Source organism: Mycolicibacterium wolinskyi str. Jessa 2025, from assembly GCF_049241375.1.
Classification (GTDB): Bacteria; Actinomycetota; Actinomycetes; order Mycobacteriales; family Mycobacteriaceae; genus Mycobacterium; species Mycobacterium wolinskyi.
This window is the reverse complement of the sequence record NZ_CP185960.1, coordinates 6,395,706-6,452,069: the sequence shown is the minus strand read 5'-3', so window position 1 is coordinate 6,452,069 and position 56,364 is coordinate 6,395,706. Positions and strand designations below refer to the sequence as shown.

General features: G+C 67.6%; 57 protein-coding genes (2 of these 57 running past the window's edge). 33 read left to right on the top strand and 24 right to left on the bottom strand.

Annotated features, from left to right (window positions below; translation table 11 throughout):
* The 12 genes from fgd to ACOI2T_RS32005 all read left to right on the top strand — a co-directional run.
* A protein-coding gene (gene fgd / locus ACOI2T_RS32060; RefSeq protein WP_409504354.1) for a glucose-6-phosphate dehydrogenase (coenzyme-F420) crosses the window boundary here: on the top strand, positions 1–109 show its end. The gene continues 902 nt to the left of window position 1, outside the view; the window shows 109 of its 1,011 coding nt (coding positions 903–1,011); its start codon lies off the left edge, out of view; its stop codon occupies positions 107–109.
* Complete coding sequence (locus ACOI2T_RS32055; RefSeq protein ID WP_409504355.1) at positions 109–1,065, top strand: endonuclease/exonuclease/phosphatase family protein; 957 nt, start codon at positions 109–111, stop codon at positions 1,063–1,065. The genes fgd and ACOI2T_RS32055 overlap by 1 nt, the downstream gene beginning before the upstream one ends.
* A 245-nt stretch (positions 1,066–1,310) precedes the next feature.
* Entirely contained in the window at positions 1,311–2,084 is a 774-nt protein-coding gene (locus ACOI2T_RS32050; protein ID WP_067849527.1) for an NAD(P)-binding domain-containing protein, read from the top strand.
* Positions 2,085–2,105: 21 nt separating this feature from the next.
* On the top strand, positions 2,106–2,831 hold the full coding sequence (locus tag ACOI2T_RS32045) for a PIG-L deacetylase family protein (RefSeq protein WP_067849525.1): 726 nt from the start codon (positions 2,106–2,108) through the stop codon (positions 2,829–2,831).
* Entirely contained in the window at positions 2,828–3,472 is a 645-nt protein-coding gene (locus tag ACOI2T_RS32040) for an RraA family protein (RefSeq protein WP_409504356.1), read from the top strand. Before ACOI2T_RS32045 ends, ACOI2T_RS32040 begins: the two co-directional genes overlap by 4 nt.
* A gap of 1 nt (position 3,473) precedes the next feature.
* The gene (locus tag ACOI2T_RS32035) at positions 3,474–4,598 is read left to right on the top strand and encodes an ABC transporter ATP-binding protein (RefSeq protein ID WP_409504357.1); all 1,125 of its coding nucleotides are present in this window, start codon (positions 3,474–3,476) and stop codon (positions 4,596–4,598) included.
* Positions 4,595–6,346: an ABC transporter permease gene (locus tag ACOI2T_RS32030; protein WP_409504358.1), complete on the top strand. Its 1,752-nt coding sequence runs from the start codon at positions 4,595–4,597 to the stop codon at positions 6,344–6,346. The genes ACOI2T_RS32035 and ACOI2T_RS32030 overlap by 4 nt, the downstream gene beginning before the upstream one ends.
* A 25-nt stretch (positions 6,347–6,371) precedes the next feature.
* Complete coding sequence (locus tag ACOI2T_RS32025) at positions 6,372–7,481, top strand: ABC transporter substrate-binding protein (protein WP_409504359.1); 1,110 nt, start codon at positions 6,372–6,374, stop codon at positions 7,479–7,481.
* Between the two features lies 1 nt (position 7,482).
* Complete coding sequence (locus ACOI2T_RS32020; protein ID WP_409504360.1) at positions 7,483–8,121, top strand: GntR family transcriptional regulator; 639 nt, start codon at positions 7,483–7,485, stop codon at positions 8,119–8,121.
* A complete protein-coding gene (locus tag ACOI2T_RS32015) occupies positions 8,118–9,164 on the top strand; it encodes a 4-oxalomesaconate tautomerase (protein ID WP_409504361.1) in 1,047 nt (348 codons plus the stop codon). Before ACOI2T_RS32020 ends, ACOI2T_RS32015 begins: the two co-directional genes overlap by 4 nt.
* Positions 9,161–10,369 (top strand): MFS transporter, encoded by a 1,209-nt coding sequence (locus ACOI2T_RS32010; RefSeq protein WP_409504362.1) that lies wholly within the window; start codon positions 9,161–9,163, stop codon positions 10,367–10,369. Before ACOI2T_RS32015 ends, ACOI2T_RS32010 begins: the two co-directional genes overlap by 4 nt.
* A 64-nt stretch (positions 10,370–10,433) precedes the next feature.
* Positions 10,434–11,102, top strand: coding sequence for a GntR family transcriptional regulator (locus tag ACOI2T_RS32005; RefSeq protein WP_409504452.1), 669 nt, complete (start codon positions 10,434–10,436; stop codon positions 11,100–11,102).
* Positions 11,103–11,105: 3 nt separating this feature from the next.
* On the opposite strand, the gene ACOI2T_RS32000 is transcribed toward ACOI2T_RS32005, so the two are convergent.
* Genes ACOI2T_RS32000 through ACOI2T_RS31990 form a run of 3 tightly spaced genes read right to left on the bottom strand, consistent with a single transcriptional unit; the run spans position 11,106 to position 13,664 of the window.
* A complete protein-coding gene (locus ACOI2T_RS32000) occupies positions 11,106–11,867 on the bottom strand; it encodes a GntR family transcriptional regulator (protein ID WP_409504363.1) in 762 nt (253 codons plus the stop codon).
* Between the two features lies 1 nt (position 11,868).
* A complete protein-coding gene (gene fabG, locus ACOI2T_RS31995) occupies positions 11,869–12,645 on the bottom strand; it encodes a 3-oxoacyl-ACP reductase FabG (protein ID WP_409504364.1) in 777 nt (258 codons plus the stop codon).
* An 8-nt stretch (positions 12,646–12,653) separates the two neighbouring features.
* Positions 12,654–13,664 carry a phosphotransferase enzyme family protein gene (locus tag ACOI2T_RS31990; RefSeq protein WP_409504365.1) on the bottom strand — a complete coding sequence of 337 codons (1,011 nt, stop codon included), beginning with the start codon at positions 13,662–13,664 and terminating at the stop codon, positions 12,654–12,656.
* 219 nt (positions 13,665–13,883) lie between these two features.
* Here ACOI2T_RS31990 and ACOI2T_RS31985 point away from each other — a divergent pair, with 219 nt between their 5' ends.
* From ACOI2T_RS31985 to ACOI2T_RS31970, 4 genes are read left to right on the top strand one after another with little or no spacing between them, the layout of a single operon-like run.
* Positions 13,884–15,449 (top strand): APC family permease, encoded by a 1,566-nt coding sequence (locus tag ACOI2T_RS31985; protein WP_409504366.1) that lies wholly within the window; start codon positions 13,884–13,886, stop codon positions 15,447–15,449.
* 17 nt (positions 15,450–15,466) lie between these two features.
* Complete coding sequence (locus tag ACOI2T_RS31980; protein ID WP_409504367.1) at positions 15,467–16,801, top strand: aspartate aminotransferase family protein; 1,335 nt, start codon at positions 15,467–15,469, stop codon at positions 16,799–16,801.
* Between the two features lie 19 nt (positions 16,802–16,820).
* Positions 16,821–18,899: a phosphate acetyltransferase gene (gene pta / locus ACOI2T_RS31975; protein ID WP_409504368.1), complete on the top strand. Its 2,079-nt coding sequence runs from the start codon at positions 16,821–16,823 to the stop codon at positions 18,897–18,899.
* A complete protein-coding gene (locus ACOI2T_RS31970; RefSeq protein ID WP_409504369.1) occupies positions 18,896–20,026 on the top strand; it encodes an acetate kinase in 1,131 nt (376 codons plus the stop codon). The genes pta and ACOI2T_RS31970 overlap by 4 nt, the downstream gene beginning before the upstream one ends.
* A gap of 54 nt (positions 20,027–20,080) precedes the next feature.
* Here the strand turns inward: ACOI2T_RS31970 and ACOI2T_RS31965 are convergent, their stop codons facing one another.
* From ACOI2T_RS31965 to glnX, 4 genes are all read right to left on the bottom strand, one after another.
* Positions 20,081–20,956, bottom strand: coding sequence for a putative endonuclease domain-containing protein (locus ACOI2T_RS31965; protein WP_409504370.1), 876 nt, complete (start codon positions 20,954–20,956; stop codon positions 20,081–20,083).
* 126 nt (positions 20,957–21,082) lie between these two features.
* Positions 21,083–23,359: a serine/threonine-protein kinase PknG gene (locus ACOI2T_RS31960; protein ID WP_409504371.1), complete on the bottom strand. Its 2,277-nt coding sequence runs from the start codon at positions 23,357–23,359 to the stop codon at positions 21,083–21,085.
* The gene (locus tag ACOI2T_RS31955) at positions 23,359–24,318 is read right to left on the bottom strand and encodes a glutamate ABC transporter substrate-binding protein (protein ID WP_409504372.1); all 960 of its coding nucleotides are present in this window, start codon (positions 24,316–24,318) and stop codon (positions 23,359–23,361) included. The genes ACOI2T_RS31960 and ACOI2T_RS31955 overlap by 1 nt, the downstream gene beginning before the upstream one ends.
* 5 nt (positions 24,319–24,323) lie before the next feature.
* Positions 24,324–25,643, bottom strand: coding sequence for a protein kinase G-activating protein GlnX (gene glnX, locus ACOI2T_RS31950; protein ID WP_067849493.1), 1,320 nt, complete (start codon positions 25,641–25,643; stop codon positions 24,324–24,326).
* 155 nt (positions 25,644–25,798) lie between these two features.
* Between glnX and ACOI2T_RS31945 the strand changes: the two genes are divergently transcribed.
* Positions 25,799–26,305 (top strand): NUDIX hydrolase, encoded by a 507-nt coding sequence (locus ACOI2T_RS31945; protein WP_067849491.1) that lies wholly within the window; start codon positions 25,799–25,801, stop codon positions 26,303–26,305.
* On the opposite strand, the gene thiE is transcribed toward ACOI2T_RS31945, so the two are convergent.
* Positions 26,289–26,960 (bottom strand): thiamine phosphate synthase, encoded by a 672-nt coding sequence (thiE, locus tag ACOI2T_RS31940; RefSeq protein WP_409504374.1) that lies wholly within the window; start codon positions 26,958–26,960, stop codon positions 26,289–26,291. The genes ACOI2T_RS31945 and thiE overlap by 17 nt on opposite strands.
* Positions 26,961–27,112: 152 nt before the next feature.
* Here thiE and thiO point away from each other — a divergent pair, with 152 nt between their 5' ends.
* From thiO to ACOI2T_RS31910, 6 genes are all read left to right on the top strand, one after another.
* Entirely contained in the window at positions 27,113–28,117 is a 1,005-nt protein-coding gene (gene thiO, locus ACOI2T_RS31935; protein WP_067849487.1) for a glycine oxidase ThiO, read from the top strand.
* On the top strand, positions 28,114–28,314 hold the full coding sequence (gene thiS, locus ACOI2T_RS31930) for a sulfur carrier protein ThiS (protein WP_409504375.1): 201 nt from the start codon (positions 28,114–28,116) through the stop codon (positions 28,312–28,314). The genes thiO and thiS overlap by 4 nt, the downstream gene beginning before the upstream one ends.
* A gap of 79 nt (positions 28,315–28,393) precedes the next feature.
* Positions 28,394–29,098, top strand: coding sequence for a thiazole synthase (thiG, locus tag ACOI2T_RS31925; RefSeq protein WP_067849485.1), 705 nt, complete (start codon positions 28,394–28,396; stop codon positions 29,096–29,098).
* Positions 29,099–29,200: 102 nt separating this feature from the next.
* A complete protein-coding gene (locus tag ACOI2T_RS31920) occupies positions 29,201–29,929 on the top strand; it encodes an SGNH/GDSL hydrolase family protein (protein WP_421877455.1) in 729 nt (242 codons plus the stop codon).
* Between the two features lie 13 nt (positions 29,930–29,942).
* Complete coding sequence (locus tag ACOI2T_RS31915) at positions 29,943–30,854, top strand: ABC transporter ATP-binding protein (protein ID WP_409504377.1); 912 nt, start codon at positions 29,943–29,945, stop codon at positions 30,852–30,854.
* On the top strand, positions 30,851–31,603 hold the full coding sequence (locus tag ACOI2T_RS31910) for an ABC transporter permease (RefSeq protein ID WP_409504378.1): 753 nt from the start codon (positions 30,851–30,853) through the stop codon (positions 31,601–31,603). The genes ACOI2T_RS31915 and ACOI2T_RS31910 overlap by 4 nt, the downstream gene beginning before the upstream one ends.
* A gap of 7 nt (positions 31,604–31,610) precedes the next feature.
* Here the strand turns inward: ACOI2T_RS31910 and ACOI2T_RS31905 are convergent, their stop codons facing one another.
* Complete coding sequence (locus ACOI2T_RS31905; protein WP_409504379.1) at positions 31,611–32,291, bottom strand: SPFH domain-containing protein; 681 nt, start codon at positions 32,289–32,291, stop codon at positions 31,611–31,613.
* Positions 32,292–32,625: 334 nt separating this feature from the next.
* Here ACOI2T_RS31905 and ACOI2T_RS31900 point away from each other — a divergent pair, with 334 nt between their 5' ends.
* From ACOI2T_RS31900 to ACOI2T_RS31875, 6 genes are read left to right on the top strand one after another with little or no spacing between them, the layout of a single operon-like run.
* Positions 32,626–34,137, top strand: coding sequence for a M28 family metallopeptidase (locus ACOI2T_RS31900; RefSeq protein WP_409504380.1), 1,512 nt, complete (start codon positions 32,626–32,628; stop codon positions 34,135–34,137).
* Positions 34,134–35,573 carry a M28 family peptidase gene (locus ACOI2T_RS31895; protein ID WP_409504381.1) on the top strand — a complete coding sequence of 480 codons (1,440 nt, stop codon included), beginning with the start codon at positions 34,134–34,136 and terminating at the stop codon, positions 35,571–35,573. Before ACOI2T_RS31900 ends, ACOI2T_RS31895 begins: the two co-directional genes overlap by 4 nt.
* A 23-nt stretch (positions 35,574–35,596) precedes the next feature.
* On the top strand, positions 35,597–37,804 hold the full coding sequence (locus ACOI2T_RS31890; RefSeq protein WP_409504382.1) for an MMPL family transporter: 2,208 nt from the start codon (positions 35,597–35,599) through the stop codon (positions 37,802–37,804).
* A gap of 38 nt (positions 37,805–37,842) precedes the next feature.
* Entirely contained in the window at positions 37,843–38,910 is a 1,068-nt protein-coding gene (locus ACOI2T_RS31885) for a type III polyketide synthase (RefSeq protein ID WP_409504383.1), read from the top strand.
* Positions 38,910–39,419, top strand: a complete 510-nt coding sequence (locus ACOI2T_RS31880) for an isoprenylcysteine carboxyl methyltransferase family protein (RefSeq protein ID WP_409504384.1) — start codon at positions 38,910–38,912, stop codon at positions 39,417–39,419. The genes ACOI2T_RS31885 and ACOI2T_RS31880 overlap by 1 nt, the downstream gene beginning before the upstream one ends.
* Complete coding sequence (locus tag ACOI2T_RS31875; protein WP_409504385.1) at positions 39,416–40,432, top strand: NAD(P)/FAD-dependent oxidoreductase; 1,017 nt, start codon at positions 39,416–39,418, stop codon at positions 40,430–40,432. The genes ACOI2T_RS31880 and ACOI2T_RS31875 overlap by 4 nt, the downstream gene beginning before the upstream one ends.
* Here the strand turns inward: ACOI2T_RS31875 and ACOI2T_RS31870 are convergent.
* Positions 40,394–41,695 (bottom strand): uracil-xanthine permease family protein, encoded by a 1,302-nt coding sequence (locus ACOI2T_RS31870; protein ID WP_409504386.1) that lies wholly within the window; start codon positions 41,693–41,695, stop codon positions 40,394–40,396. The two genes, ACOI2T_RS31875 and ACOI2T_RS31870, sit on opposite strands and share 39 nt — an antisense overlap.
* Before the next feature lie 63 nt (positions 41,696–41,758).
* Here ACOI2T_RS31870 and ACOI2T_RS31865 point away from each other — a divergent pair, with 63 nt between their 5' ends.
* Entirely contained in the window at positions 41,759–43,438 is a 1,680-nt protein-coding gene (locus ACOI2T_RS31865) for a SulP family inorganic anion transporter (RefSeq protein ID WP_409504387.1), read from the top strand.
* A gap of 76 nt (positions 43,439–43,514) precedes the next feature.
* Here ACOI2T_RS31865 and ACOI2T_RS31860 read toward each other — a convergent pair whose 3' ends face one another.
* The gene (locus ACOI2T_RS31860; protein ID WP_409504388.1) at positions 43,515–44,288 is read right to left on the bottom strand and encodes an SDR family NAD(P)-dependent oxidoreductase; all 774 of its coding nucleotides are present in this window, start codon (positions 44,286–44,288) and stop codon (positions 43,515–43,517) included.
* A gap of 10 nt (positions 44,289–44,298) precedes the next feature.
* Positions 44,299–45,138 (bottom strand): sugar phosphate isomerase/epimerase family protein, encoded by an 840-nt coding sequence (locus ACOI2T_RS31855; protein ID WP_409504389.1) that lies wholly within the window; start codon positions 45,136–45,138, stop codon positions 44,299–44,301.
* A 189-nt stretch (positions 45,139–45,327) separates the two neighbouring features.
* Here ACOI2T_RS31855 and ACOI2T_RS31850 point away from each other — a divergent pair, with 189 nt between their 5' ends.
* Positions 45,328–46,662, top strand: coding sequence for an MFS transporter (locus tag ACOI2T_RS31850; RefSeq protein WP_409504390.1), 1,335 nt, complete (start codon positions 45,328–45,330; stop codon positions 46,660–46,662).
* Positions 46,663–46,732: 70 nt separating this feature from the next.
* Positions 46,733–47,401 (top strand): GntR family transcriptional regulator, encoded by a 669-nt coding sequence (locus tag ACOI2T_RS31845; protein ID WP_409504453.1) that lies wholly within the window; start codon positions 46,733–46,735, stop codon positions 47,399–47,401.
* 1 nt (position 47,402) lies between these two features.
* Here ACOI2T_RS31845 and ACOI2T_RS31840 read toward each other — a convergent pair whose 3' ends face one another.
* From ACOI2T_RS31840 to ACOI2T_RS31830, 3 genes are read right to left on the bottom strand one after another with little or no spacing between them, the layout of a single operon-like run.
* Positions 47,403–48,623, bottom strand: a complete 1,221-nt coding sequence (locus tag ACOI2T_RS31840; protein WP_409504391.1) for an APC family permease — start codon at positions 48,621–48,623, stop codon at positions 47,403–47,405.
* 15 nt (positions 48,624–48,638) lie between these two features.
* A complete protein-coding gene (locus ACOI2T_RS31835; protein WP_409504392.1) occupies positions 48,639–48,965 on the bottom strand; it encodes a hypothetical protein in 327 nt (108 codons plus the stop codon).
* A gap of 9 nt (positions 48,966–48,974) precedes the next feature.
* Positions 48,975–49,199 (bottom strand): hypothetical protein, encoded by a 225-nt coding sequence (locus tag ACOI2T_RS31830; RefSeq protein ID WP_409504393.1) that lies wholly within the window; start codon positions 49,197–49,199, stop codon positions 48,975–48,977.
* A 97-nt stretch (positions 49,200–49,296) separates the two neighbouring features.
* Here ACOI2T_RS31830 and ACOI2T_RS31825 point away from each other — a divergent pair, with 97 nt between their 5' ends.
* Positions 49,297–50,559, top strand: a complete 1,263-nt coding sequence (locus ACOI2T_RS31825) for a TetR/AcrR family transcriptional regulator (RefSeq protein WP_409504394.1) — start codon at positions 49,297–49,299, stop codon at positions 50,557–50,559.
* Here ACOI2T_RS31825 and ACOI2T_RS31820 read toward each other — a convergent pair.
* From ACOI2T_RS31820 to thiC, 9 genes are all read right to left on the bottom strand, one after another.
* The gene (locus ACOI2T_RS31820) at positions 50,526–50,795 is read right to left on the bottom strand and encodes a DoxX-related protein (RefSeq protein ID WP_085147738.1); all 270 of its coding nucleotides are present in this window, start codon (positions 50,793–50,795) and stop codon (positions 50,526–50,528) included. The two genes, ACOI2T_RS31825 and ACOI2T_RS31820, sit on opposite strands and share 34 nt — an antisense overlap.
* A gap of 16 nt (positions 50,796–50,811) precedes the next feature.
* The gene (locus tag ACOI2T_RS31815) at positions 50,812–52,296 is read right to left on the bottom strand and encodes a flavin-containing monooxygenase (protein WP_409504395.1); all 1,485 of its coding nucleotides are present in this window, start codon (positions 52,294–52,296) and stop codon (positions 50,812–50,814) included.
* Between the two features lie 46 nt (positions 52,297–52,342).
* Positions 52,343–52,639: a DUF3303 domain-containing protein gene (locus ACOI2T_RS31810; RefSeq protein WP_409504396.1), complete on the bottom strand. Its 297-nt coding sequence runs from the start codon at positions 52,637–52,639 to the stop codon at positions 52,343–52,345.
* A 133-nt stretch (positions 52,640–52,772) separates the two neighbouring features.
* A complete protein-coding gene (locus ACOI2T_RS31805) occupies positions 52,773–53,135 on the bottom strand; it encodes a nuclear transport factor 2 family protein (protein ID WP_409504397.1) in 363 nt (120 codons plus the stop codon).
* A complete protein-coding gene (locus tag ACOI2T_RS31800) occupies positions 53,128–54,063 on the bottom strand; it encodes a DUF5996 family protein (RefSeq protein ID WP_409504398.1) in 936 nt (311 codons plus the stop codon). The genes ACOI2T_RS31805 and ACOI2T_RS31800 overlap by 8 nt, the downstream gene beginning before the upstream one ends.
* Before the next feature lie 57 nt (positions 54,064–54,120).
* The gene (locus ACOI2T_RS31795; RefSeq protein WP_409504399.1) at positions 54,121–54,675 is read right to left on the bottom strand and encodes a septum formation family protein; all 555 of its coding nucleotides are present in this window, start codon (positions 54,673–54,675) and stop codon (positions 54,121–54,123) included.
* The gene (locus ACOI2T_RS31790; RefSeq protein WP_067849444.1) at positions 54,672–55,301 is read right to left on the bottom strand and encodes an alpha/beta hydrolase family protein; all 630 of its coding nucleotides are present in this window, start codon (positions 55,299–55,301) and stop codon (positions 54,672–54,674) included. The genes ACOI2T_RS31795 and ACOI2T_RS31790 overlap by 4 nt, the downstream gene beginning before the upstream one ends.
* Complete coding sequence (thiD, locus tag ACOI2T_RS31785) at positions 55,298–56,134, bottom strand: bifunctional hydroxymethylpyrimidine kinase/phosphomethylpyrimidine kinase (RefSeq protein WP_067849442.1); 837 nt, start codon at positions 56,132–56,134, stop codon at positions 55,298–55,300. The genes ACOI2T_RS31790 and thiD overlap by 4 nt, the downstream gene beginning before the upstream one ends.
* Positions 56,131–56,364, bottom strand: partial view of a phosphomethylpyrimidine synthase ThiC gene (thiC, locus tag ACOI2T_RS31780; RefSeq protein ID WP_409504400.1) — the final stretch only. It continues 1,371 nt past the right edge of the window; 234 of the gene's 1,605 nt are visible here — the last part of the coding sequence; its start codon lies beyond the right edge, outside the window — the gene reads right to left on this strand; it ends in the stop codon at positions 56,131–56,133. Before thiC ends, thiD begins: the two co-directional genes overlap by 4 nt.

Genomic DNA, 56,364 nt, shown 5'->3' with positions numbered 1-56,364 from the left:
CACGTGGGGTCTCAACCACCTGGTGTTCCACGCACCCGGACATGATCAGCGCCGCTTCCTCGACCTGTTCAAGAACGACCTGGAGCCGCGGCTGCGCAAGCTCGGCTGATGATCCGGCTGATCGCGACCCTCTTCGGAGTGGTCGCGTTCGGAATCGCTGCTGTCGGCCTGGCGGTGCGCTATCTGCCGCTGGGCCGCCACAGCGTCTTGCTCGCGGCGACCGCTTCGACGTACCTTATGCTGGCGGCCCCGATGGCCGTGCTGCTGCTCGCGTTGAGCCGCCGATGGGTGCTGACGGCGCTCGCGGTGCTGCTGGCACTGGCGTTCGTCGGTATTCAGACGCCGCAATATCTCGGCCCAGAACCGGCCGCGGCGCCGTCCGCGTCGGTGCGGGTACTCACGTCGAATCTCGGTATGGGACTGGGTGATCCGGCGGCCGTGGTCGCGTCGGCGCGGAAGTCGGCCGATGTCGTCGTGTTGCAGGAGCTGACACAGGAGGCGGCCGACGGGCTGGCCGCAGCCGGCCTCGACGACACCTTCCCGCACCGGATCAGCAATCCGGAACCGTTGGCAGGCGGCATCGGCATCTGGAGCCGATTCCCCCTGGTCGACACGGCTCACGTGCCCGGCTATTCCCTGGCGATGGTGCGGGCGCGGCTGCAGGTGCCCGACGTGGCCGTGAACCCGATCGTGCTGGGCATACATTTCGCCGCACCGTGGCCTGCCCCGATCGGCCCGTGGGCCCAGGACATGGAGAAGTTCCCGACGCTGCTGCGCGAACTTTCGCACGAAGCCGGCAGCGGCGCGGTGATCGTCGCGGGCGACTTCAACGCCACCCACGACATGCTTCCGTTCCGCAAGCTCCTCGATACGGGCTATCGCGACGCCGGTGAACAGGCCGGCGCCGGGATGGCGCGTACGTTTCCGGTCGGCCCGCGGCGGGTGCCCGCCATCGGCATCGACCACGTGCTGTTGCGCAACGCCAACGCCACCGCCGTACGGCGTGAATTCATACCGGGCGCCGACCACATGGCGTTGATCGCCGACGTGGAGATCCCGAACTAACGCGGCGCGGCGCCGAGTGTGCGGGTTCGTACGCGCACCTCGGCGAGTCGCGGATGAACTCGCACGATCGTCGACCCGTCGGCCTGAGGCGGCAAACCACACGAACCTCGCGTGGCCTGCTACGGGCCTCTATATCGACGTGCCCGCGTCTTTCACAATATCGTCAGCAAAGTCGTTGACTAAATTGGCGACAATCTTGTACGGTGGCTCCCATCACACTTCCTGCTCACTCGAAGCGAGGTCACATGCCGAAAGTCGCTGTCGTCGGACTCGGGGAAGCCGGTGCGCTCTATGCGCGCGGCCTGCGTGATTCCGGATTCGAGGTCAGCGGCTATGACCCGTACACCAAGCTCGACGAGGCAGGTATCGCCCAGCATGAGCGGCTCGAACATGCGCTCGCCGATGTCGAACTCGTCATCACGCTCGTGGGAGCGACTGCGGCGCAAGGTGTTACCGAGGCGGTCCTCGCGCATCTGAAGCCCGGTGCGATGATCGCCGACCTGAACACCGGTGGGCCAGAACTCAAGCGGCGGCTCGGTGCGGCCGCGGCCGAGCGTGGTGTGCGCTTCGTCGACGTCGCGGTGCTCGCCCCGGTGCCCCGCGCCGGTGTCCGTACTCCGCTCATGGCGAGCGGCGCCGGGGCCGACGAATTCGCCGACCTCTTCGCGGCCACCGGAGCGCCGGTCGAATCCATCGGCGGAGAACCGGGAGATGCGGCCGCGCGCAAGCTGATTCGCAGCGTATTCATGAAAGGGCTGGCCGCCGCGGTCCTGGAGAGCTTCGGGGCGGCCGAGGTCGCGGGCTGTGCCTCATGGCTGCGCGAACAGGTCGCCGCCGAACTCGCCGGTGACCCACACGCTCTCATCGACCGGCTCATCGACGGTTCCCGCGCCCACGCCGCGCGCCGGGTGCACGAGGTGACCGACGCCCGCGACTACCTGGAAAGCATCGACCAACCGACCTGGACCATGCAGGCCGCCCGCTCCTGGCTCTCCAGCCTGGACCGCGCGAACGTTTAACGACAAGGAGATAACCCACCCGTGAGTGAAGTAGAACCCAAGCGGCTCTTGGTGGTCGGAGCGCACAGCGCCGATTTCGTCTGGCGTTCGGCCGGTGCGATCGCCAAGCACACTGCTGCCGGCGGCGAGGCCAGGGTGGTCGCGCTGTCGTACGGCGAACGCGGTGAATCGGGTGAGCTGTGGAAGGAGCCCGGTCAGACGGTCGACAACGTCAAGCGGCACCGGCATGCCGAGGCCACCGAGGCCGCCGAGACGGTCGGCGCCACGTTCGAGTGCTTCGACCTCGGGGACTACCCGCTGGAAGTGGGACCGGACGCGATCGATCGGCTTGCCGAACTCATGCGCGATTTTGCCCCGCATGTCGTGCTCACCCATCCTGACAAAGACCCGTTCAACCCGGACCATCCCGTCGCGAATGTGGCTGTCTCCAAGGCGCGTCTGCTCACCGCGGGCGCGGTGGTCGAGGCCGGTTTCCGTACCGCGCCGCCGAGCGAGTTCCTTGTGTTCGAGCCGCACCAGCCCGAGCTGTGCGGCTTCACGCCGAGTGTTTTCGTCGACATCACCGACGTGTTCGAGTTGAAGCGGAAAGCGATGGCGGCGATGCGGGCACAGTCCTACCTGCAGCAGTATTACGCCGAACGTGCCGATCACCGTGGCAACCACGCACGAAAGGTGACCGGACGCAAGCAGATCCGACAGGCCGAGGCGTTCCAGCGGCTGGTGCCGAACGTGGTGGCGGCGCTGTGACCGACCTCGCGATCGACGCCGACACCATCGCGGAACTGCGCCGGGCCGGAGTGGCGACGGTGTACGAGGCCCGCGGCAGGCAAGGCCTCGTCGACGCCGACTTCATCCAGCTCATCCCGGGCAGCCGTGCCGCAGGGCCGGCCCGCACCGTCCGGTGTGCCCAGAACGACAACCGCGGCGTGCACGAACTCGTCGCGCGTCTGCAGCCCGGTGAGATCGCGGTGCTCACCATGCCCGAGCCCGCGCCGGTGGCGCTCATCGGGGATCTGCTCGTCACCCAGATCCGAGAGCGCGGTGCGGCGGGAATCCTCGTCGACGCGTCGGTGCGTGACGCCGAAGAGCTGCGAAAGATGGGGCTGCCCATCTGGACTCGATGGATCCGGGTGCGTGGCGCGTCCAAAGACACGCGCGGCGAGGTCGACGCGAGCGTCGTAGTCGGCGGTGCCACGATCCGCACGGGCGACATCGTGATCCTCGACTCCGACGGTGCCGCCGTCGTGCCGGCCGCCGAGGCTGAACGCGCCGTCGAACTGGCACGTGCTCGGGAGGACAAGGAGGCCGCATCGCGGGCCGAATACCTCGCCGGGCACATCTCCTACGACCTGTACGGCTTCCGTGCCGAGGACGAAGGGAACACCTGAGATGGACATCCGTGTCGAAGGCCTGACCCTGCGTTACGGGGAGGCGGTCGCCGTACGCAACCTCGATCTCACCGTCGGTGACGGCGAATCGCTGGTCCTGCTGGGCGAATCCGGTTGCGGAAAGACCAGCACGATGCGCTGTATCGCCGGTTTGGAGCGGCCCAGCGCGGGCCGCATCACGATCGGTGGGGACGTGCTCTTCGACGGGGAACGGAACATCGACCGCCCGCCGCACAAGCGCAACATCGGCATGGTTTTCCAGTCGTATGCGATCTGGCCGCACATGACGGTGTTCGAGAACGTGGCGTTCCCGCTCACGATGCAGCGCGTGGGCAAGGCCGACATCGCGCGGCGGGTGCGCGAAACACTCGAACTGGTCGGCTTGGCGGAGTTCGCCGACCGCGGCGCGAGCATGCTGTCGGGCGGCCAGATGCAGCGCGTCGCCCTCGCGCGCAGCGTGGTCATGCAGCCGTCGGTGATGCTGCTCGACGAGCCGCTGTCGAACCTCGACGCCCGGCTGCGGCACCGGTTGCGCGGCGACCTCCGTGAACTGCAGACGCGGCTGGGCCTCACGTCGGTGTACGTCACCCACGATCAGGAAGAGGCGTTGGCCCTGGCGGACCGGATCGCGATGATGCAACACGGCCGCATCGTGCAGATCGGCAGGCCGAACGAGATCTACGCCAAACCCTTGAGCGCCTCGATCGCCGATTTTCTCGGGGTGGGCAACATACTGCCCGTCCAGGCGCTGGATTCCACGGGCGTGCGCATCGCCGACAGCGCGGTCACGCTCAGTGTGGCGCCGTACGACGGCGCCGGTGAACTCAAAGCCTGCATCCGCGGTGAGGACATCGCCGTCGGCGACGACGTCGAACCGGGCATGAATGTGCTTGAGGGAAAGCTCCTTACGAAGGAGTTCCTGGGTGCGAGCGCGACCTATCGCGTTGCGATCGCCGATACCGCCGAGCTCGAGATCATCGGCGGCAAGCACCGGCAGCTGACCGCCGCGCCCGGCGACACCGTGCGCATCGGCATACCCGCCGACGCCGTGCAGGTGCTGCCCCACGAGGTGGGGCAGTCCACGGGGCAACCGCAGGCCGCGACGCCAGTTCAGGCCGCGTCATGACTGCGACGATTCAAGCCCCGGTGGCACCGCCGCCGGACCCGGGTGTGGCCCGCAGCGCCCCGAGGCTGCGGCGGTCGCTGTTGCCGATCGCGCTGTACGCGATCCTGGCGATACTCATCGTGCTACCGGTTGCCCTGGTTGTGCTGTCCGCCTTCACCACAACCACGCCGAGGCCCGGCAACATCGACCTGTCGTCGCTGACGTTCGACAACTTCGCGGCCGTGTTCGGCCCGGGTGCACGCCAGGCCGCGCTGAATTCGCTGTTGATCGGAATCGGGGCGTCGGTGCTCGCGCTCGCGATCGGCGGGTTCCTCGCGTTCGTCTCCGCGCGCACGAATGTGCGGGGCGCGCGGTTCCTGTACTTCGTCGGTCTGGTGCCGATGTTCCTGCCCTCGTACGTCGGGGCGCTGGCCTGGTCGCTGCTCGGCGGCCCGAATGCAGGCCTGCTCAACGTCTTTGCTCGCGACATAAGCCTTCCCGACGTCGTCAACATCTACAACATCGGCGGGCTCATCTTCGTGCTCGCCCTGTACTACGCCCCCTACGCATTCCTGCTCACCCACTCGGCGTTCAGCCTGATGAACCCCGACCTCGAGGAAGCCGCACGCACCCATGGCGCCAAGCCGCTGACGGTGTTGCGTACGGTGACGGTGCCGCTGGCGACACCGGCCCTGCTCGGTTCGGCGATCCTCATCTTCGTCCTCACGGTCGAGAACTTCCCGGTCGCCCAGATCACGAGCGGCGGGCGGCTCGACACGCTGCCCACCTACATCTTCCGGCTCATGAACTCTGCGCCCGCGCGGGGCAATGAGGCTGCGGCGGTGGCGATCACGCTGGTCGTCATCGTGCTCGCGGTGACCGCGCTGCAGCGGCGGGTAGTCGCCCGGCGGTCGTTCACCACGGTCGCGGGCAAGGGCATGAAGCTCGGCAAGTTCGATCTCGGGAAGTTCCGCACACCCGCTCTGGTGATCGGAATCGGCTACTTCACGCTCTCCACGGTGCTGCCGCTGCTCGCGCTCGCGTTCGTCGCCTTGCACGAATCGCCTTATGTGAACAGCGTTATCGGCGCATTCACCAACGGGCGCATGGGTCTGGACGCCATCACCGAGGCGATCACGAGCGATGTCGTGATCAAGGCGACCGGCAACTCGGTGGTCGTGGCGGTCGCGGCGGCCGTCGTCGGCACCGTGCTGGCGTTCATCGTGTCGTACGTGGTGAACCGGACGACACTGCCCGGCCGCGAAGGCCTCGGCTACCTCAGCATGCTGCCCCTGGCAGTGCCCGCGATCGTGCTGGGTCTCGGCTTGCTGTGGACGTGGCTCATGCTGCCGGTGCCCGTGTACGGCACGTTGCTCGTCATGGTGATCGCGTTCGTGGCCGCGCAGATGCCGCAGGGCTACCAGGGCGCGTCATCGTCGATCCTGCAGATCCACCGGGACCTCGAGGACAGCGCGGTCATGCACGGCGCCAACCGGCCGCGTGCGGTGTGGCGGGTGACGGCGCCACTGTTGCGCGTCCCGCTGACCTCGACATTCCTACTGCTGCTCATGCTTTCGATGCGCGAGCTCACGGTGCCGCTGTTCCTCTTCACCACCGACACCCGGCTGCTGTCGATCGTCATCTTCGACGACTTCGAGAACGGAATCATGCAGCGCAGCGCCGCCACAAGCCTGGTGTACTGCGTCGTCATCTTCGCGCTGGCCTATCTGGCGCGGCGATTCGGCGCCGACGCCAAACAATCCCACTGAACCACGTACACGAAGGAGAAGGACCATGCGCATCAAAGTGAGGCGCCTCGCGGTCGCCGCGGTCGCGTCCGTCGGGCTCGTTCTGACGGGTTGCTCGAGCGGCGGCGGAAGCGGCTCGGCGGAGACCAACGAGAACGGCGATCTGGTGATCGAGGGCGAGGTGATCGCCACTGCCGACGTGTATCAGAAGGCGCAGCAGGAAGGCAGCCTGGTCTTCTACACCGGCGGCAGTGAGCAATCGGAGAAACAGGCCGCCGACGCCTTCACCGAGGCGACCGGTATCAACGTCGAGATCGTGCGGCTTGCCCCGAACCGGCTCAGCGAGCGGATCCTCAGCGAGCAGGCCGCGGGCAAGCTCGGTGCCGACGTCATCCGGATCTCGGGTGAGGACCTCATCGTGGCGATCGCCGACTCCGGGGCATTCCAGCCGACGCAGATCAGCCAGGGCATCGCGGACGCACTCGACCCGGCCGCCACGTATGAGAACGGGCTGTACTTCAACAGCTACGACCGGGTCTACAGCTTCGGTTACAACAACCAGGTCGTGTCCGAGCAGGACGCCCCGAAGAACTGGTCGGACCTGCTGGACCCCAAGTGGAACGGAAAACTCGGCATCGTTCAGGTCGGCGCCGGCGGGTCGACGACCGCGCTGACCCGTTTCCAGCTCGGTGAGCTGGGCACCGACTACCTCAAGGGTTACGCCGCGAACCATCCGCGCATCTTCGATTCGTCCGCCGCACTGACCGATTCGCTGGCCCGCGGCGAGATCGCGGTGGGTCCGGTGCCGATCGCGACCGCGTACGCGTCGACGTTGGAGGGTGCGCCGATCACCATCGCGACGCCCGAAGAAGGTGCCGCGGCTTATCCGTTCTACCTCGGCCAGGCCGCCAAGACCGAGCATTCCAATGCCGCAACGGTATTCATCAACTGGCTGCTGTCGTCCTCCGGGCAGAAGCTGGCCGCCTCGATCGGCGACTACCCCGTGCACAAGAACATGCCGAGCCCGACGATCGGCGAGATCGAGCTGCCCGCGGCCGATGCCGGATTCCTGCATCGCGCCACGATCGACGAATCGCTGAAGAACCTCGAACCCGATGCGGGCACGTGGCGGCAGATCTTCGGTTACACGGGCTGACATGGCTGTCGCAGAAGAGATTCGCACGCTGATCCTCAGAGGGGAGCTCGTGCCCAATCAACGGCTGGTCGAGGCCGATCTCGCCGAGCAGTTCGGCGCGTCGCGGGCCGCGGTGCGCACCGCGCTCGGCGAGCTCGCGGTGCAGGGGCTCGTCGAACGCGAACAGAACCGGGGTGCGCGGGTGCGCGTCATCTCGTTCGACGAGGCGATCGAGATCGCCGAGGTGCGCCGTGCGCTCGAAAGCCTCTGCGCGGGTAAGGCGGCGGCGGTGGTCACCGACGACGAGATAGCCGAACTCAAAGCAATCGGAGAGGCAATGGAACAGGCTGTCGCCGGCGGAGACCTCGGCGGGTACTCGGCGAAGAACCGCGAACTGCACGCACGCATCCATCAGATCAGCGGGCAGCGTACTGCGCTGTCGCTGATCGAGCGCCTGCGTGCGCAGAGTGTGCGCCAGCAGTTCGCGCTCGCGATGAAACCGGGCAGGCCCAGCGTCTCGCTCGGAGAGCATCTGGCGATCATCGACGCGATCGCGCACCGCGATCCGGCCGCCGCCGAGCATGCGATGACCGTGCACCTCAACAGCGTCGTGGCGGCGATGCGCGAAGTGCACGCCCAGCAACCCACGTCAGTCGCATGAGCGCACCCGGAGTGACGTGCATGCTGATGCGCGGCGGAACGTCGAAGGGGACGTACTTCCTCGCCGACGATCTTCCGCGGGATCCCGGCGAACGCGACGATCTGCTGCTGCGGATCATGGGGTCGCCCGATCCGCGCCAGATCGACGGGGTCGGCGGCGGTCATCCACTGACCAGCAAGGTCGCGGTGGTCAGCCGCAATGGTGCCGGCGTCGATTACCTGTTTCTGCAGGTGAGCGTCGACCAGGCGCTGGTGTCGGACCGGCAGAACTGCGGGAACCTGCTCGCCGGGGTCGGCCCGTTCGCGATCGAACGAGGACTGGTCGCAGCCGCCGACGGCCAGACCGCGGTGCCGATCCGGATGACGAACACCGGTGGCCGCGCGATCGCCCACGTGCCGACGCCCGCAGGCGTGGTCGAGTACGCGGGCACGACGTCGATCGACGGGGTTCCGGGTACCGCCGCCGCGATCGTGCTGGATTTCGAGGACACCGCGGGGTCGAGCTGCGGCGCGCTGTTGCCGACCGGACAGGTCAGGGACGTGATCGCCGAGGTCCCGGTCACGTGCGTCGACAACGGGATGCCGACGGTCGTGCTGCGGGCCGCGGATCTCGGTGTGCGGGGCGACGAATCGCCGACCGAACTGGAATCCGATCAGCGGCTGCGCGAACTGCTGGAGCGTATCCGACTGGAAGCCGGCAAACGGATGAATCTCGGTGATGTCAGCGATCTCACCGTTCCGAAGCTGACGATCGTGTCGCCACCCCGCTCCGGGGGCGTGATCGCGACGCGCACGTTCATACCGCATCGGGTGCACGCATCCATCGGCGTGCTCGGGGCCGCGAGCGTCGCAGTGGCTGCCGCGCTTCCGGACAGCGTCGCGGCCGGGATTGCGGATCCTTCCGGCGGCCCACGAATGCGCATCGAGCACCCGACCGGTGCGTTGGAGGTCGAGGTGGAACTCGACGGCGAGCGCGTCCGCCGGACGGCGATCGTGCGGACGGCCCGAAAGTTGTTCGACGGCACCGTCTTTCCTCGATCTTGACGCCGCCATCGACACCTCGGCCCGGCAACCTCGCGCTGGGGCTGCTGCTCGTGCATGCGGTCGGGGTCCAGATCGTCTCATATGCGCTGCGCCCGGCGATTTCGTACGCGATCCTCGACCTCGGGCACGGCCCGGCCTGGCTCGGTGTCGCGACGGCCGCCTTCGCGGTTCCGCCGCTGTTGCTCGCCGTGCCGGCAGGAAGATTCGTCGACCGCGTCGGTGAGCGAGCGAGCATGGTGCTCGGCGCGCTCGCGTTCGTCGGTGCGGCGGCCGTCCTGGTGTCCGTCGGGGCCACCCTGGCCGGGCTGTTGGCCGCGACGGTCCTGCTCGGCCTCGGCGTGCTGTTTTCCGTTGTGGCCGAACAGGCCTGGGTCATGCGCGATGCGGCCGCCGGACGCCTCGACTTCGTGTTCGGCGTCTACACCTTCGCGACCTCGGGTGGACAGATGCTGGGGCCCGCACTACTGCTCTTGCCGTCCGCGGAGGCACACTCGCCGGCATTCACCACGATCGCGTGGGCAACGCTAGGGATTGCCCTTGTGGGACTGGTGCTTTCGCTGGTGATTCCGTCGACGGCGCGTCCTGACGCGACGACGGACAAGCCCACGGCCATGTGGCCGGTCGCGTCGCGTCTGCTGCGGACCAAGGGCGTGGTGCCCGCCCTGGTCACCAGCAGCCTGGTGTTGTCCTCGCTGGATATCGTGCTCGCCTACCTGCCGTTACTCGCACGGGAACGCGGCCTCAGCCCGGCCTGGTTGACGGCGCTTCTGGTGACGCGCGGGGTCGCCACGATGGCTTCGCGCCTGACCCTCGGGCGGATGACGAACGCGTTCGGCCGGCGACGCGTCCTCGTGGTCGCGGGTGCCGTCGCGGCCGTGTCGCTTATCGCGCTGGTGCTACCGGTGCCTGCTGTGGTGCTCGTGGTCTGCATGGCGTGTTACGGCCTGGCGGCCGGGACGGTCCAACCCCTCACGATGTCGTGGATGACGCTCGTGACGCCGCGGCCCGATCGCGGCGTCGCGGCCTCGCTGCGTCTGGTCGGAAATCGCGCCGGGCAAACGGGGATACCGCTTGCCGTGGCCGGGATCTCGGCGTTGGGCGGTGCATCGGTGGTGTTCGCGGCCACGGGAGCGACCCTGTTGGTGTCGGCGCGGCTGTCCCGGTGGGCGCCGGACGGCGACGACGCGGGAGGTTCCGCCAGGTAGGCGCGTCGCCCCGGGGGCGACGGTAGAATCTCGTCGACGATCTTGGCGACGATCTGGGGTGGGGATGCTGGTTGACGAGCGGGGGCGCGGCAGCGAGTCGGCCGATGTAGCCGGCCGGATCCGCGCGGCCATCCTCGACGGGGAGTTCGCGCCGAATCAGCGACTGGTCGAGGCCGATCTGTGCGAGCAGTTCGCCGTCAGCCGCAGCGCGGTGCGCGGTGCGCTGCAAGAACTCGCCACCCAGGGCCTCATCGAACGTATCCAGAACCGCGGTGCGCGGGTGCGCTCCGTCTCGCTGGAAGAAGCCGTCGAGATCACCGAGGTCCGGATGGTGGTGGAGGGGCTCTGTGCGGCCAAGGCAGCACAGCACATCACCGATGAGCAGATCGCTGAACTGGCCGAGCTGCGCGCCGAGCTCACCGCTTCGGTCGAGTCCGGCGACGTCATGGGCTATTCGAAGCTGAATCAATTGCTGCACAAGCGGGTTCGCGAGATCGGAGCCCAGCACACCGCGGCCGACATCCTGGAACGCCTGCGCGGGCAGCTGGTACGCCACCAGTTCCGGTTGGCGATGCATCCGGGCCGGATCACCGTGTCACTGGCCGAGCACGTCGCGATCATCGACACGGTGTGCGCGAAGGATCCTGAGCGGGCCGAGGCCGCGATGCGCGACCACCTCAAGAGCGTGATCGTCGCGTTGAAGGACGTCGCCGCGGCTCAGCAGGGAAGCTGAGCGTCAGGCGCTGCTCACCGACCGTTCGACCGCGCCGACGGTGCCGTGACTCGTTGCCGTCAGCCGGACCCGGTCGGCGCGGAAGAGGTCATACGCGTATTCGAACGGCGTGCCCGTGTTGTCGCGGGTCACGCGCGTGATCGCGAGGAGCGGTTTGCGGTGCGCGATCTCCAGCCATTGGGCTTCGCGCTGGCTTGCACTGACGACCTCGATGGTCTCGGTCGTGGTGGCGGGCACGAGCCCGTACCGCACGCGTAGCAATTCGTAGAGCGAGCCGCCGAGCGGTTGTTCGAGCAGGTCCTCCATATGGTCGGCGACGAAGCAGGCCAGGTCGACCGACAACGGCACGCCGTCGGCGAAGCGCAGCCGACGGATCGTGAAAATGTCTGTGGTCTCGCTGATTTCGAGTGCGTGGGCCTCGACCGGGGTGGCCGGGCGGCGATCGGTCCCCAGCACGCGGCTCGTGCTGGTGTGCCCGCCGCTGTGCAGGCGCGCGGGCAGCCCGGCCAGTTCGGCGGCGTTGCGCTCGACGATGTCGGCGCGCACGAACGTGCCGCCGGTTCTGCCGGTACGACGTTCCAGCACGCCGGCCTGACTCAACGGCAGCAGCGCGCTGCGCAGCGTCGACCGCGACACCGCGAAGGTGTCGGCCATCTCGCGTTCGGTGCCGAGGCGCGAGCCCGGCCGCAGCGTGCCCTGGGCCAGCATGGACAGGATGCGGCGGCGCACGTCTTCGGCCACCGGCCCCCCGGACGACTCCTCCATGTCAGGTGACGATCGCGTCCAGGGACTCGGGCAACACCTGTCCGCCGTCGACGGCGATGGCCTGCCCGGTGATGTAGCCGGCCTCCTTTGTGGCCAGGAACGCCGCGAGGTGGCCGATGTCTTCCGGCGTGCCGAGTGCGCCCGCGGGAATGGACTTGGCCATGCTCGCGATGTACTCCTCGCCGTTCTCGATCATGCCCTCGGACATGATGTTGCCGGGCAGGATCGCGTTCACGGTGATCTTGTGCGGGGCCAACTCGATTGCGGCCGTCCGCATGAACCCGAGCTGGGCGGATTTGGTCGCACCGTAATGCGACCAGCCGGGGTATCCGGTGATGGGTCCGGTGATCGACGACGTCAGGATGACCCGGCCGGAGCCCGACGCGATGAGCGCGTCCAGGCAGGCCTGGACTGCGAAGAACGTCCCGTTGACATTGACGGCGAAGATCTCGGTGAGCTGCTCGGGGGTCATGGTGGCCAGCGGTGCGTCGGGGAAGATGCCGGCGTTGGCGCAGACCACGTCGAGCCCGCCGAACGCCTCGAGTGCCGCCGCGGCGAGCTCGTCGCACGCCTTGCGGTCACTGACATCGGTCACCACGCCGATGACTTTGCCCGAGCCGAGGCTGTCGAGGTCTGCGACGCACTCGTCGAGATGGGTCGACGATCGCGCCGCCACCGCGACGTTCGCCCCGGCACGTGCGAACACCGTCGCGATGCCGCGGCCGATGCCCTTGCTGCCTCCGGTGACCAGCACCGAGCGGTTCTCCAGATCAAACATTGTCGCTCCTAAGCGGTTGTGAAAACGGCGTCCTGCAGCCAGGTTTGATCGCCAAGGTAGCGGTCGGCCAGCCGCGCGGTGCCGCGGGCATAGTCGGCGCCGACGGCGATCGCCGCGTCGGCATCGGCATGCGACGCGATCCACGCCGTCAACTGCACCCGGCGCAACATCACGAACGTCGGCACGAGCGCCAGGTGATCGTCGGGTAGATGGCGCACCGACCGGTAGCCGCGCAGCCACTCGGTGACGATGGCGTCGGCCTGCGGTGCGTCCTCGATCCATGACAGGACGGCGGCGAGATCGGCCAGATGCCACGACCACCCGCAGTCGTCGAAGTCGATCACCGTGATGTCGGTGCCCGGTGCGGCGGGGTCCACCATGAGGTTCGACAGCCGCAGGTCGGCGTGAATCAGCCCGAAGCGATCCGGGCCCGTGCCGAACTCGTCGAGCCGCTCGGTGATCTCGGTCACCGCGGCTTGGATCGAGGCGCGGTCCTCGGTGGTGAGAGCCGGAGCGGCGCGCCAGTTCCCCCAGCGGGCGTGCGGCCCCAGAATCGCGTCGAGGTCCCAGCTGAAGCGCGTGAAACCGGCCGGTGGGGTCCAGCGCTGCGTGTGTTCGTGCATGATCGCGGTCAGTTCGCCGAGTTTGGCGAACCCGACGGCGTCGGGGGCTTCCTCGGCCGTGCACCCGGGCACGAAGCTCACCGCATCGACGTGTAGTTCGCGATCGCCGACAGCGGCCGTCACCGCGTGCGCGCCGGTCGACGAGCACACGAGTTGTGGTGTCCTCACCGGTGTTTCACGCCGGAGCGCGGCCATCCAGTCGAGTTCGGAGCCGATGCCGGCCAGTGAGTGGTAGCCCGGCCGGTGCACCCGCAACACGATCGGGTCGTCGTCGGCGACGAGATAGGTGGCGTTCTCGGACAGGCTCAGCAGGCGCAGCGGCGTCTCGGGGTCGCGCCGGTACGACGGCAGGGCGGCCCTGGCGAACAGTTCGTGATCAGCAGGCAGTCCCGGCATGCGTCGAGTGTGGACCAAATGAGCAGCACGAGCAGACCAAATGAGCCGGTTTAACCTCGCTGTTGCATGATTGCCAGGTTCGAAACATGGCCGCAACAAAAGCCTTGTCAGCCAGGGATTTCCAAGTTGACCAAGCGTTCTGCGAACGGTAGAAATGGCCTCCGTCGCACCACAACGCTGTCGTCGACGCGTTGAAACCAGACCAAAAGTGGGTCCACAATGAGCGAGATCATCGATCCTCCATCTCCATCTCAAACGCCGTCCAGCGGCATCCAACGTCTCAAGCCAAACGCGGTGGGTTTGGTCGGCGTGTTGTTCATGGCGGTGGCCACCGCCGCACCCATCACCGCCATGGTCGGCAACGTCCCGATCTCGGTCGGATTCGGCAACGGCGCCTACGCGCCCGCGGGCTACTTCGTGGCCACGATCGTGTTGACGCTCTTCGCGATCGGCTATGCCGCGATGAGCAAGCACATCACCGCGACCGGTGCGTTCTACGGGTACATCTCCCACGGGCTCGGCCGCATCGTCGGGTTGGGTGCCGGTTTCCTGACAGCGTTGGCGTACATGGTGTTCGAGGCCTCGCTCATCGGCATCTTCTCGTTCTTCGGCAACGATCTGTTCAAATCGTTCTTCGGCATCGACGTGGCGTGGATCGTGTTCGCGGTCGTCATGCTCGCCGTCAACGCGGTGCTGACGTACTTCGACATCAATCTCGCGGCCAAGGTGCTGGGTGTTTTCCTCATCACCGAGATCGTGATGCTTGCGATGATGGCGCTCTCGGTCGTCTTCACCGGCGGTGGCCCGCAGGGTTGGTCTCTCGGATCACTCAACCCGCTCAACGGATTTCACAGTCTGTCCGGTGAGGTTGCCGGCGCCGACGGAAGCATGATCGCGGTCGCCGGATCAGCAGGCGTCGGCCTGTTCTTCGCCTTCTGGTCCTGGGTCGGCTTCGAGTCGAGCGCCATGTACGGCGAGGAATCACGTAACCCCAAGAAGATCATCCCGATCGCGGTGATCAGCTCGGTGGTCGGCATCGGCGTGTTCTACGTGCTCGTCTCATGGCTGGCGATCGTCGGCACCGGACCGCAGAATGCTGTTGCGCTGGCGCAGGATTCGTCGACCGCGGGCAACATCTTCTTCAATCCCGTACACGAGCATCTCGGGCAGTGGGCCGTCGATCTGTTCAAGATCCTGTTGATGACCGGATCGTTCGCCTGCGGCATGGCGTTCCACAACTGCGCTGCGCGTTACCTCTATGCACTCGGGCGCGAGAACATCATCCCCGGCATGCGCAAGACGATCGGCGCGACCCATCCGGTGCACGGCTCACCACACATCGCCGGATTCGTGCAGACCGGCTTCGCGACCCTGGTGGTGTTGTTCTTCGACCTCACCGGGCGTGACCCCTACACCGGGCTGTACGGCTTGATGGCGCTCCTCGGCACCACGGCCATCATGATCGTGCAGGCGCTGGCGGCGTTCTCGGTGATCTCGTACTTCCATGTGCAAAAACGCCACCCGGAGACCGCCAACTGGTTCACCACGTTCCTGGCTCCGCTGCTCGGCGGAACCGGCATGCTCTATGTGATCTACCTGCTGGCCAAGAACGCGTCGTTCGCCGCGGGCGCTGCCGCATCCGACTGGGTCTTCACCGCGATCCCGTATGTTGTTGGCATCGTCGGAATCGGTGGTGTGCTGTTGGCGCTGTTCCTGAAATACCGGGATCCGCAGCGGTATTCCGACCTGGGCCGCACGGTGTTGGAGGAAGCACACGAACGCTGAGTAAGGGGGATGCGGGCATGAGTTTTTCCAACATCATGGATTCGAACAGCTACACGGGTGGTCTGGCGACCGATCCCGGTACCGAACAACTGATCTCAGCCCGCACCCGCCTGCTCGGACCGGCGTACCGGCTGTTCTATGAACGGCCGGTGCACCTGGTCCGTGGCCGGGGCAGCCACATGTTCGACGCGGACGGCGTGCGGTATCTCGACGCCTACAACAACGTCGTCAGCGTCGGGCACTGCCATCCGCACGTCGTAGCCGCGGTCACCCGACAGCTCGAAACCCTCAACACCCACACCCGCTATCTGCACGAGGGCATCGTCGACTACTCGGCCCGGCTGCTGGGCACTTTCGCCGATTCCGGCGCCGACGACATCGATCAGGTGATGTACGCGTGCACCGGTTCGGAGGCCAACGACCTCGCCCTGCGAGTCGCCCAGATGTACACCGGAGCAACGGGTGTCATCGTGACCCGTGACGCCTATCACGGCAATACCGAAGCCGTGACGGCGATTTCACCGTCGCTCGGCGGTGACACAACCGTCGGCCCGCATGTCCGCACGGTGCCTGCCCCCGACAGCTATCGCACCGGCACGGCCGTGGCCGCGAAGTTCCGTGCCGACGTCCAAGCGGCGATCACCGACCTGCAGGCGGCCGGTCAAGGGGTGCGCTGCCTCATCGTCGACACCATCTTCTCGTCGGACGGCATCTATCCGGATCCGTCGGTGCTCGGTCCCGCGGTCGAGGCCGTCCGCGCCGCGGGTGGGGTGTTCATCGCCGACGAGGTACAGCCCGGTTTCGGCCGGACCGGCGACTCGATGTGGGGGTTCAGCCGCCACGGCGTCGTCCCCGACCTGGTCACGATGGGCAAGCCGATGGCCAACGGGCTTCCCGTCGCGGCGATGGCGGCCCGCAGCGAGGTGCTTGAGGCGTTTGCCCGCGGCGTGCCCTACTTCAACACGTTCGGCGGCAACCCGGTGTCGATGGCGGCTGCGGCCGCGGTCCTCGACGTCATCGAGGACGAGCAGTTGATCGCCAACGCTGACCGGGTGGGGGCGGCACTGCGGGATGAACTCGCCCGCATCACCGCAGGCCATCCCCGTATCGGTGACGTCCGTGGGTGCGGGCTATATGTCGGGGTCGAGACTGTCACCGATCCCGAAACCGCGCTGCCGGACCGGGCCGCAGCCCACGATCTGGTCAACGCGATGCGCGACCGCCGGGTCCTCATCTCGGTGTGCGGATCGGACGGCAACGTGCTCAAGATCCGGCCGCCGCTCGTGTTCACCATGGCCGACGTCGACTGGTTGTGCACCGAGTTCGGGGCTGCGCTGGCGGAGCTGCCCTGATCTAGGGAATGCTGTAGTCGTGCCGGATGGAAACATCGCGACCGCGATCTACATAGCCTCACCCGAAGGCGACACCGGTAAGTCGACCATTGCGCTGGGCATTCTGCACCGGCTCGCGGCGACGGTGCCCAAGGTGGGGGTCTTCCGGCCCATCACGCGGTTGGGCGAGGACCGCGACTACATCCTCGAACTGTTGCTCGCCGGGACAACAGCCGGATTGGCCTACGAGGAGTGCGTCGGCGTCGGCTATCAGCAGGTGCACGAGGACCCCGACGCCGCGATCACCGAGATTGTCGACCGGTTCCACCGCGTCGCCGACCAGTGCGATGCGGTGCTGATCGTCGGGAGCGACTACACCGACGTGGCCACGCCCAGCGAGCTGAGCATGAACGCGCGCATCGCGGTGAACCTCGGTGCACCCGTCGTGCTCGCGGTGAAGGCCGCCGACCGAACCCCCGACGAGGTCGCGCACGTCGTCGAGGTGTGCCTGGCCGAACTCGCCGGACAGCACGCGCATGCCGCGGCCGTGGTCGCCAATCGGTGCGACCCGGCTCAGCTGACCGCGATGGCCAACGCCCTCAAACCGCTCGGCCCACCGGCGTACGTGCTGCCCGAGGAGCCGCTGTTGGTCGCGCCGTCGGTGGCCGAACTGCAGAAGGCCGTCGACGGCACCGTGATCGCCGGAGACCCGGCACTGCTGTCCCGTGAGGCGATGGGCGTGCTGGTGGCCGGCATGACCGCCGAGCACGTGCTGGAACGCCTCACCGAAGGCGTCGCGGTGATCACGCCGGGTGATCGCTCCGATGTGGTGCTCGCGGTGGTGAGCGCCCATGCCGCCGAAGGGTTTCCGTCGCTGTCGGGCATCATCCTCAACGGTGGGCTCGAACTGCACCCGGCCATCGCGTCGCTGGTGTCGGGGCTGGGGCTCCGGTTGCCGATCGTCGCGACCAAATACGGCACGTTCGAGACCGCGAGCCGCGTGGCGGGCACGCGCGGACGCGTCACCGCGGCGTCGCAACGCAAGATCGACACCGCGCTGGCGTTGATGGACGACCATGTCGACGTCAATGACCTTCTCGCACAGCTGAGCATCTCGATTCCCACGGTCACGACGCCGCAGATGTTCACCTACCAGCTGCTGGATCGGGCACGCTCGGACGTCCGGCGCATCGTGCTGCCCGAAGGCGAGGACGACCGCATCCTCAAGGCGGCCGGGCGGCTGCTGCAGCGCAGCGTCGCCGATCTCACGATCCTCGGCGACGAGAGCCAGATCCGTTCCCGGGCAGCCGAACTCGGTGTCGACCTGGCGGCCGCCACGGTGCTCAACCCACGTACCAGCGAGCTGTGCGACCAGTTCGCCGACCAGTACGCCGAACTGCGCAAGCACAAGGGCGTGACCGTCGAGCAGGCCCGCGAGATCATCCACGACGTGTCGTACTTCGGCACCATGCTGGTGCACAACGACATGGTCGACGGCATGGTGTCCGGGGCCATGCACACCACGGCGCACACCGTCCGGCCTGCGTTCGAGATCATCAAGACCCTGCCCGATGTCTCGACCGTGTCGAGCATCTTCCTGATGTGCCTCGAGGATCGCGTGCTGGCCTACGGCGACTGCGCGATCGTGCCCGACCCGACGTCCGAACAGCTCGCCGATATCGCGATCTCCTCGGCCCGCACGGCCGCGCAGTTCGGCATCGACCCGCGCGTCGCGATGCTGTCCTATTCGACCGGAACCTCAGGTACCGGTGCCGATGTCGACAAGGTCAGGGCGGCAACCGAATTGGTGCGTCAGCGGGAACCGTCGCTTCTCGTCGAGGGGCCGATCCAGTACGACGCGGCGGTGGAACCGTCGGTGGCCAAGACGAAGATGCCGGATTCGGAGGTGGCCGGGCGGGCCACGGTGCTGATCTTCCCCGACCTCAACACAGGCAACAACACGTACAAGGCCGTGCAGCGCAGTGCGGGTGCGATCGCGATCGGCCCGGTGCTGCAAGGGCTCAACAAACCGGTCAACGATCTGTCGCGCGGCGCACTCGTCGAAGACATCGTCAACACCGTGGCGATCACGGCGATTCAGGCGCAGGGGCAGCCGTGACCGTTCTCGTTGTCAATTCCGGTTCGTCGTCGCTCAAATACGCCGTGGTGCAGCCGGGTTCGCGAGAATTCCTGGCGGACGGGATCATCGAGGAGATCGGTTCGGGTTCGGTACCCGATCACGACGCCGCGCTGCGGGCCGCGTTCGACGAACTCGCCGCCGGCGGGCTCGACCTCGACGCCCTCGGACTCGTCGCGGTGGGCCATCGTGTCGTACACGGCGGCAAGATGTTCTACCGCCCGACCATCATCGACGACGCCCTGATCGCCAAGGTCGAGGAGCTCGCGCCGTTGGCGCCGTTGCACAATCCGCCTGCCGTGCTCGGTATCAAGGTGGCCCGCAAGCTGCTGCCCGACCTGCCCCACGTGGCGGTGTTCGACACCGCGTTCTTCCATGATCTGCCTGCCGCCGCCGCGACATACGCGATCGACGACGAGTTGGCCGAGGAGTGGAAGATCCGCCGATACGGCTTCCACGGCACGTCGCACGAGTACGTCAGCCAGCAAGCCGCGGCGTTCCTGGACCGACCGTACGAATCGCTGAATCAGATTGTGCTGCATCTCGGTAACGGCGCGTCCGCGTCGGCGATCGCCGTTGGCAGGCCCGTCGACACCTCCATGGGCCTGACTCCGATGGAGGGTTTGGTGATGGGCACCCGCAGCGGTGACATCGACCCCGGCATCATCATGTACCTGTGGCGCACGGCCGGGATGGGCGTCGAGGACATCGAGTCGATGCTCAACCGCCGCTCGGGTGTCCTCGGACTCGGCGGCGAGAACGATTTCCGAAAACTCCACCAGCGCATCGATTCCGGGGATGAGTCAGCTCAACTGGCCTACGACGTCTACATCCACCGGTTGCGGAAATACATCGGCGCATACCTCGCCGTGCTCGGCCACACCGACGTCATCACCTTCACCGCCGGGGTGGGGGAAAACGATGCCGCGGTCCGCCGTGACGCGCTTGCGGGGTTGAGCGGCCTCGGCATCCAGATCGATGAGACGGTCAACTCCGTGCGATCCAAAGAGGCACGGCGGATCTCGACGCCCGACTCGCCGACGACCGTCCTGGTCGTCCCGACCAACGAGGAGTTGGCGATCGCTCAGGCCTGTGTGGAGGTCGTGTAGTTTCCTGGCGCGACGGTGCACGTAGGGCGCCGAGTGTGTCCTGATGGTCGTGTTTCAGCCGGCTTTTCGCCCTGAACGCACACTCAACTGTCGTTGAGCCAATGCCGCTCGCACGCGGCGGACGATATCGGCCGGACGGTCTTCGGCCACCACGCGGATCACGATCCAGCCGAGTTCCTTGAGCATCTCCAAACGATGGACGTCCTTGACGTATTGCCAGCGGTCGGTGCGGTGTTGGTCTCCGTCGTACTCCGCAGCAACCATCCACTCCTCCCACCCCATGTCTAGGTAGGCGACCGGCGCCGCGTCCACCGTGACGGGGATCTGGGTGGTGGGCATCGGGAACCCGTTACGGATCAGCAGCAACCGTAGCCAGCTCTCCTTGGGCGATTGCGCGCCCGGATCGACCAGGGTCAAAGCTGTTTCGAGCAGGCGAACGCCACGCGCGCCGGGGTGTTTCGCCGCGAGCGCCTCGATTTCGGCGACTGTGCACCCCGTCACTCTGCACAAGGCGTCGAGACGTGGCACGCTCGCGGCGACGCTGATCTGCCGCCCGACATCGAATGCCGTTCGCGCTGCGGTGGTCATCGCAATGCCTCGGCGGTCGACAATCTCGTCATCCAGGAGTTTGTAGCGGCGGGTGATGATGCCCTTTGGCGCCCGTGGATTCGTGTGCACCAACTCGACGGGCGTGCTCGGGTCGACCCATTTCGAGCCCAGCATCGCGGCCGCCGCAAGTCCCGACACCACGCCACGCCTCCGCGACCACAACCACGCGCCGACGGTGCGGTCGCGGAGGCTGGGCACTCGATCGGCAGGCACGTACACATTCGGGTAGATGGCCGTGAAGCGCGTCCGTAATTGGTGACGGTTCACCATGGCACTGGTCAGTGCCTCGCTGCCGATGAAAGGCGTCGATAACGGGGTCATGGAGGGGAGGTTGACATGATGACCCGACAGGTTCAGCCGAGTGTGCGTCCAGGGCGCGAAATCTATCCACAATTCGCCGTCTGTGCACAGTGGTCGCCGTCAACGCACGCTCGGCGGCATGACCGCTCAGAACGTCGACATCGGGCGCACGCTGTTGGCGAGGTCGACGAGCGCGTACCGGTGTGACTGCGTGGGGGCGACCCGTGCCAGGGCGCGCAGTGACGCCTCGACACCGAGCTTGAGGCCGTGCTCGGTGAACGGGAAGCCCAGGATGTGATTGCTGCTCGCCGAATTGTCGGCCAGCCAGTCCATCGCGGTGCCCAGCACCAGCGCGCGGATCTGCAGCACGCGTGGCTCGGAATCGGGCAGGGCCTCCACGCGCCGTGCGGCGTCGCGGATGTGCTGCTCGGTGATCTCACTGGTCGACCGTCCCGACAACAGGGTCACCGCGCTCGTGAGCCGCGCCGTCGTGAAATGCCTTGACGTGGGCGGCACTTCGTCAAGGGTCTGGACGGCCTTGTCACGCTCGCCGGCGACCGACTCGGCCCGCGCCAACCCGAACCCCGCCGAGATCACCCCGTTGTCGGTGCTCCACACGGTCTTGTAGAACTTCAGCTCGTCGGCGGTACCGGCGAGTTCGGCCGTCGCGGCCAATGCAAGCTTCGGCGCCAGCTCGCCGGGCAGCGTGTCCAGCACCTCGGTGAAATGCTTTGTCGCCGATTCATAGTCGGCGGACAGCATCTCGGCGACCGCGCGGAACCAGATCAGCCGCCAGCGCCAGCCCACACGTGCGGCGAGATCGTCGAGCTTGCGGGTGGCCTTGGCGACGTCGCCGAGATCCAACAGCGCGCGCGCCTCCATCAGCGGCAGCTCAACGGATTCCGACAGGTCGACACCGTCGGAGTCGAGCGCGCCGTGGCGGGCCGCCCGCAGCTGGTCGAGCGTGTGCACGGGCTGGCTGAGCACGCTGGCCACGAGCATGGGGGCTCCGACGTCGGTGCGGTCGACGAGTGGCACGGGCAGCGCCCGCACGATCTCTTGCGCGGTGAGCTTCTCGGAATGCACTTGGCCGTCGACGTATACGTCGGTGTGCGCGACGAGCAGGTCCACCCCGAAGGTCGACCGCGACGGGCTGAACACCGTCGACAGGCCGGGCCGGGGCACGCCGCTGTCCGCGGCGACCACTTCGCGCAGCACGCCGAGCAGCTGTCCCGACATCTCGTCGGCACTGGCGAAGCGGCGCCGCGGGTCGGGATCGATTGCCCGGCGCAGCAACCGGCCGAACGAGTCGTAGGTGGCCAGCACGGGGTCCTCGGACGGCAGGCCGTCGACATAACGTCCCCGGCGTGTGCGCAGATCCAGGGTCAGCGCGGCGAGCGTGCGGCCCACGGTGTAGATGTCGGTGGCCACGGTCGGACCGGTCCGCACGATCTCGGGAGCCTGGTAACCCGGTGTGCCGTACAGGTATCCGTAGGAGTTGAGCCGCGACACCGCGCCGAGGTCGATCAGCTTGAGCTGGGCCTCGGTGATCATGATGTTCTCGGGCTTGAGGTCGTTGTAGGCCAGGCCGATCGAATGCAGGTAGGCCAGCGCGGGCAGGATCTCCAGCATGTAGCCGATCGCCTCGGCCACCGGCAGTTTCGTACCCCTGGCCTGCTTGAGCGACGTCCCGCCGACGTACTCCATCACGATGTAGCCGACGGGGTTGCCGTGCTTGTCGTTGTGTTCGACGAAGTTGTAGATCTTGACGATCCCGGGGTGGGTCACCTCGGCCAGGAATTGGCGCTCGGCCATGGCAATGGCCTGTGCCTCGGCGTCGCCGGAATGCACCAGGCCTTTGAGCACGACGGGCCGGTCGTTGACGTTCTTGTCGAAGGCCAGATAGACCCAGCCCAGCCCGCCGTGGGCGATGCAGCCCTTGATCTCGTACTGATCGGCCACGATGTCGCCAGGGGACAACTGCGGCAGGAACGAATAGGCGCTGCCGCAATGCGGGCACCAGCCCTCGGACAGGGCGTGGCCGTCGGGGGAGGAGCGGCCGACCGGTTTGCCGCAGTTCCAGCAGAACCGTTTCGACTCGGCCACCACCGGATTCGTCATCAACGCGGTCAGCGGGTCCCGCTCGGGCACGCGGGGAATCTCCACCAGCCCGCCACCGAGCCGGCGGATCGGCGACAGCATGCGGGTGGCGATGGTCGCATGCTCGTGTGGCTCGGTGTCGCCCGAACCCAGGGAGATGTCGTCGGAGTCGTCGAACTCGGGCCGGAACACAGCCTGGGTCGCCATCGGGCGCATGGTCGACGCCGAATCGAAGTCGAGGTCATCGAAGCTGGCCGGCTGAGTGCCCGGCCCCTCGTCGGTATCGGGTGATCCCGCGAATTCTGCGTCGTCGGGCTGGTTCATCAATCCACATACCTCGCAACCGGTGGGGCCGGCGCCGGGCCCAACACCGTCAACCACTTGCGGTACAACGTGTTCCACGTGCCGTCGCGGCGGATCCGCTCCAGCGTGCCGTTGACGACACGCACGAGCCCGGTGTTCTCCAGGTTCACGCCGATGCCGTAGGGTTCCTGGCTCAGGCTCGGGCCCACGATGTGCAGATACGGATCCTGGGCGACGAGGCCCGCCAAGATCGAGTCGTCGGTGCTGACCGCGTCGGCCTGGCGCTGCTGCAGCGCCACCAGGCAGTCGGCCCACGTCACCACCGACACGATGATCGGGGACGGGCTGATCTGCTGGATTCGTTCGAGGGACGTGGTGCCGTCCACCACGCACACGCGCTTGCCGGACAGATCCGAGGCCTGCGTGATGTTGGAGTCCCTGGCCGCGAGGATGCGCTGATTGGCCATCAGGTACACCGTCGAGAAGTTCACCAACTCCTTGCGCTCACACGTGATCGTCATGGTCTTGACGACGATGTCGACCTGGTTGTTCTGCAGGGCGGCGATGCGGTCGGCCGAGGACAGGATGCGGTACTCGACCTGCGACGGGGTGCCGAAGATGTCGCGGGCCACCTCACCGGCGATGTCGACGTCGAATCCGTTGATCTGGCCGGTGATCGGATCCCGGAAGGAGAACAGGTTGCTGCCGATGTCGAGGCCGACGATGAGCCTGCCCCTGGCGCGGATGTTGGCGACTGCGGCGTCGGCCTCGGCCTTGTTGCTGAACGGGCGCAGGCTCGCGGTGCGGTTGCAGTCGTCGTCCTCTTCGATGGGGACCCGCACCGGTTGGGGCGCGAGTTCCTCCATGCCGGCCGGGGTTGGCGGCGCGAGCGTCAACGCGGGCAACGTCAACGCGGGTGCGGTCTGGCTGCAGCCGGCCACCGCGAGGACCGCCGCCAGCAGGATCAGAAGTTTCTTCATCTGCATCATCTGTACTCGCTCAGTCTCGGCCACAGCCCGAGCGCCACCGCGATCGCCGCGGCCACACTGAGCAGCGCGGCGCCGACGGTCGCGCCCGACAGCACGCGGCGGGCGTTGGCGATGTCGTTGCGGAGCTGGCTGCGGCTCTGCTCGATGCCCTTCGACAGCGCGGCGTCGAGCTTGTCGAACGCGGGTGTCGAATCGTCCTCGCCGGTGCCGAGCGCGACCTGCGTGGCGGCCTGATAGTTGCCGACCGCGATGTAGGCGTTGATCCGGTCATCGGCCGCACGCCACTTCGTGAGCAGCTGTTCGGCGCCGACCAGATCACTCGTGTCGATTCCGGTGTCGCGCGCGAGATAGTCCGAAAGCTGCTGTTGCATCATGTCGATGCGCTGGTAGTAGGACTGCTTGCGCACGTTCTCGTCGCCGCGCCGGATCAGGGCGAGGGTTTCGTCGGCGCGGGCCTGCTGGGCGGTGATGGCCAGGTTCGTCACGGTCTTCAAGGATTCGGCGGCGGTCTCTTTCGCGCTGCGGCTGTCCGATGTCGATATCACGAGCGCGGTGCTCACCCAGATCAACATGATCAGCACGGCCAGCCCGCCCGCCACGAACCCGATGTTGACGCGGCGGCGGGTGCGCCGCGCGAGCCAGCGGTTCGCGAACGCCCCGAACAACAATGTCGCGAGCACCACGAGCATGACCGGCGTCGGAATCTGGGCCGACGCCGTCGTCTCGGCGTCCACGCGCGCGGACGTCTGCTCATACAGGCGTTGCGCGTCCGGCAGGATCTGCGTCTGCATCATCGCCGACGCCTCGGACAGGTAGGACGAGCCGACCGGATTGCCCGCGCGGTTGTTGGTCCTGGCGGTCTCGACGAGCCCGGTGTACACCGCCAGCCGGGCATTGATCCGGCCGAGCAGCTGGACGAGTTCCTCGTCGGTCAGCCCGCTCGACGCCCGGGTGACCGCGACCGACGCGTCGGTGATCGCCTGTTCGTAGCGCTGGCGCACATCGCGGGGTTCGGCACCGGCGATGAACGCCGTGGCCGCAGCGGCATCGGCGACCGAGAGCGTGGTGTAGAGCCGGCCGGCCGCGAAGGACAGCGGTTCGGTGTGGTCGAGAACCGTCGTCAACGCCTGCTGGCGGTCGTTGATCGTCGTCGATGTCGCGAACGCGCTCGCGACGACAAGCGCGCACAGCACCACCCCGATGGTGAGGATGCGGCCGGGCGTGGTCCACAGAAACCACCAACGCGGGTGGGCAGGGGTGGTCGGCGACCGGGACGCGAGCGGTTCGGTCGAGGGATGTGCCAACTCCACAGTCACCTGCGCGCGGACCTCATTTAGTTTCGGTGTCTTCGGCTTTGGGTCGGGTCTGGTACGGCTGCGTCAACTCTATAAAAGAATTCTAAGAGCTCCGGGTATGGCTCGCGTTGATTCGGGGCCCAACCAATTTCAGCGGTGTTCCTTATTCTGTACGGGTGCGTGGCGACGGTGACGGCTGGGTGATTTCCGACAACGGCGCCCGGTTCTGGGGCCGTCACGGTGCGGCCGGATTGCTGTTGCGGGCTCCGTGGCCGGACGGCTCGGCCGCCGTGCTGTTGCAGCATCGGGCGCCGTGGAGCCATCAAGGCGGAACCTGGGCGTTGCCCGGCGGCGCCCGCGACAGCCATGAGACGCCCGAGCAGGCCGCAGTCCGCGAGGCTCACGAGGAAGCCGGGCTGCCTGCCGAACAACTGACCGTGCGGACCACCGTGATCACCGCCGAGGTCGCGGGCATGGGTGGCACGCAATGGACGTACACCACCGTCATCGCGGACGCGCCCGAGCTCCTCGAGACGATCCCGAACCGCGAGAGCTCGGAGCTGCGCTGGGTCGTCGAGGATCAGGTCGCCGAACTGCCGCTGCACCCCGGTTTCGCCGCGAGCTGGCAGCACCTGCGGACCGTGACCGCCACGATCCCGCTACTCGTCAACCGGCAGCGCTGAGCGCCTTCTTGAGGTCGTGCGCCGCGGCGCGGGGATCGTCGGCGGCGGTGATCGCACGCACGACCACGATGCGGCGCGCGCCCGCGGCGAGCACCTCGGGCAGCCGTTGCGCGTCGATTCCGCCGATCGCGAACCACGGCTTGGCCGGGTTCAGCGCGGCGGTGTGGCGCACCAGATCCAGGCCGGGCGCGGGCCGTCCCGGCTTGGTCGGGGTGGGCCAGCACGGCCCGACGCAGAAGTAGTCCACGGCTTCGTCGATTGCCCCGGCGACCTGCTCGGCGTCGTGTGTCGACCGGCCGATCACCGGCCGGTCACCGATGATGCCGCGCGCGACGGGCAGCGGAAGATCGTCCTGGCCGAGGTGCAGCACGTCGGCTCCGGCCGCGAGCGCGATATCGGCCCGATCGTTGACGGCGAGCAGCGCACCATGCCTGCGGGCGGCGTCGGCCAGCACCGCGAGCGCGTCGAGTTCCTGACGTGCCTCCAGCGGGCCGAACTTCTGCTCGCCGGGCGAGCCCTTGTCGCGCAACTGGATGAGATCCACCCCACCCGCCAGCGCGGCGTCGGCAAATTCGGCCAGGTCGCCGCGCTCGCGGCGGGCGTCGGTGCACAGGTACAGCGCGGCATGCTGCAGTCGGTCGACGGGTGATTCCACACCGCGACGGTAGCGTGTGCGCGCCGAGTACCCTGGACTGGCAACACACGGGAGTCCCGGGGAACGGGGACTGAGAGTGGGCTACGAGACGCCGAGCACCAGCCCTTACCGTCACACCTGATCCGGGTCATGCCGGCGAAGGGAGTCAAGGAATGGCACGCACACTTGCCGTCATCGGTGGCGGCGTCATCGGGCTGTCCATCGCCCGTCGCGCCGCGCTCGACGGTTGGACCGTGCAACTGCACTCCACCACCGAACACGGCGCGTCGTGGGTGGCCGGCGGCATGCTCGCACCGCACAGCGAAGGCTGGCCCGGCGAGGAGCGGCTGCTGCAACTGGGCCTTGAGTCGCTGCGGCTGTGGCACTCGGGATTCCTGGACGGCATGCCGCCCGAGGTCGTGACCGCCAGGGAGTCGCTCGTGGTCGCCGTCGACCGGGCCGATGCCGCCGATCTGCGCACGGTCGCCGAGTGGCTGGCCGGCCAGGGTCATCCCGTCGAGCTCACCACCGCGGCGCGCGATGTCGAACCGCTCCTGGCGCAGGGAATCCGGCACGGGTTCTTGGCGACCACCGAACTCGCGGTGGACAACCGCGCCGTGGTCGACGCGCTCGCCGCGCAGTGTGCACAGCTTTCGGTGCGCCGGGCCGGTCGCGTCGACGACCTGTCCGACGTCGACGCCGACGCGGTGGTGATCGCGAACGGCATCGACGCCCCGCGGTTGTGGCCCGACTTGCCGATCCGCCCGGTCAAGGGTGAGGTGCTGCGGTTGCGGTGGCGCAAGGGCTGCATGCCGGTGCCGCACCGGGTGGTCCGCGCCCGCGTGCACGGGCGCCCCGTCTATCTGGTGCCGCGCCGGGACGGCGTCGTTGTCGGAGCCACCCAGTACGAGCACGGCCGCGACACCGCGCCCGTGGTGAGCGGTGTCCGCGATCTGCTCGACGACGCGTGCGCGGTCATGCCGGCGCTCGGCGAGTACGAGCTCGCCGAGACCGCGGCCGGGCTGCGGCCGATGACCCCCGACGGGGTGCCGATCGTCGAACGGCTCGACGATCGCACGCTCGTCGCGGCCGGGCATGGCCGGAACGGATTTCTATTGGCGCCGTGGACCGCTGAGCGGATCGCGGCCGAACTCGAGGTGAGCGTGGGAGCCAAATGATCACCATCACGGTCAACGACGAAATCATCGAGGTGGACGATGCCACCACGATCGAGGGGCTGCTGGAGACCCGCGGGTTCCCGGACAAGGGCATCGCCGTCGCGCTCGACTGGTCGGTGTTGCCGCGGTCGGAGTGGGACCGCACCCTGGCCGACGGGGCCCGGGTCGAGGTCGTGACGGCGGTGCAGGGTGGCTAGTGCTGTTGCTCTTCGCGCAAGCGGCTCATCGGCTTCAAAACTCACGATCGGCGGCCGCGAATTCGGCTCGCGCCTCATCATGGGCACCGGCGGCGCACCCAATCTCGCCGTGCTGGAAGAGGCTCTGGTGGCCTCCGGCACCGAGCTGACGACGGTCGCGATGCGCCGGATCGACGCCGAGACCGGCACCGGCGTGCTCGACCTCCTCAACCGGCTCGGCATCGCGGCCCTGCCCAACACCGCGGGCTGCCGGGGTGCGGCCGAGGCCGTGCTCACCGCGCAGCTCGCCCGCGAGGCGCTGGGCACCGACCTGGTCAAGCTCGAGGTCATCGCCGACGAACGCACACTGCTGCCCGATGCCATCGAATTGGTCAAGGCGGCCGAACAATTGGTCGACGACGGGTTCATCGTGTTGCCGTACACCAACGACGATCCCGTGCTGGCCCGTCGGCTGGAAGACACCGGCTGCGCCGCGGTCATGCCGCTCGGCTCGCCGATCGGCACCGGGCTCGGCATCTCCAACCCGCACAACATCGAGATGATCGTCGAGCAGGCCGGCGTCCCGGTGGTCCTCGATGCCGGCATCGGCACCGCGAGCGATGCCGCGCTCGCCATGGAACTGGGCTGCGACGCCGTGCTGTTGGCCACGGCCGTCACCCGCGCATCCGATCCGCCCACCATGGCCGCGGCCATGTCGGCCGCCGTCACCGCCGGGTATCTGGCGCGTCAGGCCGGCCGCATCCCGAAACGGTTCTGGGCACAGGCGTCGAGCCCGGCGCTGTGACGGTGCGCCGAGACTGCGGGGAGAGCGTGAATCGGCGCGGAAACACGATCTGTGCGCAGGCTCGACGTGGGCAGTAAACGCTATGTAGCCCTTGGCAGTTCGATGGCCGCCGGGCCCGGCATCAAACCGTCGGCCGATGGCGCGCCGTTTCGGGCCGGCCGCTCGGCGCGCAACTATCCGCATCTCGTCGCCGACCGCCTGGGACTCGATCTCGTCGACGTCACCTACTCCGGGGCGACCACCGCACACGTGCTGCGCGACAAGCAGAACGGCGCGCCGCCGCAGATCGACGCGCTCGACGGCTCCGAAGCCCTCGTCACGGTCACGATCGGCGGCAACGACGTCGGCTATGTGCCGCTGCTGATGGCCGCCGGTCTGCCGCGCGTGCTGCGCGCCGTGCCGGTGCTCGGGCCGCGACTGCGTGATCTGCTCGACGCCGACGCGCGGGAAGCCGCGCTGACACACGTGGCCGGATCCTTGGCCGAGGTCGGCCGGACCATCCGCGAACGCGCACCGCGAGCCACCGTGCTGTTCGTCGACTATCTGACGCTGCTACCGCCCACCGGCGGGGCAGCTCCCCTCAGCGACGACCATGCCGAACTCGGCCGGCACATCGCCGACACGCTGGAGCGGCACACCGGCGCGGCCGCGGCCGAGACCGGCTGTGGATGGGTGCGCGCGGCGCAGGCGAGCGTGGCTCATCACGCCTGGTCAGCTGAGCCGTGGACGACTCGGCCGGGTTTGCCGATGCCCGGTCGCCCGGCACCATTGCACCCCAACGCGGCCGGCATGCGGGCGGTCGCGGATCTGGTGGCAGCCCACGCGGGCTGAGATCATGGGGTCGATGATCGAACTGGCCGGGCTGACGAAGCTCTACGGAACCCATCGCGCTGTCGACGACCTCAGCTTCACCGTCGAACCCGGCGTGGTGACGGGCTTCCTGGGGCCCAACGGCGCAGGCAAGACGACCACCATGCGGCTGATCCTTGGCCTCGACCACCCGAACGCGGGAACCGCGACCATCGACGGCAAGCGGTACCGCGAACTGCGGGACCCGCTGCGGACCGTCGGTGCTCTGCTCGACGCGCGCCAGGCCCACCCGAACCGCAGCGCACGCAATCACCTGCGCTGGATCGCCGCGGCCAACCGCATCCCGGCCGCCAGGGTCGACGAGGTTCTGGAGATGGTCGGGCTCCCCGAAGCAGCCGAACGCAACGCCGGGGCACTGTCGCTGGGCATGAGCCAGCGGCTCGGTATCGCGGCGGCGTTGCTCGGCGATCCGCCGGTGCTGCTGTTCGACGAGCCGGTCAACGGCCTGGACCCCGAGGGCATCCACTGGGTGCGCACGCTCATGCGCGAGCTCGCGGCGCAGGGCCGGACGGTGTTCGTCTCCAGTCACCTGCTGGCCGAGATGGCCAACACCGCCGATCGGTTGGTGGTGATCGGGCAGGGCAGATTGATCGCGTCGACGACCGTCGCCGAATTCGTCAACGGCACCGCGGCCGACACCGTGCGGGTGCGCAGCCCCCAGCTCGAGACGCTGCGCGATGTGCTGTCCGACGCCGATCTGGAAGTGATCGCCGATCCCGACGGATCGGCGCTGACGGTGCACGGCGTGGCCATCGAGGTGATCGGCGACCTTGCTGGGCGTAACTCGATCACGCTGCATGAGCTGAGCACGCGCCAGGCGTCGCTCGAGGAGGCCTACCTGAAACTCACCGACGACGCGGTCGATTACCGGGCGGCCCGGCCATGAGCGCGCTCGCGGCGCTCGACGCCGAACGCATCAAGCTGTCGACCACGCGCTCGCCGCTGTGGTCGGTGGTCGGCGTGGCCGTGCTCAGCTTCGGCGTGGCCGCCCTGCAGGGCTGGTCCGCATACGGCTACACGCCGCTGGCTCCCGGCAAGGCCGCCCTGGGTGTGGCGGTGTTCGGCGTCCCGGTGCTCATGGTGTTGTCATCCATGACCGTCACCGGTGAATACCGCACCGGCCTGATCCGGACCACATTTCTGGCCACCCCCAACCGGACCAAGATGCTGATCGCAAAAGCCGTTGTGTGCGCTGCCTTTTCCTCGGTGTGCGCGGTGGTGATGGTGCTGGGTGCGGTTCTGGTGGCGCGCCTGTTCGCCGAACCCGTCATCGGTGCCGAGTTGTCGCCGACCAACCCCGCCACGTGGTCGGTGGCCGGGGGATTCGCGCTGTACGCCGCGCTGGCCGCGGTGCTCGGCGTCGGGGTCGGTGCGCTCGTGCGATTCGCGGCAGGCGCGGTCGCGGCGCTGTTGCTGTGGCCGTTGGTGGCCGAGCCACTGCTGGGCAACATGCCGAACCTGGAAGCCGGGCCGTGGTTACCGTTCGCCAACATGTTCCGGTTCCTCGGCGTGGAGTGGCTGTTCCCGACCTACGACATGCCGTGGGGCGAGGTGGGCTCGCTGGTCTACTTCCTGGCCTGGGTGGCCGCGGTGTTCATCGCCGCGGTGGTGGTGCTGAACAGGCGTGACGCCTGACCCGGAATCACTCCGGGTCAGACGCCACATCCGTCGGTGCGCCGAGCGACAGCACGACCTTCGACCCGTACGGGACGTGCTGGATCAGCCGCAGCTGAGCCAGCGCAGGATGCGCGTCGAGCAGCTTGCCCGCGTTGGCCAGCGCACGCAGCGCCGCGGTCTCGGCGCGCGCGGCCTCGAGCCTGGCCGCACCGTTGACCTTGGCCGTCGCCAGCGCCATTGCGGCCGTGCGCATCTCGGCAGGCACGATGACGTCCTTGACGAACACCTCGGTGACCGCGACACCGGTGCGGGCACCCGCCGCTGCCGCCGCGGCGGTGATCGCCGCGGCGTCGACACGCGCACTGCGCTGCACGACCTCCTCGGCCGTCATACCGGACACGTTGTCGCGCAGCGCGATCTGTGCGGCCAGGTACACCGCGGCCATCGGATCGGCCGCCGCCTCGGTATAGGTCGCGGCGTCGGTCACGGCGAACCGCAGCGCGACCGTGACGCGCAGCGACACCGCGTCGGACGTCAGCACCTCCTGCGGGGCCAGCGTCAACACCTGCTCGCGCATCTCCACGCGCACCACCGCGGCGTCGCGGGCGATCCGGTGCCTGCCCGGCGACAGGACACGCGCGAGCGTGCCGTCGCGGTACTCGAGCGCGCACTGGCCTGCGGTGACCGTGATCCGGTTCTTGAACATGCGTGTCCTCCTCTCGGGCGTATCTGTCTGCGCAGCACGGGGATACCGCCGGCCGGGCGCAACCAACGGCGGGGCGTCACACCCCCGTGCCGGCGGGTGTGGGCCACAGGGCCGCTGGCCACGGAGTCCCGGACGACGGGTATCGAAGGGTGGAGAGGACTCGAACCTCAGGCCTTGACCGTGCCACGGCGTCACGAGCAACTCACAGAAACATCGCGGTACCCCGCTGTGCCTGCTTCCTCGATGACTCCGGGCAAAACCATCGCATGTCAGCAAAGCCTCCCGCAATCGATTTATCGCCGGGCCGCTGCCGGCACCGGCTACCGTGGATGCAATGCGACGTAGTTTGACGGGGGCAGTGCTTGGCGCGGTCGTGCTGACCGTGGCACTGGCCGGTTGTGATGCGAAGACCGAACTGCAGAGTGATACGCCGACGCAGGAGACGCAGACGTCGTCACCCGCGGCGACGGAGTTCGCCAACCAACTGCGCGAGCGCGTCTCGGCCGACGCCATGATGGGCCATCTGACCAAACTGCAGGAAATCGCCGACGCCCACGACGGCAACCGCGCGCTCGGCACCGCGGGCTACGACGCCAGTGTCGAGTTCGTTGCCAATGCGCTGCGCGATAAGGGCTTTGACGTGCAGACCCCCGAGTTCGAGGTGCGCCTGCCGTTCTCGGAGGACCCGCAGGTCACCGTGGGCGGTCAAGCGGTCACCGCCAGGCCGCTGGAGTTCACGATCGGCACGCGGCCCGAAGGCGTGTCCGGCCCGCTCGTCGCGGCGCGCACCGAGGACTCGCCCGGTTGTGAAGCCAGCGACTACGACGGTCTGCCCGTCGCAGGCGCGGTGGTGCTGGTCGACCGGGGCGCCTGCCCGTTCGGTGCCAAGCAGGCCGCGGCCGCCGAGCGCGGCGCCGTCGCGATGATCGTCGCCAACAACGTCGACGGCGACGAGATGGGCGGAACCCTCGGGCGCCGCACCGACGTCAAGATCCCCGTCGTCAGCGTCACCAAGGACGACGGCGAACGTCTGCGCGCCAACCCGGGACCGACCACCATCCGGCTCAACGCCGGGGTGCGCACCGAGCGCACCCGCAACGTCATCGCGCAGACCAAGACCGGTTCGACGTCGGACGTGGTGATGGTCGGCGCGCACCTCGACAGCGTCCCCGAGGGCCCCGGTATCAATGACAACGGTTCGGGCGTCGCGGCCGTCCTGGAGACCGCACTGCAGCTCGGCAGTTCCCCCGACGTGAACAACGCGGTCCGGTTCGGGTTCTGGGGCGCCGAGGAGGAAGGGCTGCTGGGGTCGACGAACTATGTCGAGTCGCTCGACACCGAAGGCCTCAAGGACATCGCGCTGTACCTCAACTTCGACATGCTCGGCTCACCGAACCCCGGCTACTTCACCTACGACGGCGATCAGTCCGCGCCGATCGAAGGACGCGGGGTGCCCCGGGTTCCGGAGGGCTCGGCCGGTATCGAGCGGACACTCGCGGCCTATCTGGCCGATGCGGGAAAGATGCCGCAGGACACCAGTTTCGACGGGCGCTCGGACTATGACGGGTTCACGTTGGCCGGCATCCCCGCGGGTGGCCTGTTCTCCGGGGCGGAGGACAAGATGACCGCTGAGCAGGCGCAGGAGTGGGGCGGGCAGGCCGACCAACCATTCGACCCGAATTACCACAAGAACACCGATACCCTGGAACACGTGGACCGGGATGCGCTACAGATCCATGGTGAAGGCGTGGCGTTCGCCGTCGGCTTGTATGCACAGGATCAGCGGGGCCGCAACGGGATACCGATCCGGTCCGACCGCACGCGCCACGAGATCAGCCCGCAGTGAGATCGCGCTGGCTGGCCGCGGCGGCATTGGCGGCCACGGTCGCGGCGGGGTGTTCCTCCGCGCCGACGCCACCGCCGACCGAGCTGCCGCACGATCTGGCGCAGCGCATCACCGTCGACGGCATGTTCGCGCATCTGCGCAAGTTCGCCGAGATCGCCGACGCGAACGACGGCAATCGGGGGCAGGGCACACCGGGTTACGACGCGAGCCTGGACTATGTCGCGCAGCTCTTGCGGCACAAGGGTTTCGACGTTTCGATGCCTGAGTTCGAGCGCCTGGGCACGATGCGCGGCGGCAGCCCCAACCTGACCGTATCGGGTCGCCGCTATCCCGTCGACCAGGCCTCGCTGCTCGTCACCACGGCGCCCGGCGGGCTCAACGCCCCCACCCTGCGCCCGGGTAAACCGGCCGGCTGTGCGGCCGCCGACTATTCGGGCGTGGACATCGACGGGGCCATCGCGGTGGTCGACGACACCGGATGCTCCATCGTCGTCAAGCAGAACACCGCACTCGCCGAAGGCGCCGTCGGGCTGCTCGTGGTCAGCACCACGCGGCCCAGCCCGGCCGGCCTGTTCACGTCCGGCTACTACGGCCAGCTCAAGGTGCCGGTCGGCGTCATCGACAAAACCGCGGACACCGCACTGCGCCGCACCTCCGCCCCGGTCCGGTTGACGCTCGACAGCAAGGCCGAGATGGTGAAGTCGCGAAACCTGCTGGCGCAGACCAAAACCGGATCCACCACCGACGTGGTGATGGTCGGGGCGCATCTCGACAGCATCGCCGCCGGGCCGGGTATCAACGACAACGGCACCGGGGTGGCCGCGGTGTTGGAGACGGCGCTGCAGCTCGGCGGTTCACCACAGATCCACAACGCCGTCCGGTTCGCGTTCTGGGGCGCCGAAGAGACGGGACTGGAGGGGTCGACGCAGTACGTCCGCGGCCTGCAGCCCGAACAGCTCGACGAGCTGGCGCTCTACCTCAACTTCGACATGCTCGGTTCGGCCAACGCCGGCTACTTCACGTACGACGGCGACCAGTCGGCGCAGGCCGGCGACGCCAAACCGGTCCCAGAGGGTTCGGCGGGCATCGAGCGAACCATCGCCGGATATCTCAACCTGGCCGGGGTGCGGCCCGCCGACATGCCGTTGAGCGCCAACACCGATTACGGTCCGTTCGTGACGGCCGGCGTCCCCATCGGGGGCGCGACCACCGGATCGTCACAGCGGAAAACCGAAGTGCAGGCCCGACTCTGGGGTGGCCGCGCCGGAGTGGCCTTCGACCCGAACTACCACACCGCGCGCGACACGATCGACAACGTCGACGCCAAAGCGCTGTCGATCATGGGACCTGCCGTCGGGTTCGTGGTCGGTACCTACGCGTTGTCGACGGACGGGCCCAACGGGGTCCCGCCCCGTGACCAACGCCACCACGGCTGAGCGCTGTCGGGCACGATAGGCCGGTGGAAAACCCCGGCGCCCTCGAACGTCTCGCGCGACTGGCCATCGCCACGCCCCGCCGGATCATCGGTATCGCCGTGCTTGTCACGGTCGCGGCCGCGATCTTCGGGATACCGGTAACCCAGAAACTCTCCGCCGGGGGCTTCCAGGATCCGCATGCCGAATCGTCGCGGGCCGAGGCGATGTTGGCCGGCAAGTTCAACCGCGGCGATCAACAGCTGCTGATCATCGTGTCCGCGCCGGAGGGCGCGATGAGTCCGGCGGCGCGCGAGGTCGCGGTCGGCATCGTCGACGAGCTGGAGCGTTCGCCCCATGTGGCGCAGGTGACCTCGGCGTGGACGGCGCCGCAGCCCGCGGTGGCCGAGCTGCTGAGCAAGGACCGCAGTGCTGGCCTGATCGTCGCCGGAATCACCGGCGGCGAGAAGTACGCGCAGAACCACGCCGAGGAACTGACCGAGGCCCTCGTCCACGACCGCGATGGGGTGAGCGTGCGTGCCGGCGGTGTGGCGATGGTCAACACCCAGATCACCGAACAATCGCAACGCGATTTGCTGTTGATGGAGTCGATCGCCATCCCACTCAGCTTCCTGGTGCTCGTATGGGTGTTCGGCGGATTGCTGGCCGCCGCGGTGCCCGTCGTGGTCGGCGTGATGGCAATCCTGGGATCGCTCGCGGTGCTGCGCGCCATCACGATGTTGACCGACGTGTCGGTGTTCGCGCTCAACCTCTGCATGGCCATGGGCCTCGCGCTCGCAATCGATTACACGCTTCTGATGATCAGCAGGTTCCGCGACGAGTTGGCCGACGGTCTGGACCGCGAGGACGCGCTGGTGCGCACCATGGTGACGGCCGGCCGCACCGTGGTGTTCTCGGCGACCACGGTGGCGTTGCCGATGTCGGTGCTCGTGCTGTTCCCGATGTACTTCCTCAAGTCCTTCGCGTATGCCGGGGTCGCGACCGTGGTGTTCGCCGCGATCGCGGCGCTCGTCGTCACCCCGGCGGCGATCGTGCTGCTGGGCAGCCGGATCGACGGCCCCGAACGCGCATCCAAACCCGTCGAACGGCAGTTCTGGTATCGCTCCACGAAGTTCGTTCTGCGGCGGGCCATTCCGATCGGCTTGGCCGTTGTGGCCCTCCTGGTGTTGCTGGGCCTGCCGTTCTTCAACGTCAAATGGGGCTTCCCCGACGATCGCGTGTTGCCGACGTCCGCGTCGGCGCACCAGGTCGGCGATCAGCTACGCAACGACTTCGAGAACAACTCCGCCACCGAGGTCAAAGTCGTCATCCCCGACTCGCGGGGCGTGCCGAGCGCCGAGATGGACCGTTACGCAGCCGAACTCTCGCGCGTCGTCGACGTCTCGGCCGTCTCCACGCCGACCGCGACGTTCGTCGACGGCCGGCAGGCAGGCCCGCCGAGCGCCGCGGCCGATGAACGCGACGGCTCGACGTTCCTCACGGTGTCGAGTACAGCGCCGCTGTTCTCGGACGCCTCCGACGCGCAACTCGACCGGTTGCACGAGGTCGCCGGTCCGGGCGGCAGGCCGGTCGAGATGACCGGACTCGCGCAGACCGACCGCGACAGCGTCAACGCCATCACCTCCCGGTTGCCGTTGGTGCTCGGCCTGATCGCCGTCATCACGTTCTGTCTGTTGTTCCTGCTCACAGGCAGCGTCGTGTTGCCCGCGAAAGCGCTTGTTCTCAATGTTCTTTCGCTGACCGCGGCGTTCGGCGCCATGGTGTGGATCTTCCAGGACGGGCACCTCGGCGCGTTCGGAACCACCTCGACCGGCACGCTCGTCGCCAACATTCCGGTGCTGCTGTTCTGCATCGCGTTCGGCTTGTCGATGGACTACGAGGTGTTCCTGCTGTCGCGCATCCGCGAGTACTGGCTGGCTTCGGACCGCACGTCGGCCGACGTCGGTGAGAGCGTGGCGCTCGGGCTCGCCCGGACCGGCCGCGTCGTCACCGCGGCGGCGCTTGTGATGTCTATCTCGTTCGCGGCGCTGATCGCCGCGAACGTGTCGTTCATGCGGATGTTCGGCCTCGGTCTGACGCTCGCGGTCCTGATGGACGCGACGCTGGTCAGAATGGTTTTGGTACCGGCATTCATGCATGTGATGGGCCGGTGGAATTGGTGGGCACCGCGGCCTTTGGTGCTTATCCATGACCGACTCGGATTCACAGACGAACCGTTGAACCAGAAGACGTAGGCCCCCGTATATCGGGTATGGGAATTAATGTCGCGGGAATGTCTCGATACTGCACTATTGCCGGCGTTCACGGCGTCCTGCCGCCCTATAGATACACCCAGGAAGAGGTCACGGAGACCCTTCTTGACCTGCCGGGATACGCCGAGCACGAGGAAATCGTCCGGTCCCTGCATAAAAGCGCAAAAGTTAACAGTAGGTACCTGGTAAGACCCATTGAGGAATACGCCAGGTTGAGTGATTTCGGCGAGACGAACAATTTATTCATCGAACACGCAACAGATCTTGGGTGTGAGGCGTTATCCGGTGCGCTCGACGAGGCCGGGCTGCGTCCGGAGGACGTCGATCTGATCGTCACCACAACCGTCACCGGCGCCGTTGTCCCGTCCCTCGACGCGCGGATCGCGGGCCGGCTCGGCCTGCGGCCGGACGTGCGCCGCATCCCGATCTTCGGGCTTGGCTGCGTGGCCGGGGCGGCCGGTATCGCCCGGCTCAACGACTACTTGCGCGGCGCGCCCGACAAGGTCGCGGTGCTGGTGTCGGTCGAGCTGTGCTCGTTGACGCGCAAGCACCATCCGTCGATGCCGACACTGGTGGCCGGTGCGCTGTTCGGTGACGGCGCGTCCGCGGTGGTCGCGGTCGGGGAGCAGCGCGCGCAGGAGCTCGACCCGAGCGGACCCGACGTGCTCGACTCCCGCAGCCACCTGTACCCGGACTCGTTGCACGCGATGGGCTGGGACATCGGCACGCAGGGATTCGAGATCGTGCTGAGCGCCGAGGTGCCCGCCTTCGTCGGGCGGTACCTGGGCGACGACGTCACCGGATTCCTCGGCGACCACGGGCTGACGGTCGGCGACGTGGGGGCGTGGGTGAGCCACCCCGGCGGGCCGAAGGTGATTGAAGCCATCATCGACACCCTCGAATTACCCACCGACGCACTCGATCTCACCTGGCAGTCGTTGGCCGAGGTCGGCAATCTGTCCTCGTCCTCGGTGCTGCACGTGTTGCGCGACACGATCCGCAAGCGACCGCCCGCGGGCAGCCCGGGAGTCTTGATGGCGATGGGCCCGGGGTTCTGCTCCGAGCTGGTTCTGCTGCGTTGGCGTTGATGGGCGTGAAGAGCTATACGACGCTGATCGCTGCCGTCGCCGCCGAACGGCTGCTCGAGCTGGTGGTGTCCAAGCGCAACCTCGAATGGAGTAAGGCCAACGGCGGCAAGGAGTTCGGCGCCGGTCACTACCCGGTGATGGTGGCACTGCACACCGGGCTGCTGGTCGGCGCGCTGGCAGAGGGACGCAGGCGCACGTTCCGGTCCGCGCTGGGTTGGCCGATGTTCGCGGTCGTGCTGGCGGCGCAGGGGCTGCGTTGGTGGTGCATCACGACGCTCGGCCGCCAGTGGAACACCCGGGTTGTGGTGGTGCCCGGGGCGAGCCGGGTCGTCGACGGGCCGTACCGCGTGATCCCGCACCCCAATTATGTGGCCGTGGTCGCCGAAGGCGCGGCCCTGCCCCTCGTGCGCGGCGGCTGGATCACCGCGCTGGTGTTCTCGATTGCCAACGCGGTGTTGCTGCGGACCCGCATTCGCGTGGAAAACGAAGCGTTGCAGGGCTTGACGTGATCGATCTGCTCGTCGCGGGAGGCGGCCCGGCCGGGCTGGCGACCGCGGTGTACGCGGCGCGGGCCGGGCTCGAAGCCGTCGTCGTCGAGCACCGGCGCGGCCCGATCGACAAGGCGTGCGGCGAGGGTCTGATGCCGCATTCGGTCCGCCAGTTGGAGCGCCTCGGTGCAACAGTCGAGGGAAAGGACTTCTACGGCATCCGCTACCTCGACGGTCGCCGCTGTGCGGAGGCCCGGTTCCGCGACGGGGCCGGGCGCGGGGTGCGTCGTACGGTGCTCCACGCAGCGCTGTCCGAAGCCGCGGCGGCGGCAGGCGTGCGGGTGGTACACGGCGAGGTCGGTGAGGTCACGCAGGACTCGACATCGGTGAGCGCAGCGGGTTTTCGTGCGCGGTACCTGGCCGCCGCCGACGGGCTGCACTCACCGATCCGCCGGTCGTTGGGGCTTGCGAGCGGCGACGCGCAGCGCCGTCGGTGGGGGATCCGGCGGCACGTGCAGACCGCCCCGTGGTCGGACTGCGTCGAGGTGTACTGGGCGCATGACACCGAGGCGTACGTGACGCCGGTCAACGACGACTGTGTCGGCATCGCGATCCTCAAATCCACACGCGGCGGGTTCGGCGAACACCTCGAGCAGTTCCCCGAACTGGCCGAGCGGATCGACGGCCTGCCCCACGGCCAGGACCGCGCGGCAGGTCCGTTGCGGCAGAAGGTGCGCCACCGCACGGCAGGCCGGGTTCTGCTCGTCGGCGACGCCGCCGGCTACATCGACGCGCTCACCGGCGAGGGGATGGGTCTCGCGTTCGGCGGGGCGGAGTTGCTCGTGGGCTGTGTGCTGGCCGACCGGCCCGAGGATTACGACCGGCAGTGGCGAGCGATGACCCGGCGCTACCGGTTCCTGACGGCAGCGCTGTTGCACGGCAGCGGTTTTCGCCCGGTGCGGACGGCCATCACGCCGGCTGCGGCGGCCCTGCCGTCAGTGTTCACCCGGGTGGTCAACGCGCTCGGGGAGTGAGTTCTTGCGCCTGCCGAGGCCGCCCAGGAACTCCAGCGAACGCATGCCGTGGAAGATCAGCAGGGCCGCGATCGAGCCGAGCGCGATACCGGTGAACGTCAAAGACCCGGCCTGCCAGGTGAAGTCGGCGATGCCGATGATGAGCGGTATCGCGGCGGTCATCTGGTTGATCGGCTTGGCGAAGTCGACGTGGTTGGTCAGCCAGATCCGGACACCGAGGATGCCGACGAGCCCGTAGAGCACGATCGTGGCCCCGCCGAGGACCCCCGGCGGTATCGCCGAGATCGTCGCACCGACCTTGGGGCACAACGACAATCCGATCGCGACGGCCGCCGCGACCCAGTACGCGGCGGTCGAATAGACCCGTGTCGCGGCCATCACGCCGATGTTCTCGGCGTAGGTGGTCGTGGCAGAACCGCCGCCGGCGCCGGCCAGCACGGTCGCCACGCCGTCGGCTGCCAGCGCCCGTCCGATGAGCGGGTCGATGTCGGTGCCCGTCATCTGGCCGACGGACTTGACGTGGCCGATGTTCTCGGCGACGAGTGCGATGACCGCGGGCAAAAACAGCGGCAGCACGCTGATCGTGAATGTCGGCGCCTGGAACTCGGGCAGGCCCACCCACGGCGCGGCGGCGATCGCCGACGTGTCGACCTCGCCGAGGATCAACGCCAGTAGATAGCCGACCGCGACGGCGCCGAATATGGCCAGCCTGCCGATGATTCCGCGGAAGAACGCCAGGGTGGCCACCAGCAGAACCAGCGTGACGAGGCCGACCAGCGGACCCTTCTCGAAGTTGTTCTTGGCGGCAGGCGCCAGGTTGAACCCGATCAGCGCCACGATCGCGCCGGTCACCACCGGCGGCAGGACCAGATCGATCCATCGCGTGCCGACCAGATGCACGACCGCGCCGATGAGGATCAACAGCACGCCGACCGCGATCAACCCGCCCAGCGCGCTGCCGGTTCCTTCGGCGGCGACGGCCGCGGTCACGGGCGCGATCACCGAGAAGCTCGACCCGAGGTAGCTGGGCAGGCGGTTGCCGGTGATGAGCAGGAACAGGATGGTGCCGACGCCGGAGAACAGCAGGGTGGTGGCGGGCGGGAACCCCGTCAGCACCGGCACCAGGAACGTGGCACCGAACATCGCCACGACGTGTTGGGCGCCGATTCCGATGGTGCGGGCCCAGTCCAGCCGCTCGTGCGGGGCGACGACGAAGTCATCGTCGGCGCGGGCCTCGACATACTTCCAACTCAGCAGGGTCACGATTGAGAACTACACACCATGAACGGCCACCGTGCACCCGCACTCGCGCAAGAATCGAGCGCGATGAAGCTGACCGCCGCGACCGTGGCTCCCGGGCTGGTGCAGATCGTGCACTACCAGCGGTCGTGGCTGCGGGGCGACGTCGTGGCGGGCGTGACGGTCGCGGCGTATCTCGTGCCGCAGGTCATGGCCTACGCCACGGTCGCGGGCCTGCCGCCGGTCGCCGGGCTCTGGGCCTCGCTGGTGCCGATGGCCGTCTACGCGATGCTCGGCTCGTCACGTCAGCTGTCGGTCGGTCCGGAATCGACCACCGCCCTGATGACGGCCACCGCATTGGCGCCGTTGGCGATCGGCGATCCCGCGCGGTACGCCGTGATGGCGGCTGTGCTGGCGCTGCTCGTGGGAGCGATCTGTCTGCTCGCCGGCTTCTGCCGGCTGGGCTTTCTGGCCGACCTGTTGTCGCGGCCGGTCCTGATCGGTTATATGACGGGCGTCGCGGTCATCATGATCAGCGGACAGCTCGGCAAGGTCACCGGGACCACGGTCGAGGGCGACGAGTTCATCGACGAGGTCGGGTCTTTCGTCGCCGGCATCGGTGACGTCCACTGGCCCACCGTGGCGCTGTCCGGTGCGGTGCTGGTGATGCTGCTCATCCTCTACCGGATGTCTCCGCTGTTCCCCGGGCCGTTGGTCGCGGTGTTGGCCGCGACGGCCGTGGTGTGGCTGTTCGGCATGGAGGACAACGGCATTCGCGTCATCGGCGACATCCCGGCCGGTCTCCCGGTGCCCAGCCTGCCCGCGGTCACGTTCGCCGAACTCGCCGCGTTGACGATTCCCGCGGTCGGCATCGCAGTCGTCGCATTCTCCGACAACGCATTGACCGGCCGGACCTTCGCGGCCCGCCGCGGTGAGACCATCGACGCCAACGCCGAACTGCGCGCACTCGGCGTCTGCAATCTGACCACCGGTGTGACACAAGGGTTTCCGGTGAGTTCGAGCGGCAGCCGGACGGCGCTCGGCGATGTTCTCGGCAGCCGCACGCAGCTGTATTCGTTGGTGATGCTCGCGACAGTCGTGGTGGTGATGCTCGCCGGCCGCGGCCTGCTCGAGCACTTCCCGATGGCCGCGCTCGGCGCGCTCGTGGTGTACGCGGCGCTGCGGTTGGTCGACATCCCGGAGTTCCGGCGACTGGCCCGGTTCCGTCGCAGCGAACTGGTGCTTGCGGTGGCCACGACGGTGGCCGTGCTCGGGCTCGGCGTGCTCTACGGCGTGCTGGTCGCGATCGGGTTGTCGCTGCTCGACATGCTGCGGCGGGTGGCCCGGCCCCACGACAGCGTGCTCGGTTACGTGCCCGGCATGGCCGGTATGCATGACGTCGACGACTATCCCGAAGCGGAGCCGGTGCCGGGGCTCGTGGTCTACCGCTATGACGCCCCACTGTTTTTCGCGAACGCCGAGAACTTTCGCGAACGTGCGATGGCCGCGGTCGATGAGGCCGACGGACCCGTCGAGTGGTTCGTGCTCAATGCCGAGGCCAACGTCGACCCGGATCTGACCGCCGTCGACGCGCTCGAGCAGTTGCGCCGGGATCTGACGGCACGCGGCATCGTGTTCGCGATGGCGCGCGTCAAACAGGACCTGCTCGATGACCTCGTCGCGGCGGGGTTCGTCGACCGCGTGGGCGAGGACCGGATCTTTCCGACCCTGCCGACAGCCGTCGAGGCGTTCCGGGCGCGCTCCTGACGCGCCGCGAGCGACCGCGAATGTACGGCGTTGTGCGGCGTGTCGGTGTACAGACACGGGCGCTCGCGGGGTGGGGTTAGTGCATGTGGCTGCCACCGTTAATGTCGACGGTGGTGCCGGTCAGGTAGCTGGCGTCCTGGCTGGACAGGAAGGTGATGACGGCGGCGACCTCGTCGGTCGTGGCGGTGCGGCCGACCGGGATGTCGGCGGCCAGCTTGGCCTCCTGCTCGTCGGTCGAGCCGACCCGGATGTTGGTGTCGACCGCGCCGGGAGTGACCGCGTTGACGGTGACGCCGGTGTCGGCGATCTCGCGGGCCAGCGACTTGGTGAAGCCGAGGATCGCGGCCTTGGCCGACGAGTACGGCACCTTGCCGAACACGCCGCCGCCGCGCTGCGCCGACACCGAGCTCATGTTGACGATGCGGCCCCAGCCGGCCTCGATCATGTCCGGCAGGAAGGCCTTGGTCACCAGGTAGGTTCCGGTCGCGTTGACGGCCATGACCTTGTTCCACAGCTCGAGCGTGGTGTCGAGGAATCCGACCGGCGAGGTGATGCCCGCGATGTTGGCGAGTGCGCCGACCGTGGGCAGGTTGCCCGAGGCGATCTCGGCGGCCACGGCCGCATGCGCCGCGGTGACCGACTCCTCGGAGGTGACGTCGACCGCGTGGCCGAATGCCGGCACGGCGTACTGGTTGCCGATCTCGGCGGCGACCTTGGCGGACTTCTCGCCGTCCAGATCGAGGATGACGACGGCCCAGCCTTCCTTGGCGTAGCGCGCCGCGACGGCCACGCCGATGCCCTTGTCGGAGGTCGCGCCGGTGACGACGGCGGTGCGTTGGATCGTGCTCATGGATCGCTCCTTAGATGAGTTCTGAAATCAGTTGTGCGGCTGACGCAGTGGCGGCCGGCCGCTCGTCGTTGGTGACATCGCGGGTTTCCAGTTCGAGGGCGAACTCGCCGGTGTAGCCGGCGGCGGCGAGGCTCTTGAGACCCGTCGCGAAGTCGACCTGCCCGCGCCCGACGGAGAGGTTGATGTTGCCCGGTACGGCGTCACGGATGTGGACGTGGGCGATGCGGTCGGCGAAGCGGCCGACGAAGTCGACTGGATCGCCGCCCGAGGCGACGACGTGGCTGAAGTCCATCACGATGCCGATGCCGGTGCCCCGCAGTCGGTCGGCGAGGGCCTGTGCCCGGTCCATGTCGTGGCACAACCGGTAGTAGTGCAGCGACTCGGTCCAGAGTTCGACGCCGTACTCGGCGGCCAGCTCTGCTGCCGAGGCCAGTTCGGCGGCGACGAGGTCGAGATCCTCGTCGAGGGTGCGTACCGGCGTGTGGTCGATCGCGCCGCATGGCAGCACCAGAGCGTCCGCTCCGGTGTTGGCGGCGAGGGACAGGAGCATGGTGAGGTGCCTGCGGCGGTCCGCGCGGGCTTCGTCGCTGAGCGGATGGTTCAGATCGCCGATGTCACCGTTGATCGACCGGACCCGTAACCGCGAGGCGGCGACGGTCGCGGAGACCGTGGCGACGGCGGCTTCGTCGAGCACATAGGGCACGTGGTCGCACACCCCGGGCAGCGCGCCGAGGTCGATCGCCCGGAATCCCAGCTGATCGATCCAGGTCAGCGCCATCTCGAGATCGAGGTGCCGAAAGCTGATGGTCGAGCAGCCCAGGCGAGCGTGCGGTCGGTTTTCGCCGGTCATGTAGTGCCTTCACAGGTGGAGTGCGTGATGGCGGCCACAGTATCCAAGTTGACTGTCAACAGTCAACTGGCGACGCCTAAATTATGTCGACTGTTGACAATGAGTTGTGTGCGCGCTCACACTGGGTGACCTGAAGCACTGTTGACCGTCGACAGTGACGCGGACTAGGGCTTTTGAAAGGATCTGCTCATGAGCGACGATGCTCTTTCGATGCGGGGGCCGGTACACGGAACCCCGGAGGCCAAGCGGGTCGCGATCGGCTCCGGCGTCGGCGCCGTCATCGAGACCTACGACTTCATCGGCTTCGGCACCGCGGCCGCGCTCTACTTCGGGACCGCGTTCTTCCCGAACTCGAGCCCGGTCGCAGGCACGTTGGCCGCATTCGCCACGCTCGGCGTCGGGTTCGCGGCCCGCCCGCTCGGCGGCATCATCGGCGGGCACCTGGGCGACAAGGTGGGCCGCAAGCCCGTCCTGGTCGCGTCGCTGATCATCATGGGCCTGGCCACGTTCGCCATCGGCCTGCTGCCCACGTACGCAGCCGTCGGCGTGCTCGCACCCGTGCTGCTGGTGACGGTGCGCATCGTCCAGGGCCTGGCATTCGGTGCGGAGTGGGGCGGCGCGATCCTCATGAGCTACGAACACGCGCCGTGGAAACAGAAGGGCCGCTACACCGGAATCGTCCAGGCCGGTTTCCCCGTCGGCCTGCTGCTGGCCAACCTGGTGTTCCTGGTCAGCGTCCACCTCGGCGGTGACTGGGCCTGGCGCGTGCCGTTCCTGGCCAGCATCGTGCTCGTCATCGTCGGCCTGATCATCCGAGCCCGGGTCCCCGAGTCCCCGGTGTTCGAAGACGTCAAGCAGACCGGCAAGATCGTCAAGGCGCCCATCGTCGAGGTGTTCAAGACCGATTGGCGAAACATCCTGCGCGGCATCGGTCTTCGCGTCGCCGAGACGGCCGGCTACGCGGTGTCGATCACGTACATGATCTCCTACCTCAAGAGCGCGAAGCTGGCGACGGCCACCGAAACCCTTGTCGCCCTGTGCATTGCGTCGGCAGTCGGCATCTTCGCCACGGTGGCCTGGGCCAGGCTGACCGACCGGGTCGGCCGCCGACCCGTCTACCTCTGGGTCTGCGCGTTCGGCATTCCGTTCGGTGTGCTGATGTTCATGCTGGTCAACACGGGCCTGTTCCTGTTGATCGTCGCGACGTTCATCGTGTCCTACGGCGTGTCCCAGAACGCGCTGGCCGGTGCGCAGGGCGCGTGGTTCCCCGAACTGTTCACGGCCAACACGCGCGCATCGGGAGCCTCACTGGCGTACCAGATTTCGGCGATGGTCTCGGGCTTCACGCCCTTCATCACGACGCTGCTGTACGAGGCGTTCGGCTGGGTCGGTCCGGCGCTGCTGTTCTCGGCGTATGCCGCGATCGGGCTGTGGGCGGCGATCGTCACCAGGGAGACCTGGGGTCCGCGCGAACGCGCCTTGGCCGACAAGGCCGCCGCGAACGCGCACGCGCTCGCGGCGTGAGGCGCCGAGCGGCGGTAGCATCAGTGTCGACAATCAGATGTTGACAGTCCGGGGAGGTTCGATGACCACCGTGTCTGGGGATGCCCCGTCACTGCTGCGCCTGGAGAAGACGAGTCTGCGGGAGCAGGCCCTCTCCGCGCTGCGCCGGGCGATCACCACCGGCCAGTTGCAGCCGGGCACGCATCTGGTGGAAACCGACCTGTCCGAGGCGTTGCAGATCAGCCGAGGCACATTGCGTGAGGCGATGCGCCAGCTGCAGCAGGAAGGCCTCATCTCGGCGGGGGCGCGCGGGCGGCTTTCGGTGCGCCATCTCGACACCAAGGAGATCAAGGACATCTTCGACGTGCGGGCGGCGCTGGAATCGTTGGCCGCAAGCGCGCTGGCCCGGCGCGAGGATCGCGCCGCGGCCGTCGCGGAGTTGCGCGTGGCGGTCGCCGACATGGAGCGCTGGGCCGCCTCCAACCTCGAGGACCGCATCGAGGCCGACCTCAAGTTCCACCGCACGATGTGTCATCTGTCGGGCAACGAGACGCTGCTGCACTCGTGGTCGTCGCTGGAGGGCAGTATCCGGATGTCGATCATGTACGCCGGGGTCGAGCGCGCCCTGAAGAACATGGACGCCAAACGTCACCTGGAGATCGTCGAGGCCATCGAGTCCGGTGACGACGCGGCGGCGGCCGCGACCGTACGCGAGCATATGTGCACGGCCGCATCGGTTCTGGTGGACGGGCACGACTGATTCAGCGCAGGGCGCGCACGCCGTAGATCGCCGCGCCCACCGCGACCACCGCCAGCCCCGTCAGCACCGACGACAGCGGCAGGGTGAACGCCAGCACCAGGCAGCCCACCAACCCGAGCGCGGGGATCACCCGGCGGCCGAGGGTCCAGGCCGAGGCGTTGGCGATCGCGTAGTACATCAGCACCGCGAACGACGAAAACCCGATGGCGCCACGCAGATCCGCGAACGCCGCGAGCACCGCCACCGCGACGCCGACGACGATCTCGGCCCGGTGCGGGCTGCCGAACCGCGGATGCACGGCGGCCAACCGGTGCGGCAGGTGATGGTCGCGGGCCATCGCAAGCGTCGTACGGGACACCCCGAGGATCAACGCCAGCAGCGATCCCAGCGCGGCGACCGCGGCCCCGACCCGCACCACGGGCTGCCATTGCCCGGCACCCGCCGCGGCCACGGCGTCAGCCAAAGGTGCCGGTGCGGACGCCAGTTCGGCACTGCCGAGCACCGCGAGCGCCGCGACGGCGACGACGGCGTACACGACCAACGCGATGCCCAGCGCGATAGGGATGGCGCGGGGGATCGTGCGCGCCGGGTCGCGCACCTCCTCACCGAGGGTCGCGATACGCGCGTAGCCGGCGAACGCGAAGAACAACAGACCTGCCGCCTGCAGCACGCCGCCGGCCGTGACATCGCCTGCCAGTTCCAGCCGGGCAGTGTCGGCCGCGCCCGATCCGAGGACGATGACCACGACCGCCGCGAGGACCGCGAGCACGACGGCGACGATGATCCTGGTGAGCAGTGCTGATTTCTGGACGCCGGCGTAGTTGACCACCGTGAGCGCCACGACCGCTGCCACCGCGACGGCGTGCGCCTGATCCGGCCACACGTAGAGGCCCACGGTCAACGCCATCGCCGCGCACGACGCGGTCTTGCCGACGATGAAACTCCAACCCGCGGTATAGCCCCAGAATTCGCCGAGCCGTTCCCGGCCGTACACGTAGGTACCGCCTGACTGCGGATAGCGGGCCGCCAGCCGCGCCGACGATGTGGCGTTGCAGTACGCGACCACCGCCGCCACCGCAAGTCCGATGAGAAGCCCGGTTCCGGCGGCCGCCGCTGCCGGGGCAAGCGCGGCGAATATGCCCGCGCCGATCATCGAGCCCAAGCCGATGGTCACTGCGTCGACGGTGCCGAGCCTGCGCTGCAGACCCTCTGGCGTGGTCACGCCAGCGATACTAGATCAGTGCGTGTCGCGGTTCGGCATGAGCGATTCGTGAGCCGACGTCGTCGCGGCCCGAAACAACACGGCGAGCAGGGCGAGGCCACCGATCACCACGACCGGGATGGTCCACAGCCGGCGCGTCACCAATGCCGACCCGCACTTGTCGACGTACTCACCGCCGGCCGCGGCGGCCTGGTCCAGGTGAGCCGAAAATCCTGTCCCGCAAGGAATCTGCATACCGTACTGGTCGAAATCGTCCAGGTAGACCGACATGCTCATCAGGTAGAGGCCGATGGCGACGATGATGGCACCGGCGATCCCGATGTAGACAGCGCGATAACTCATGCCTCCCTCTCAGGTCATACAGACGTCGGTGAACAACAGCACCGGCCACGACACGATCGAGCCGAGGAACGACACTGTCGCGTCCAGCGGCGCCATCTGCTCGAGATGGTCCGTGTGGGTACTCGACCAGATCGCGCCGATCAGCAGGTAGGGCGCTCCGAGGATGATGCCGGCCACCACTAGTTCGCCGACCGCGATACGGTACGCCAGCAATCGTCGCAATCTGACAAGCACACGACCCCCGTCCGGCCTCAACCTCGATTATGTTAATTGCCATTCTGCATGGCGTTACCATTTTGACCGGATCGGTAGGTCCGTTTATCGTGTCGACATGGCGCGCACCACGCCCGGCCCGAGCGACAGTGGCGCATCTGGTGTGCGACGCCGTCCCAAGGACCGTAAAGCCCAGATCGCGCGGGCTTCCGCCGAGGCATTCAGTTCCCTCGGTTACCACGGCGTCAGCATGGAGTCCATCGCCTCGCGCGTCGGGATCTCGGCGGCCGCGTTGTACCGGCACTATTCGAGCAAGTACGAGTTGTTTCGCGATGCGGTGCTCAATCTCGGTCAGCAACTGGTCGACAACACCGCGTTCGCGGACGGGGACTCCGCAGTCGGCACTGTCGACCCGCGCGAGCAGCTCCGCCGTCTCGTCTCCGCGCTGACCGACACCTCCCTCGCCAACCGCGAATCCGGTGGCCTGTACCGCTGGGAGGCGCGGTTTCTGACCGGAGACGATCAGACCACGCTCGACGCCCAGGTCCGCACGGTGCATCAGCGCATTCACCGGCCCCTGCAGGAGCTGCGGCCGGACCTCGGTTCGCACGAGCGCTGGACGCTGTCCACCGCGGTGCTCAGCGTCGTCGGCAGCATCGTCGATCATCGGGCGAAGCTGCCCGCCGGCCAGATCCGCGAAGTGCTGGCCGAGATCGCCGAAACCGTGCTCGCCGCCGAACTGCCGGAGCTTCCCGATCCCGACGACGCCGAACCGGCCCCGGCGCCGGCCGGTGTGGGCGCAACCAAATACGAAGCGCTGCTGACCGAATCGATGCGGCTGTTCAACCAGAACGGCTACCGCGACACCACCATGGAGCACATCGCCGCGGCCGTCGGCATGCCGGCCTCCGGTATCTACCGGTACTTCTCGGGCAAGACCGACATCCTGGCCGCGGGATTCCGCCGCGCGGCCGATCGGCTCTCGGCGGACATGGCCGAATTGCTCAGCTCCATCGAGGATCCCGAGCAGGCACTCGTGGCGTTGATCGACAAGTACGTGGCCCGCTCGTTCGAGCGTCCGGAACTCGATTACGTCTACTACACCGAACGCCTCAACATGGCCCCGGCCGACCAGAAGATCCTGCGCGACCTGCAACGGTCGGCCGTCGAGTCGTGGGTCGACTTGGTGACGCCGGTGCGTCCGCAGTGGTCTGCCGGTCAGGCGCGGTTCGCGGTTCATGCTGCGATGGCTTTGGTGATCGACCTGGGCCGGCTGATGGAATACCAGAATTCGGTGCAGGCCCGGGCCGTTGTCGCGGCCATGGTCGATCTGACGTTGTTGGGCCGCTACCGGTTACGGACGGCGTTGCCGGCCAGGTAGGCGAGGTAGCCGAGGGTTCCGACGGCGGCCAGCTTGCGGGTCTTGGGCAGCAGGAGACCCAGTCCGATCGCAGTTTCGATCCCGCCGTTGGTGTAGATGTGCTTCTGGGTGTCCTTGGGGAACGCCGACTTGGTGATCGACTCGAACAGCTGCGGCTTCACGAAGTGCGAAACACCGGTGCCCGCGACACCGAGGCCGACGAGCTTGACCAGCTTGGAATTGTTGCCCTCTGCCATGTGTGATCCTCTCTGATCAGGCAAACGTGTAGTCACTCAACGGAAATCGTGACGCTTCCGCGACGGCCCGGCGGGTCGTCATCGGTCTGAGCAGCGTTGCCTCGCCACTCGGATTGAAATAGTACGACCGTGCCGATGCGCAATTTCCGAGGGTGAACAAGGAGTCGCCGAGCGCCTCGGTCATCCGGTCCAGGTATCGGCTGTTCGCCTCCTCGGTGACCTCGAATGTGGTGGCGCCGCGGCGCTTCACCTCGGCGAACAACCGGTCCATGAGCCGCATCTGGTACTCCATGGTGTTGAAGAAGTTGAGCCCGAGGAACGCGTACGGGCTGGCCAGGCTCAGGTAGTTCGGGAAGTACGGCATCGAGACGCCTTGGTAGGCCTGGAATCGCGTTTCCCGCCACCACTTTCCGAGGTTGCGGCCGTCCCGGCCGATCACTTCGATCGCCGGGAAGTTGGCCTCCCACAGGTCGAATCCCGTCGCGAGCACCAACGTGTCGATCGTGGTCTTGGTACCGTCGGCGTTGACGATGCCGTCGGATTCGATGCGCTCGATGCCGTCGGCCTGCAGGTGTACGTGTGGCTTGGTGAACGCACGGTAGTAGCCGTTGGAGAACGTCGGGCGCTTGCAACCGAAGTCGTAGTCCGGGGTCAGTTTCCGGCGCAATTCGGGGTCGCGGATCGACGCGAACCGGTGCAGCTTCGCGAGGTCGGCCGCCGCGATGTTGAGCCGCCGGAAGTACCGGTGCTTGAGCACCGCGGTGTCGACCATGAACGCGTACAGGCTGTCGGTGACGGCGCGAACGACCCGCTGCGTCAGCGGCACACGCGCGAACAGCGCCCTGGCGCGCGGCGAGAACCTCAGGTCCACCTTCGGCACCACCCAGATGGGTGTGCGCTGGTAGACGGTCAGATCGGCGACCCGCTTGGCGAGTTCGGGGATGAGCTGGACCGCCGTCGCGCCGGTACCGATGATCGCGACCCGCCTGCCGTTGAGGTCGTAGCCGTCTTCCCAGTCGGTTGTGTGGATGACCTTGCCCGCGAAGTCGTTGATGCCGGGGATGTCGGGGGTGTAGGGCTGGGACAGGAATCCGGTTGCGGTGAACAGGAATCGCGTGTTCAGCGTCTCGCCACCCGCGACAGCGACCCGCCAGAGACCCGATTCCTCATCCCAGCGAGCGCCCTCGACCGTGGTGTTGAAGCGCATGTGGCGGCGCATGCCGTACTTGTCGGCCACGTCGTCGGCATACTTCTTGATCTCGGCACCGGTGGAGAACAGACGCGACCAGTTGGGGTTCGGTTCGAAGAAGTACGAGTACGTGGTGGTGGGCACGTCGACGGCCAGGCCGGGATAGTGGTTGACGTACCAGGTTCCGCCGAGATCGTCTTCGCGATCGACGATGACGAAATTGTCGATACCCATCCGCTTGAGCTGGATGCCGGCGCCGATCCCGGCGAAACCCGCCCCGACGATGACCGCGTCGTACCTACCCGGACTCATGCGGCAAACAGTACCGCAGGTACCGGGTACTTTGTCGAGAGGTCGATCAGTACAGCTTGGCGAGGACCTCGCCGGCCTCGGCGTCCTCGACCGCGGGCGTGATATCCATCGTCAAGAACTCGCCCCACTCCGCCGCGGACTCGAACATGGCCTTGGCGTCGTCGGTCTCCACAATCGCGAAGCCCTGGCCGTTCATGCCCCACCAGCGGCCGAGCATCGTGACGCCGTCAGGCACCTGCGCGCCGGTCTTCTTGAACTTGTCGACCGCCTCGCGGTAATTGGCCTGGCTCTGCGTCCAGTGCACGATGAACTTCATGGTGACCTCCTCTTGGTGGTGGCTCACATCGATTAGTCGAGTGTGTCCCCGGGCAGGTCACCTGCTTAGAGTATGGCGTTACCCTATTTCCCCGATGCGGCGGTTTTCGCTGCTAGGTTCGCCGTGGATAAGTGTCGCGTCGGTTGCCGAGAGCTGCCGTTCACGTCGACTCGACCGTGTAATGGATGGTCTGTGCGACGATCCAGCCATCCTCGATCAGAAACGAGTCCGCCCCGTCGCGTACGCGCGCATGGTCGGCTTCGGCGGTCCATTCCAGAAATGCCACTCGTCCATCGAACAGTCGGTTCGTGTAGGTGTACGGCGCGTCCGGAAGCTCCTGCGCCAACAGTTCAGCGAGCTGCCGCACACCGTCGCGGCCACGAAAGATGCCGCGACGCTCGAGCACGACGCACTCGGGCGAGACGTTGCGCTCGATATCGTCGTCGAAGCGATGTTCGCCAGCGAGTCGCAGGTGGTCATCGAAAACCTCCTGGGTCGACCGCTTGCGCAGATCGTCAGTCATCGTCTTGGTCCCAGCGTCGTGGATCGTCCTCCAGACTCGCCCGATCCCAGCCGGCGAGGTCGGCCGCGGCGGCGTAGGTCGTCTGCAGAAACTCCAACAGGGCACGGTCAGGGTCGGCGGATGTCCGAACCGCCTCATACGGCAACAGGAATTGCCTGAATTCGGAACTGTAGAAGGCGGCGTCGGGGCCTACTCGAAAGTCGGCGAAGCCCTTCGGCTCCGGGTAGGCGTAGGCGTAGAACGCGCCCTCCTCGCCGCCACCCGGCCAGAACCCGCAGCTGCTCAACTCGTGCGAATACCCTTCCACCATCACCCAATCCGCGCAGTTGGGAGCTCCGCCAGGGTGCTCGGGCGCCGGGCGGCCCGAAAACCGCGTGCAGGCCATGTCGAATGAGCCCCAGAAGAAATGCACCGGGCTGACCTTGCCGACGAAATGCGAACGGAATTCGCTGATCACCCGGTGTGCCTGCACGAGTTGGCGCCAGAACAGATGTGCGGCCTGCGGGTCGTAGGACGCGTGTTCGTGATCTTCGGCGAACGGGATGGCTGGTTCGACTTCGTTGGGCCGAGCCGAGATTCGCGCTTCGATGCCCAATTGGTCCAGGGCAGCGAGTGTTTCGGCATAGAACTCGGCAACAGATTTCGGTGCCAACGCGACGGTGCGTGACTCGCCGTCACTCGTGCGGATCAGCAGCACGTGGTCGATGAAGTCGAACTCCATGTCGAACAAACGGTTTCGGTACGGAATCGACGATGTGGTCAGGCCACGCGGACTCACGTACAACGTGACCTGCCACCAGTGGTTGAGCAGTGGCGAATGCGTGAGCCGGATCTTGCCGACGATCTGTGTCCACATGTGCAGCGTGTCGCGGGTCGGCCCCCAATCCGCGACACGCAGCGCCGGCCAGCCGTTGTCGGCAGAAGTCATATGTCGAAGCCTAGCCGCGCGCCGATCCGCGCACCCGTCGAAGGACGGGATCGCCTGCTAGCCGAGCTTTCCGGTACGTGGGCTCTCGGTGGTGGCGATGCAGGTGACCACCCGGTCGCCGCGTTGCCAGGAGTCCGCGGTCGGGTAGAGCACGAACAGTTTGATCGCGGAATCCTCCGCCGTCGCCGGCGAATACTCCGCAAGCGCGGGGGCGCACTTGTCGGTGTACTTGATCACCTCTGCCTCACCCGGGAAGTCGCCGTCGGGCATCGGCAACACCGCAAAGACCTCACCTTTGTGCGGCTGATCGCACGGCACCGTCTGCACGTAGAGCACGCGGCTGCTGTCGGGAATCTCGACCAGGCAGTCGCCGCTCTTCACCTCGGATGCCTCGGTCGAGTCGCGTTGGGTGAAGACATAGAGCGCCACGCCGGCGGCGACGACCAGTGCGATCACGGCAACCACTGCGATCAGCACCCACTTGAGTGCCGAGGACTTCTTGGGCGGTGCCGGGAACTGGCCGGACTCCGACGAGTACGGCTGCGGCGGGGGCGGCGGGTAGCCGTGGCCGGGCGGCGGGCCGTACGGCGGAGGGCCGGGGGGAGTGCTCATGATCCGACGATATCGAGCCGCCGCAACGCCGCGTCGACCGCAAGGGCCGGGACGTCGAGGGTCTTGGACCCCAGATCGTGCCGCGCGCCGGTGATCGCGACCACCTCGGCGGGGCCGGTGATCAATGCCGCTGCCGCATCGATCTCGTCGAGCGTGCCGAATGGGTCGGCACTGCCGTGCGTGAACACGGTCGGCACCGTGATGCGGGGCAGGTGCTCGGTGCGGGCCCGCTCGGGCTTGCCGGGTGGATGCAGCGGATACGAGAAGAGGGTCAAGACGTCGACGACGACGCCTTCGTCGGCGACCGCCATCGATGTCTGCCTGCCCCCGTATGAGTGCCCGCCCGCGAGCACCGGACCGTCATTGAGGCTGCGCGCCAACGCGACTGCCTCCGCGATTCCTTCGCGGTCGCCGGCCGCCGAACCCGACGGCGGTCCCTTGGGTCTGCGCCGCCGGTAGGGCAGGTTGTAGCGGATCGCCAGCCAGCCGCGGGAAGCCCATTCGTCACAGATCCTGATCAGCAGCGGCGACTCGCGGCTGCCGCCTGCGCCGTGGGTGAGCACGACTGTGCCTTTCGGGCTGCCCGGGGGCCGGTGCTCGATGCCTGCGATGTCGTCGAGGCTCATGATTGCAGGCGGAACAGTGCGTTCACCGGGCCGTGGCCGTGCCCCAGCGGATAGGCCGCACGGATGCACTCGGTCACCCAGGCCTTGCCGAACTCAACCGCGTCGGGAACCGAATAGCCATGTGCCAGAGCGCATGCCGTGGCCGCGGCCAGCGTGTCACCGGCGCCGTGGTCATGGCCGGTGTCCACGCGCGGCGCGTCGAACTCGTAGAAGTCACTGCCGTTGAACAGGATGTCGGGGCTTGCCGCCGACGAACGCAGATGCCCGCCCTTGACCAAGGCCCACTGCGGTCCCAGCGCGTGCAGCGCGCGGGCCGCCTCCTTCTGCGAGGCCGGATCGACCACCTCGATGTCGACGAGCAGGCGTACCTCGTCGAGGTTGGGCGTCACCAGCGTCGCCAGCGGGAACAGGTCCGTGCGCAGGGCGTCCAGGGCGCTGGGATGCAGCAGCGGATCGCCGTGCATCGACGCGCACACCGGGTCGACCACAAGCGGCACCTGCCCGGCGAGCCCCTCGCCGCGCCACGTCTCGGCGATCGTGGAGATGATGTCCGAGGACGCGAGCATGCCGGTCTTGGCGGCCTGGATACCGATGTCAGAGGTCACCGCAGAGATCTGCCCCGCGACGACGTCGAGCGGGATCTCGTGGAAACCCTTGACGCCCACGGAGTTCTGCACCGTCACTGCGGTCAGCGCGACGCAACCGTGCAGCCCCAGCATCGCGAAGGTCCGCATGTCGGCCTGGATGCCGGCACCGCCGCCGGAATCGGACCCGGCGATGGTCATCACCCGCAGCGGTGTGTGGCCGGCGGGGGGCAAGGACAAGTAGTTCACTTCGACGATTCTGCCAAGGTCAAATACACGCGGTTGCCGTGTTCGGCGAACTCCACCGACTTGTCCTGCATGGCGTCGCGAATGTCCTGCGTGATGCGCATCGAACAGAACTTCGGGCCGCACATCGAGCAGAAGTGCGCGGTTTTGGCCGGTTCGGCGGGCAGCGTCTCGTCGTGGAACTCGCGTGCGGTGTCCGGGTCCAGCGACAGCGCGAACTGGTCGTGCCACCG

Excerpts from the sequence above, each read along its gene's own strand:
- ACOI2T_RS32055 (WP_409504355.1), top strand. The coding sequence starts at position 109 with ATGATCCGGCTGATCGCGACCCTCTTCGGAGTGGTCGCGTTCGGAATC.
- ACOI2T_RS32050 (WP_067849527.1), top strand. The coding sequence starts at position 1,311 with ATGCCGAAAGTCGCTGTCGTCGGACTCGGGGAAGCCGGTGCGCTCTAT.
- ACOI2T_RS32035 (WP_409504357.1), top strand. The coding sequence starts at position 3,474 with ATGGACATCCGTGTCGAAGGCCTGACCCTGCGTTACGGGGAGGCGGTC.
- ACOI2T_RS32030 (WP_409504358.1), top strand. The coding sequence starts at position 4,595 with ATGACTGCGACGATTCAAGCCCCGGTGGCACCGCCGCCGGACCCGGGT.
- ACOI2T_RS32025 (WP_409504359.1), top strand. The coding sequence starts at position 6,372 with ATGCGCATCAAAGTGAGGCGCCTCGCGGTCGCCGCGGTCGCGTCCGTC.
- ACOI2T_RS32020 (WP_409504360.1), top strand. The coding sequence starts at position 7,483 with ATGGCTGTCGCAGAAGAGATTCGCACGCTGATCCTCAGAGGGGAGCTC.
- ACOI2T_RS32015 (WP_409504361.1), top strand. The coding sequence starts at position 8,118 with ATGAGCGCACCCGGAGTGACGTGCATGCTGATGCGCGGCGGAACGTCG.
- ACOI2T_RS32005 (WP_409504452.1), top strand. The coding sequence starts at position 10,434 with ATGCTGGTTGACGAGCGGGGGCGCGGCAGCGAGTCGGCCGATGTAGCC.
- ACOI2T_RS32000 (WP_409504363.1), bottom strand. The coding sequence starts at position 11,867 with ATGGAGGAGTCGTCCGGGGGGCCGGTGGCCGAAGACGTGCGCCGCCGC.
- fabG (WP_409504364.1), bottom strand. The coding sequence starts at position 12,645 with ATGTTTGATCTGGAGAACCGCTCGGTGCTGGTCACCGGAGGCAGCAAG.
- ACOI2T_RS31990 (WP_409504365.1), bottom strand. The coding sequence starts at position 13,664 with ATGCCGGGACTGCCTGCTGATCACGAACTGTTCGCCAGGGCCGCCCTG.
- ACOI2T_RS31985 (WP_409504366.1), top strand. The coding sequence starts at position 13,884 with ATGAGCGAGATCATCGATCCTCCATCTCCATCTCAAACGCCGTCCAGC.
- ACOI2T_RS31980 (WP_409504367.1), top strand. The coding sequence starts at position 15,467 with ATGAGTTTTTCCAACATCATGGATTCGAACAGCTACACGGGTGGTCTG.
- ACOI2T_RS31965 (WP_409504370.1), bottom strand. The coding sequence starts at position 20,956 with ATGACCCCGTTATCGACGCCTTTCATCGGCAGCGAGGCACTGACCAGT.
- ACOI2T_RS31960 (WP_409504371.1), bottom strand. The coding sequence starts at position 23,359 with ATGAACCAGCCCGACGACGCAGAATTCGCGGGATCACCCGATACCGAC.
- ACOI2T_RS31955 (WP_409504372.1), bottom strand. The coding sequence starts at position 24,318 with ATGAAGAAACTTCTGATCCTGCTGGCGGCGGTCCTCGCGGTGGCCGGC.
- thiO (WP_067849487.1), top strand. The coding sequence starts at position 27,113 with ATGGCACGCACACTTGCCGTCATCGGTGGCGGCGTCATCGGGCTGTCC.
- thiS (WP_409504375.1), top strand. The coding sequence starts at position 28,114 with ATGATCACCATCACGGTCAACGACGAAATCATCGAGGTGGACGATGCC.
- thiG (WP_067849485.1), top strand. The coding sequence starts at position 28,394 with ATGGGCACCGGCGGCGCACCCAATCTCGCCGTGCTGGAAGAGGCTCTG.
- ACOI2T_RS31920 (WP_421877455.1), top strand. The coding sequence starts at position 29,201 with ATGGCCGCCGGGCCCGGCATCAAACCGTCGGCCGATGGCGCGCCGTTT.
- ACOI2T_RS31915 (WP_409504377.1), top strand. The coding sequence starts at position 29,943 with ATGATCGAACTGGCCGGGCTGACGAAGCTCTACGGAACCCATCGCGCT.
- ACOI2T_RS31910 (WP_409504378.1), top strand. The coding sequence starts at position 30,851 with ATGAGCGCGCTCGCGGCGCTCGACGCCGAACGCATCAAGCTGTCGACC.
- ACOI2T_RS31905 (WP_409504379.1), bottom strand. The coding sequence starts at position 32,291 with ATGTTCAAGAACCGGATCACGGTCACCGCAGGCCAGTGCGCGCTCGAG.
- ACOI2T_RS31900 (WP_409504380.1), top strand. The coding sequence starts at position 32,626 with ATGCGACGTAGTTTGACGGGGGCAGTGCTTGGCGCGGTCGTGCTGACC.
- ACOI2T_RS31885 (WP_409504383.1), top strand. The coding sequence starts at position 37,843 with ATGTCTCGATACTGCACTATTGCCGGCGTTCACGGCGTCCTGCCGCCC.
- ACOI2T_RS31880 (WP_409504384.1), top strand. The coding sequence starts at position 38,910 with ATGGGCGTGAAGAGCTATACGACGCTGATCGCTGCCGTCGCCGCCGAA.
- ACOI2T_RS31865 (WP_409504387.1), top strand. The coding sequence starts at position 41,759 with ATGAAGCTGACCGCCGCGACCGTGGCTCCCGGGCTGGTGCAGATCGTG.
- ACOI2T_RS31860 (WP_409504388.1), bottom strand. The coding sequence starts at position 44,288 with ATGAGCACGATCCAACGCACCGCCGTCGTCACCGGCGCGACCTCCGAC.
- ACOI2T_RS31855 (WP_409504389.1), bottom strand. The coding sequence starts at position 45,138 with ATGACCGGCGAAAACCGACCGCACGCTCGCCTGGGCTGCTCGACCATC.
- ACOI2T_RS31850 (WP_409504390.1), top strand. The coding sequence starts at position 45,328 with ATGAGCGACGATGCTCTTTCGATGCGGGGGCCGGTACACGGAACCCCG.
- ACOI2T_RS31835 (WP_409504392.1), bottom strand. The coding sequence starts at position 48,965 with ATGAGTTATCGCGCTGTCTACATCGGGATCGCCGGTGCCATCATCGTC.
- ACOI2T_RS31825 (WP_409504394.1), top strand. The coding sequence starts at position 49,297 with ATGGCGCGCACCACGCCCGGCCCGAGCGACAGTGGCGCATCTGGTGTG.
- ACOI2T_RS31820 (WP_085147738.1), bottom strand. The coding sequence starts at position 50,795 with ATGGCAGAGGGCAACAATTCCAAGCTGGTCAAGCTCGTCGGCCTCGGT.
- ACOI2T_RS31815 (WP_409504395.1), bottom strand. The coding sequence starts at position 52,296 with ATGAGTCCGGGTAGGTACGACGCGGTCATCGTCGGGGCGGGTTTCGCC.
- ACOI2T_RS31805 (WP_409504397.1), bottom strand. The coding sequence starts at position 53,135 with ATGACTGACGATCTGCGCAAGCGGTCGACCCAGGAGGTTTTCGATGAC.
- ACOI2T_RS31800 (WP_409504398.1), bottom strand. The coding sequence starts at position 54,063 with ATGACTTCTGCCGACAACGGCTGGCCGGCGCTGCGTGTCGCGGATTGG.
- ACOI2T_RS31795 (WP_409504399.1), bottom strand. The coding sequence starts at position 54,675 with ATGAGCACTCCCCCCGGCCCTCCGCCGTACGGCCCGCCGCCCGGCCAC.
- ACOI2T_RS31790 (WP_067849444.1), bottom strand. The coding sequence starts at position 55,301 with ATGAGCCTCGACGACATCGCAGGCATCGAGCACCGGCCCCCGGGCAGC.